Here is a 56,760-nt window from a genome sequence, read left to right as displayed (position 1 = left end):
GCCGTCCGACTGCTCGGCGCGCAGCCGCGCCAGCCGGGCGAGCGCCGTCCAGTGCTGCCCCTGGATCTGCGACACCACCGCCTGGCTCTGCGTCGAATCGAGCCGCAGCAGCACCTGCCCGGCGCTCACCATGTCACCATCCTTGACCAGCAGCTCGCGCAGGATGCCGCCCTCCAGGTGGGAGACGGTCTTGCGGTGGCTCTCCACCATCACGGTGCCGGCGGCGAGCGCGGCGCTGTCGAGGCTGGCGGTGAATCCCCAGGTCAGGAAGCCGCCGAAGCCGATCACCACGGCCAGCGCGCCGGCCAGCGCCGTGCCGCGCAGCGAGGGTTCGACCGGAACCGCGTCGAGGGTTGGGGCCCAGACCGCCGAAGCCGGAGCGGTCATGGGGGTTGGAACGCGGCTCATCGTTGCTCTCCCGTGCGGAGCTGGTCGCCGGTGCGCAGGCGGGTGACGCCGGCGGGAACGCCGGGCTGCACGCGCTTGAGCACGTCGGCGCGGGCGCCGAAATGCTCGACCATGCCGTCCTTCATCACCACCAGCGTGTCGGCGACCGACACGATGGAGGGGCGGTGCGCGATCATCACCACCGTGGTGCCTTCCGCCCGTATCTTGCCGATGGCGTGCAGCAGCGCCTGCTCGCCCTCATGGTCGAGGTTGGAGTTGGGTTCGTCCAGCACCAGCAGGCGCGGGCGGCCGAACAGCGCGCGGGCCAGCGCGATGCGCTGGCGCTGCCCGCCCGACAGGGAGAAGGCGTTGTCGCCCACGGCCGTGTCGTAGCCGAAGGGCAGCCGGCCGATCATCTCGTGGACGCCGGCCAGCCGGGCGGCGCGCACGATCTCCGCCGGGTCGGCGTCGGCCATGCGCGCGATGTTCTCGCCGATGGTGCCGTCGAGCAGCGCCACCGCCTGCGGCACGTAGCCGACATATTTGCCGAAGCTCTCGCGCTCCCACAGGAAGGTGCTGGTGCCGTCGAGGTAGATGCCGCCGGCCGTCGGCTGCCAGACGCCGACCAGCAGGCGGGCCAGCGTCGATTTGCCGGCGCCCGACGGGCCGATGACGCCGACCACCTCGCCCGCCTGGACGGTGAAGGAGACGTTGCGCAGAACCGGCCGGTTGAGCCCGGCCGGCACATGGGTGACGCGGTCGACCGTGAGGGTCCCTTGCGGCGGCGGCAGCGGCATGGTGGAGCGCTGCGAGGCCTCGTTGTTCAGCAGCTCGCGGATGCGCCGGTGCGCCTCCAGCGCCTTGATCCACTGGCGCCAGCCGTCGACGAGCTGCTCGAAGGGCTGGAGCAGCCGGGCGGTGATCAGGCTGGCGGCCATCATGCTGCCGGGGGTGACGAGGTTGTCGATCACCAGCGTGGCGCCGGCGGCGACGATCCCGACCTGGAGCATCAGCCGCAGCGAGCGCGAGGCCGAGGCCATGGCGCGCGAGGTGGTGGCGCCGCGGTCGACCAGCGAGGCGGAGCCGGTCTGTGCCGTCTGCCAGCGCCGCGCCAGGGCGGGCAGCATGCCCATCGCCTCGATCGCCTCGGCGTGGCGGACGGTGCCGGCGACGTCGGCGAAGGCGCGGGCCGACGCCTCGTTGGCCTGGGCCAGCGGCCGGCGGGTCAGCGCGTCGGCCAGCACCCCCATGCCGAGCAGCAGCAGCGCCGAGCCGATGGCGATCCAGCCATAGACCGGGTGCAGCAGGAACAGGATCGCCAGGAAGATCGGCGCCCAGGCCAGCTCCAGCGGGGCGGTCACCGCGCTGCTGGTCATGAAGCCGCGCAGGTCGTTGAGGTCGCGCATCGTCTGGCCGGCGTTGCGCGCGCCGCCGCCCAGCGCGTCGACGATCGAGGCCTCCAGCGCCGGCACGTTGAAGCGGTGGGCGATCACCGCCCCCGTCACCAGGAAGGCGCGGGCGCGGATGAAGTCGAGCACGCCGTAGAGCGCAAGCGCCCCCACCGCGATGACCGCCAGCATCGCCAGCGTCTCCAGGCTGCGGCTGCTCATGACGCGGTCGTAGACCTGCATCGTGTAGAGCGGCACCACCAGCATCAGGATGTTCACGAACAGGCTGAGGATTCCGGCGAGGAGGAGCCCCTGCCCGATCTTCCGGTACGCCTGGGTCAGCAGCGGCCGATCCGCAGAACTCATGGGTGGTCTTCCTTCCCGGTGGCCCGGTCCGCGATGGGATCGGGCGGTCGCGTGGGATCGGGGGGGACGGTCCGGGGATCGGTGGAACCGGCGGTGCTGCCCGGACGCGGCGATGGAATCCGGGCGTGGGGGGAGCGCTTCCGGAATCCGTATGCCTACGCTTACGTCGAAGGCTTTTTAGAGGCGTGTGACAAGTTTCGGCCCCTCCCCGTCCAGCCGCTATCGAAAGGGGTAGGGACGCTTCTGTAATGCATTGATTTGAAACGAGAAAACCACACTTCACCGAAGGTCGTAACGCTTTCGCACAGGCTTTTCCTGACCTCTGGCAAGAGCGCGCGGCAATCGGCATGCTGCGACGCGAAGGATGTCCGGGCTTCCCCCCGCCCGTTTTCCCCTTCCTCCCCCTCCCGCCTGTGGGCCCAGGACCAACGTCCACCAACGTTCGAGGACATCCTCCGATGACCGACCCAAAGACCATTCTCGTGACCGGCGGCGCCGGTTACGTCGGCAGTCATTGCGTGGCGGAACTGCTGGAGCACGGCCACCGCGTCGTCGTCTTCGACAATCTGCGCCAGGGCCACGCCGCCGCCGTCCCGCCCGAGGCCATCTTCGTCCAGGCCGACCTCGCCGACGAATCGGCGCTGGCGCGCGTGTTCGGACAATGGCGCTTCGACGCCGTGTTCCATTTCGCCGCGCTGTCGGTGGTCGGCGAATCGATGCGCGACCCGCACGCCTACCTGCACGGCAACACCGTCACCTCGCTGAACCTGATCCGCGCCGCGGTGGTGGCGGGCGTGCGCAAGCTGGTCTTCTCCTCCACCGCCAACCTGTTCGGCTCGCCGGCCCGCATGCCGATCGACGAGGACGAGGCGATCGACCCCGGCAGCCCCTACGGCGAATCGAAGCACATGATCGAGCGGGCGCTGCACTGGGCCGACCGCTGCCACGGGCTGCGCTCGGCCTGCCTGCGCTACTTCAACGCCGCCGGCGCCCACCCCAACGGCCGGCTTGGCGAGGACCACAGCCCGGAGACGCACCTGATCCCGCTGGTGCTCGACGCGGCGGTCGGCCGGCGCGCCCACATCGAGATCTTCGGCGACGACTACGCGACGCCGGACGGCACCTGCGTGCGCGACTACATCCATGTCTGCGACCTCGCCGACGCCCATCTGCGGGTGCTCGACGCGCTGGAGGAGCGCAGCGTCCGCTACAACCTCGGCAACGGCACCGGCTACAGCGTCCGCGAGGTGATCGCCTCGGTCGAGCGCATCACCGGCCGCCGCGTCCCCGTGGTGGTCGGACCGCGCCGCCCCGGCGACCTGCCGGTGCTGATCGCCTCGTCGGAGCGCATCCGCCGCGACCTCGGCTGGCAGCCGCGCTTCCCGGAGCTGGACGCCATCATCGGCAGCGCCTGGGCGTGGCGCAGCGCCCATCCCAACGGATACCGCGGCTTGGCCGAGGCGGCGGAGTAAGCATGGCGGGACCGGTGACGAACAGCCAGCGCTGGGACGAGTCCTCCGCCGAGGAGTCGGGAGAGGGGCTCGACCTCGCCGACTATCACGGGCTCGCCCGGCTGATCGAGCGGATGCACCGCCGTTACCTCGACGTCGTGCGCGTCAGCCTGCTGAAGCAGGGCATCGAGGATGTCGGGCCGGTGCAGGCGCTGATGATCATGCTGATCGGCGAGGACGAGCTGTCGGTGCGCGACCTGATGGAGCGCGGCTATTACCTGGGCTCCAACGCTTCCTACAGCCTGAAGATCCTGGTGGACGCCGGCTACATCAACCGCGCCGCCAACCAGCGCGACCGGCGGACGGCAAGGCTCCAGCTCACCGACAAGGGCCGCGCCCTGCGGGTCGAGCTGACCAAGCTGGAGCAGCTCCAGGCCGAGGCGCTGGTGCGCAACGAGGCGGAGGTCCGCGACCTGAAGGCGGCCTACCGCACGCTGCGCCGGCTCGACCGCGTGTGGGGCGACATGGTGCGCTATTCCAGCCTGGATTTCGACTGATGGCCGAGACGGGTGATCCGATGGACGCGACCGCGAAGCAAATCCCTCCGAAGCCGGCCTCCCTCTCCTCCCGCGACGTCGAGCGCCTGCTGGCCTCGCCGTCCGCCGAGGCGCGGATCGAGACGATGCGCAAGCTGTTCGACGATCTGGAGGCCGGCGCGCTCAGCCCGGCCGAGCGCTCGCTGGCCATCGAGGTGATGCACTGCTTCGCCGGCGACGCCCAGACGGCGGTGCGCGAGGCGGTGGCCTGGCAGCTCCGCAACAGCCCGCTGCTGACCGGGGATCTCGCCGAGCGGCTGGTCCGCGACGTCGGGCGGGTCGCCTTCCCGATCCTGCGCGACACCGCCGGGCTGACCGACGAGCTGCTGCTCGACGTGCTGTCCGACCCCGATTCCGGCAAGCATCTGGCGGTGGCCGGCCGCGCGAGCGTGTCGGCGCGGGTGTCGGGCGCCATCGCCGAGCATGGCAACGTCATCGCGGTGACCGCGTTGCTGCGCAACGACGGGGCCGACGTGCCGGAGCCGGCGCTGCACCGGGCGCTCGACCGATTCGGCCGCGTCCGCATGGTCAGCGAGGCGGCGGCGACCCGTCCCGGCCTGTCGCTGGCGGTGGTCGAGCGGATGGTCGCCTTCGTGTCGGAGTCGATGCGGGAGACGCTGACGCGGGCGCATGGCCTGTCGCGCGAGCTGGTGGAGCGGCTGGTCGAGCATGGGCGGGAGGCGGCGACCATGCGTCTGCTGCGCCCGGTGCTGCGCGGGGCCGAGGACGTCGATTCGGTGATCCAGTGGCTGCACGCCAACCGGCGCCTGACCCCGGCCCTGCTGTTCCGCGCGCTGTGCGCCGGCGACCTCGCGCTGTTCGCCGCCGGCATGGCCGCCCGCGCCGGCATCCCGCCGGAGAACGCGCGGGCACTCGCCTGGGACGACGGCGAACTGGGAATGGCGGCGCTGCTGAAGCGGGCGCGGGTGGCAAGCGGGCTGTTGCAGCCCTTCCAGGTGGCGGTCGGCGTCGCCAAGCGGACGCGCTACGACGGCGCCGAGGCCGGTCGCGAGGACTTCCAGGCAGAGGTGATCGGCGAGCTGTTCACCGCCTGCACCCCGACGAACGACTGGATGGTGGACGAGCTGCTGGTGCAGCTGTTCGACCAGAAGTCGGACGCGGTGATCGACCGCGCGCTCGACCAGGCGGGGTTGCCCTTCGCACCGGTGCGCATGGCGCATTAGATCGAGTGCGCATGGCGCAGCGAACCGGAGCGAAGGGCGGTTCCGCCCTCAGTTGGCGGCGAAGCAGTAGAGCAGCCCGGCGCCGCCGGTGCTCTTCAGCGCATCCTGGCTGCACCCGCCGCGCGAGGCGTGCGAGCTGTTCCAGGACTTGGCCGGCGGCTGCTCGTCCAGGCCCATGCGGTCGTGGTGGCCGACCATGACGGCGCCCTCGCCGCCGCTGCGGGTCCAGTTGCCGCAGGTCATGTCCCCGGCGCCGGCGAAGGCGGTGCCGTCCGTCTGCGAGCCGGTCAGGATGTCGTGGGTGTTGGGCTGATCGCCCCGCCCGTTGACCACCGCGCCCTTCTCGGTCAGCGCCGTCTGCTTGTTCAGGTTGTTCGTGCCGTGCAGTTCCGCGACGTTGCGGGCGATGATCTCGCCCTTGGCGTTCTGCCAGGGACCGGAACCGATGCGGTCGCGCGCGTTGACCGCCGGCTGGCCGCCCGCCGCCTGGGTGCTGAGATAGGCGCGCCACGTCCGGCTGCCGGCGCCGGCAGCCTGGGCCAGCTGTTGGCAATGGCGGTCCGCCCCCTCCAGCCCGCCGAGGTCGGCGCCCTTGCCGGAGCCGGCGCTGGTGACGAAGAAGGACATGGCGGCGGCCCCGCCCTGCGACGTCTGGGTTTGGGCCTGGACCGACGCGCCGGCCCCCAGCATCAGCAGCGCCGCCGCGATCGGGGTCAGGATTTGCGTGCTCGTCATCTGTTCCTCCCTTGATTCCGCTTGGTTCGGTGGCTTTCGCCGGGGGTGGGACGCCCGGCGTCTCGGCTTTATTCCCCGCACCCCATGCGTCGCACCGCGTCCCCGGTTGGGTGGCCCCGCGCCGGTCCTTCATCGCCGCCATCAGGGCGTTGCGGGCGGTGACCGCGTTGACGACGACCGGCCCGATGTCGGTCGCCAGCGGCACGGCGCAGAGGGAGAGGGGGATCCGTCGTTGTCGCGTCATGCCAGCATCGCGGGCGTCGTGGGAACACGCATAGGGGAGCGGCCGGGCCGCGAATGCAAAGTGAAGGTTTGATGGCGTCCTGGCCAAGCATCCGAAGCGGCCGAACCGGGGCCGGTGGCTTCATCCCCGGCGGCCAGATCGGTGCTGGCCTCCAGGCTGGCCGGGAGTATCATGGGTCGAACCCCGCTCGCTGGAGCGGGAGCGGGCCTTGTCGCGCGATCCGATCGTTCCGACGTGGCGCGAGAAGTGTCCGCCTCTCGATCACAGTCACGAGGAGATCGCAGCATGTCCAACGCCGATCACGCTTCGCCGGACAAAGCCGCCGAGGCTTTCGCGCCGCCGGCTGCCGGGGGGCTGTTGACACCCAAGGAGCTGCGGACGATCACCGAGGAGCATGAGCGGGAGGTCGCCCGCAAGGCGGCCGAGGAGGAGAAGAGGAGGCAGGAGGAGCACGACGCCCTGCGCGACGCCTTCCTGCACCAGCACATCCGCGCGGACGCGCGGGACCGCTTCACCCGTGCCGTCCGCATCGCCGCCGAGAACGGCCTTCGCGAACTGCAACTCCTGCATTTTCCCAGCAGCTACTGCTCGGACGGCGGGCGGGCGATCAACAACTTCGAACCGGACTGGCCGCGCTCACTGACCGGCTACGCCCGCGAGATCCATGAGGCCTACGAGGCCAATCTGAGGCCGCTCGGCTACCGTCTGGAGGCGGCAATCCTCAACTACCCCGGCGGCATGCCGGGCGATGTCGGCCTGTTCCTGCGCTGGTGATGGAAGGCCCGTCGCAGGTCCGGCGTTTCCGGCCGGACTTGCGACGTCGCATAGCGGATTTTCCTCACCCGGCTCCGGCTGGCGCTCCGGCCTTCACGGCATCCCCGCGCCGCGCATCAGCCAGGCCACCCCGCCGAGGAGCAGGGCCGGCGTCCCCAGGCCGACCCAGGCCCGACCCGCGCTGGAGGCCGTGAAGACCCACAGGGTCGCCCCGGTGTGGACGGCGATCCCCAGCAGGGTGGCCGCCAGCACGGCGTCCCCGCGGCCGGGCAGGTCGCCCCGCGCCAGGGCCTGCGGCAGGAGGGCGGTCGCCGCGGCGGTCAGGACATGGCCCCCGGCCACCGCGGCGATGATGCGCGAGAGCACCGCCAGTCGCTGGCGCAGCGGCGCGGGCAGACGGGCCGTCACCCTGGCGGTCTTCCTGATCCTTGTCGGCATGGGGCGGTTCCGTATGGGCGTGGATTGTCCTTGCGGGTCGGGCCGGTTCACGGCTCGGCCGCGGTGCCGGCGACCGATCCCGCAAGGCGCCCGTTCCGTCGCGGCGGCGCTCACGGTGCGCCGGAAGTCCGCTCGTGCCCGCAATCAGGCCCGAGCGGCTTCGGATGCCTTTCCGGGATATCGTAAATGCGAATGATTATCAATATAATTTGTGCGGTTGCCCACCGCTCTGCGGGAGGGACGCGGCGTGAGCGTCCCGCCGCCGCCGGCCGGTTCCGCGTTCCACGGTTTCCGCGCCGTGTTTTTCGCCCCGATCGGGGCAAGAACCATCGCCTGCATGGCTTCCTTCCGGGAATTTTATGATAGGGTCTTGGTGCCGGGGGCCATTCTGGGACTTCAGGCGCGGTGCAGGGCCCAGGTCACGGGACGCCCCGCCGCCGCCCCGGCCTTCGGGACGTGAAAGGGACCTGTCTTGAGCGAAGAGTTGAAAAACGTCACGGCGACGGTGAAGTGGTTCAAGCCGGAAAAGGGTTTTGGGTTCGTCCGCCTTGCCGACGGTTCCGGCGAGGCGTTCCTGCACGCCTCTGTTCTGGCCGCCGCCTCCCTCCCCAACCCGATGGAAGGCACCACCCTGGTCTGCGACATGGCGCAGGGCGCCAAGGGACCGCAGGTCGTCGCCATCCATTCCGTCACCCCGCCGGAAGCTCCCCCGGCCCCGCGCGCCCGCGCGCCGCGCCCGCCCCGTGGCGGCGCCCCGACGGCGGCCGAGACCGGCGAAGCGCCTGCCCCCCGCGCGCCCAAGCCGCCGCGCGAACGCCGCGAGCGTCCTCCCGCCGAACCGGCCGGTCCGGCGGTGATGGCCTATGGCACGGTGCGCTGGTACAACCTCGACAGCCAGTCCGGCCTGATCGAGCCGTGGGAGGACGGGGCCGACGTGTTCTTCGACCGCGCCACCCTGCGCCTGTCCGGCCTGGACATCGTGGCCGACGGCGAGGACGTCCGCTATCTGGCGGTCGGATCGGAGGACGCCCCGGTCGCCCAGCGGGTCGAGCTGATCTGAGGGCTGCGGCACGGGAGGTGCCGGCACAGGGGGGACCGGCGCCGTGGCTCTCCGGTGCCGGTCCCTGCCCTTGTCGAGCGGCATCGCCATCCACTGCGGCGCCGTCGGTCCATCGGTCGATGCACCTCTCTCCCTCTCATTAACTGATAGTGATTATCATTTGCAATAGGCGCCGTCCTGGGATAGGATGCGTCCATGGTTCGGAGATCATGGATCCGCCTCCTCGGATCCCTCTCCATCCTGCGGCGGCGCGGACGCCGGTTCCATGGTTCGGCGCGGGGTCCCTCTCTCCCCCGCGCCGGGCCCGGAGGGGGCCGGCGTCCGCGTGGGCGCCATGCTGCGCAACCGCCCTGGCGGTGGAACCAACCCGGCATCGGGGCCGTTGATCGGAAACACTTCCGATATCGCGAGAAACCCGAGGCGTCCGGCCGATGCGCACACTGTCCGTGTCTTTCCTGACCCTGGCCGCCGCTCTGGCCGCCACGACCCTGGCCGGCTGCGGCGAGCAGGCGACCCTGCCGGTGTCCGCCGGCACCGGCCCGAACCCGACGCTGCCGGAGCCGAAGGAGACGATGTTCCCCACAGTGAACATCGCGACTGTGGCCCGCTGGCCGGATGGCACCGCCCCGACCGCCGCCGCCGGGATGGCGGTGACGCCTTTCGCCACCGGGCTGGACCATCCGCGCTGGCTGCTGCCGTTGCCCAACGGCGACGTTCTGGTGGCCGAAACCAACGCCCCGCCCAAGCCGGAGGACGGCAAGGGCATCAAGGGCTGGGTCATGGGGCTGGTGATGGGCAAGGCCGGGGCGAAGACTCCCAGCGCCAACCGCATCACCCTGCTGCGCGACGCCGACGGCGACGGGGTGGCGGAGGCGCGCTTCCCCTTCCTGGAGGGGCTGAACTCGCCCTTCGGCATGGCGCTGGTCGGCGACACCCTGTACGTCGCCAACAGCGACGCGGTCGTCCGTTTCCCCTACCGCGCGGGCGACACCCGGATCACCGTCCCCGCCACCAAGGTCGTCGACCTGCCGGCCGGGCCGATCAATCACCACTGGACCAAGAACATCATCGCCAGCCGCGACGGCGCCAGGCTCTACGCGACGGTCGGCTCCAACAGCAACGTTGCCGAGAACGGCATCGAGGCCGAGCAGGACCGTGCCGCCATCCTGGAGATCGATCTGAAGACGGGCGCGCGCCGCGTCTTCGCGTCGGGCCTGCGCAACCCCAACGGCATGGACTGGGAGCCGCGCACCGGCGCGCTGTGGACGGCGGTGAACGAGCGCGACGAGATCGGCAGCGACCTCGTGCCCGACTACATGACCTCGGTGAAGGACGGCGGCTTCTACGGCTGGCCCTACAGCTACTACGGCCAGCATGTCGACCAGCGGGTCACGCCGCAGCGCCCCGATCTCGTCGCCAAGGCGATCCCGCCCGACTACGCGCTGGGGCCGCACACCGCCTCGCTCGGGCTGGTCTTCGCCAAACCGGACGCCGGGCGGCCGGGCAGCCTGCCGCCGGCCTTCGCCGAGGGCGTCTTCATCGGCCAGCACGGCTCTTGGAACCGCAAGCCGCACAGCGGCTACAAGGTGGTCTTCGTGCCCTTCGCCCAGGGCCGCCCGTCCGGCGAGCCGGTGGACGTGCTGACCGGCTTCCTCGGCCCGGACGAGACGGCGCGCGGCCGCCCGGTCGGTGTCGCCCTTGCCCGTGACGGCGCCCTGCTGGTTGCCGACGACGTCGGCAACGCGGTCTGGCGGGTCAGCGGCGGCGGCGGGGCCGCTCCGCAATCGGCCGAGCGGCCATAAGCCTTTTTCCCCCATTGCCGGCTCCGTGGCCCGCCGCGCTTCTCCCCCGGGGTAGCGCGGTTTGGCCCCGGCTGGAGTCTTTGGTCAAATTGCACGGACGATTTCTCCTTCCAAGCTTAGTAGGACGCTGTCCGCTTCGGAGAAATGATCCGTCATGCAAACAAACAGGTGTATGGCGAAAATAGTTTCGCTTGAAGCCGCCCGCTTTGTCGCGGCCCTTCTGGTGGTTCTGCACCACGCGACGCTGATTCCGGTGGAGCCCCGCTTTCTCGGCTACCAGCCGCTGAACGGCTACTTCTTCCCCGGCCATATGGGGGTGGAGTTCTTCTTCGTCCTCAGCGGCTTCATCATCATGCATGTGCACCAGGGAGACCTCGGACGACCGAAGCGGCTGGGGAGCTATCTCTGGCGTCGCGCGTCCCGCATCTACCTCCCCTACTGGGCGGTCCTTGCGGTCCTGATCCCGGCCTATCTGTTCACCGGCATGGGCACGGCGGACAAGCGCGACCCGCTCTATCTGCTCTCGTCGATCCTGCTGATCCCGCAGAGTTCGCAGCCGGTGCTGGGGGTTGCCTGGACGCTGACGCACGAGGTGCTGTTCTACGCGCTGTTCGGCCTTTTCATCCTGAATCGCCGCTTCATGGTGCCGGCGATCGCCGGCTGGGTCGCGCTGATCCTGGCGAACCAATATGTCTGGCCGTTGCCCTTCCCCGGCTCCTTCTTCCTCAGCCTGTACAACCTGCTGTTCCTGGCGGGTGTCGGCGGTGCCCTGCTGATCGCCCGCCGCGCCGTGCCGAAGCCCGCGCTGGTGCTGCTGCTGGGGGTGGCCGTGGTGGCGGTGGCCTGGGTGCTGGAACTGGGCGGTCATCTGGGCTGGGATGTCCAGCGCTTCGTCTACGGCGCCGCGTCGCTTCTGGTCGTTCTGGGGCTGGTGGAGCTGGAACGGTCCGGGCGCCTGCGCGTTCCGTCCTGGCTCGGCGCGCTCGGGGCAGCCTCCTACGCCATCTATCTGGTGCACGCGGTGGTGCAGTCGATGGTGCTGAACCTTGCCTTCCACGGCCGGCCCGACGGGTGGCTTTCCGAAGGCACGCTCTTCGCCGCGCTGCTGCTTCTGCCGGTGGTGGCCGGTCTGATCTTCCATCACGGTGTCGAACGGCCGCTGACCCGTCTGGTCCGCGGCATCCCGTCGAGGCGCGCGTCGGGCGGCCCGGTCACCGCGGGGACCTGAGGGCGGCGCCTCCGGACACCGGCTTGGCGTCGAAAGCCGGTGTCCGGGGAAGCGCCGGAGCCCCCCTACGGCCTCATGGGCCGGGGCCTCATGGCCTGCCGGGACCTCACGACTTGGCGGCGATGCCCAGCTTGGCCTGGACGGCGGCGAGGCCGTCCTTGCCGTCCAGCGTGGTGACGCCGGACAGCCAGGCCTTCAGCACGTCGGGGTTCTTCTTCAGCCAGGCCTTGGCGGCGGCGTCCGGCTTCTTGCTGGCGTTCATGATGTCGTCCATCACCGCGTTCTCCATGTCCAGCGTGAAGGACAGGTTGGCCAGCAGCCGGCCGACGTTGGGGCAGTCGGCGGCGTAGCCCTTGCGGGTGTTGGTGCTGACGGTGGCGCCTCCGAAATCCGGGCCGAACCACTCGTCGCCGCCGGCCAGATAGGTCAGCTCGAACGACTTGTTCATCGGGTGCGGGGTCCAGCCCAGGAAGGCGATGAACTTCTTGGCGCGCACCGCCCGCTTGACCTCGGCCAGCATGCCGGCCTCGCTGGACTCGACCAGCTTGAAGCCCTTCAGTCCGAAGGCCTCGGCCTTCAGCATCTTGTCGATGATCAGGTTGCCGTCGTTGCCGGCCTCGATGCCGTAAATCTTGCCGTCCAGCTTGTCCTTGAACTTGGCGAGGTCGGCGAAGCTGGTCAGCCCGGCGTCGGCGGCGTATTTCGGCACCGCCAGCGTGTATTTGGCGCCTTCCAGGTTGACCCGCGTCACCTCGACCGAGCCCTCCTCGACCGCCGGCTTCAGGAAGGTCTCCATCGTCGGCATCCAGTTGCCGAGGAAGACGTCGAGGGATCGGGTCTTCAGCCCGGTGTAGACCAGCGGGACCGAGGTCATGGTGGTGGTCGGCGTGTAGCCCAGCCCCTCCAGCGTCACCGAGGCGAGCGCGGTCGTCGCCGCGATGTCGGTCCAGCCGACGTCGCCGAAGCGCACCGCCTTGCAGGCGGCGGGGTCGGCCGCCTGCGCCGTTCCGGCGAAGGCCAGCGCGGTCGCCGCCAGTGCCGCCGCCATCGCGGTCTTCGCCGCCAGGGCCTTCCAGGACGTCATGCTCGTCAACTCCTCGATCTGTGGGTAAGCGTGGTTGGGTCGTGCGGTTCAAGGGGGGCGATGCAAGGGGCGCGTTTCAAGGGAGCGGCCCCGCTTTTTTCGCCATCGACGGGGCGGCGAAAAGGGCGCATGTGTTGGGCGGGAGGCCAAGGCTCCGGTTGCGGACCGCCTTGGCCGGACAGCGTTTTCGGAACCGTCGGACAGGCCGCATGCCCAAAGTTGGAATGGAACCGATCCGCCGCCGGCAGTTGATCGACGCCACCATCGCGTCGATGGGCAAGCACGGGCTGGCGGACACCACCGTGCAGACGATCAGCCGGGGCGCCGGCGTGTCGCCCGGCATCATCCACCATTATTTCGGCGGCAAGGACGAGCTGCTGGCCGCGACCATGCGCAGCATGCTGGTGCAGCTCCGCACCGACGTGACCGAACGGCTTGCCGCCGCCGGCCTGTCGCCGCGCGCCCGGCTGGAGGCCATCATCGACTGCAACTTCGCCGCCGAACAGTTCCAGCCGCAGGTGGTCGCCGCCTGGCTGGGCTTCTGGGCGCAGGCGCCGCACAACCCGGCGCTGTCGCGCCTGCAACGGATCAACGCGCGCCGTCTGCACTCCAACTTCCTGCACAGCCTGCGCGCCCTGCTGCCGCCCGAGCGGGCCGAGCGGGTCGCGGTCGGGCTGACGGCGATGATCGACGGGCTGTGGCTGCGCTTCGCGCTCAGCGGCGGCCTCAGCGGGGAGATGGACGGTCGCGAGGCGCGCGCCGTGGCGATCGGCTATCTCGATGCCGAACTGGGCAAGTAGTCGCGGACGTGCCCCCACCCCAACCTTTCCCCGCTGGGCGGGGGTGAGCGTAGGGCGCATTCCTCCCCAGCCCAGCGGGGAAAGGTTGGGGGCGGGGTGTAACGTCACCGCGCCTTCCCTCCCCTGCCGGTGCCGAAGCTCTGGGTGATGCGGTCGATCACGACCGCCAGCAGCACGACCGCCAGCCCGCTCTCCACCCCCAGCCCGATGTCGAGCCGCTGGATGCCCTGAAGCACGACGTTGCCCAGGCCGCCCGCCCCGATCATCGAGGCGACGACGATCATCGACAGCGCCATCATCATGGTCTGGTTGACCCCGGCCATGATCGAGGGCAGCGCGTTGGGCAACTGCACCTTGAACAGGAGCTGGTGGTCGCGGCAGCCGAAGGCGCGGCCGGCCTCGACCAGTTCCGCCGGCACCTGCCGGATGCCGAGCGCGGTCAGCCGCACGGCCGGCGGCATGGCGAAGATGACGGTGGCGATGATGCCCGGCACCCGCCCCAGCCCGAAGAACATCACCGCCGGGATCAGGTAGACGAAGGCCGGCATCGTCTGCATCAGGTCGAGCAGCGTCTTCCCCAGCCCGTCGGCGACCCGGCTGCGCGCCATCCAGATGCCGAGCGGCACCCCCGCCGCCAGACTGAGCGCGGTCGAGGCCAGCACCAGCCCGAGCGTCGAGACGGTCGGCTCCCACAGATCCATGGCGAAGATGGCGGCGAAGGCCAGGGCCGTGAACAAAGCGAAGCCCTTGCCGACGCGCCACAGCGCCGCCGCCGTGATCGCCCCGCCGAGCGCCCAGGGCGGCGCCCCCAGCAGCGCCCCGTCGATGGCCCCGCCGAAGCCGTCCACCACCGCGGCCACGACGTCCAGCGCCGGCTGGCCGTGGTCGAGGATCGCGTTGACCAGCCGTTCCGACCACACCCCGATGCCGCCGCCGATGGCTGCGGCGAGTTCCTCACCCATCGCCGAGGCTCCCGCGGTCGAGCGTCTCCAGCAGGGCGGCGCGCGAGACGACCCCGAGGAAAACCCCCTGCCCGTCCACCACCGGCAGCGGGCAGGGCGCCGTCGCCACCCGGCGCAGCAGCGCGTGCACCGGCGCGTCGCCGGCCGCCGGCTCCACCCCGTCGAGCAGGTCGGCGCCGTCGCGCGACAGGACCCCCCGGAAGCGGCCGGCGCGGTCGCGGACATAGCCGTAGCCGGCGCCGAGCTCGCTCAGCCGCCGCAGGGCCGGGCGGCGGTCGTCGGCCTCGTCGAGCAGCACGGTGGCGGCGTCGCAGCGGGCGAGGTCGCGCGCGCGCAGCACGCGGGAGGAATCCACCCCGCGGAAGAAGGCGCGGACATAGTCGTCGGCTGGCTCGCGCAGGATCTCCGCCGGAGTGCCGATCTGGACGATGCGGCCGTCCTCCATCACCGCGATGCGGTCGGCGATGCGCATCGCCTCCTCCGCGTCGTGGGAGATGAAGACGATGGTGCGCGCCTGCTCGCGCTGGAGGCGCAGCAGCTCGTTCTGCATCTCGGCGCGGATCAGCGGGTCGAGGGCGGAAAAGGCCTCGTCCATCAGCATGATGGTCGGGTTCTTGGCGAGCGCGCGGGCCAGCCCGACACGCTGCTGCATGCCGCCCGACAGCTCGCGCGGGTAGCGTCCGGCGTAGGCGCCCAGGCCGACCTGCTCCAGCGCCTGGAGGGCGGCGGCGCGGCGGGCCGCCTTGCCGACCCCGGCCACCTCCAGCCCGAAGGCGGCGTTCTCCAGCGCGGTGCGGTTGGGCAGCAGGGCGAAGGATTGGAAGACCATGCTCATGTCGCGGCGCAGCACCTCGACCAGCGCCCGCCTGGGCAGCCGGGTCAGGTCGCGGCCGTACAGCCGGATCTCGCCGCGGCTCGGCTCGATCAGCCGGTTGAGCAGCCGGACCATCGTCGACTTGCCCGATCCGGACAGCCCCATGATGACGAAGATCTCGCCGGCCCGGATGTCGAAGCTGGCGTCCACCACCCCGACATTGACGTTCAGCCGGCGCAGCACCTCGGCCTTGCTGGCGCCGGCCTCCAGGAGCGACAGGGCCGGGCGCGGGTCGTCGGCGAAGATCTTGCAGAGACGACGGACCTCCAGGCGCACTTCCGCCGGTCCCGTCGAAGACGAGGCGGTTTCGGAAGGCAGGATCAGCGTCATGAGGGCGGCCTCGGTCGCGATGATGTCCCGGAAACCGGGAAAGGCCGTAGATTGCCCCGAGCACCCCGTCGCGGTCGAGAGCGCGTTTCATCTGAATTGCATTTTGGTGATCGGGCCGTGGCGGCAGCGACAACAGGCCGCGCTTTGTTTTTTATTGAACGCTCAATCAAGAAAGAGTCGTTGCGGGACGGGCCGCCGCTTCGCATGAAATCGACGGCCTGCAAATATTCCGGGCAACCGCCTCCCCTTGTTTCACCAAGACGGCAAGTGAAAAATGGAAAATTCGTCCCGCCTCAGGGTTTTGCCTGACTGCCCAAAAACGTCCGTTGGCCAATAATCCGGGGAAGACGTTGCGTTTGTGCTTCCGTTGCCTGCGCACAACTTTTCTCGGAGAAATTTGATGAAGGTTTCAACGAAGATACTGATGCCTGTCGTCATACTCTCCGGGGTGGCGGCGACGGTGGGCGGAATTTCCATGTGGGGTTTCCAGCGCACCGGCGACGCAACGCTGGCGCTGCTGCACACCAACCGGATGGTGCTGACCGCGTCGGAGCTGCGGTCGGTCAGCCGCGCCTTGCAGCGCGACGCGCTGAACCTGATCGCGGAGGATGCGAAGGGGCAGGCGGAGCTGAAGGGCCGCTTCGCCGGGCGTCTGGAGGAGATGGACCACGGCATCAAGGCGCTGGCCGGTTTCCTCGCCGACGGCGGGCGTGAACAGGACCGCGCCATCGCCGGTTTGCAGGCCAAGGTCGCCGGCACCCTGGCGCGCGTCCGAGACCTCGCGCTCGCCGGCAAGCCGGCGGAGGCCGAGGCGCTGTTCCAGTCCGACCTGCGCGGCGAGGAGCGCGCCGCCTCCCGGCTGACCGACCCGCTGATCGAGGAGGGCGCGCGGGAGATCGAGCGGCTGACCGCCGATCTGGAGCGGGTCGAGGGCTTCGTCCGGACGCTGGTGTGGACGGTCGGGCTGTTGGGGATCCTGGCCGGCGTGCTGCTGTCGCTGCTGATCGCGCGCCGTGGCATCGTCCGGCCGCTCGGCCGGCTGACCGACGCGATGAGCAAGCTGTCGCGCAAGGAGTATGGCATCGACCTGTCCGACACGGCGCGCACCGACGAGGTCGGCACCATGGCCGGCGCCGTGGCGGTGTTCCGCGACGCCATGCGGACCGCCGACCGGCTGGAGGCCGAGCAGGCCCAGGCCCGCCTGGCGCGGGAACGGCGCGCCGCCGAGGTCGAGCGGCTGATCGCGGGCTTCGAGGCCGGAATCGGCGACATCCTGCACACCGTGACCGCCGCTGCGATCGAGCTGGACGCCACCGCCCGCAGCATGACCGGCATCGCCGAGCGGACCAACGCCCGCGCATCCGCCACCGCCCGCGCCGCCGAGGAGGCGTCGGTCAACGTCCAGACCGTCGCGTCCGCCTCCGAGGAGTTGAGCATCTCGATCACCGAGATCAGCGGGCAGGTCGCCCGCTCGACCGACATCGCCAACCGGGCCGGCGAGGAGGCCGGCCACACCAACGCCCAGGTCCAGGGGCTGGTCGAGCAGGCCCAGCGCATCGGCGAGATCGTCCGGCTGATCACCGACATAGCCTCGCAGACCAACCTGTTGGCCTTGAACGCAACGATCGAGGCGGCGCGCGCCGGCGAGGCCGGCAAGGGCTTCGCCGTGGTCGCCAGCGAGGTCAAGAGCCTTGCCAACCAGACCGCCAGGGCCACCGAGGACATCTCCGGCCAGATCGCCTCGATGCAGGGCGCCACCGACGGGGCGGCGCGGGCCATCCACGGAATCGGCCGCACCATCGGCACGATCCGCGAGGTCGCCGCCTCCATCGCCGCGGCCGTCGAGGAGCAGGGGGCGGCGACCGGCGAGATCGCCCGCAACGTCCAGGAGGCGGCGTCCGGCACCCAGGCCGTCACCAGCAACATCGTCAGCGTCAGCGAGGCCGCCAACCAGACCGGCGCCGCCGCCTCCCAGGTGCTCGGCGCGTCCGGCGAGCTGGCGCGCCAGTCGGATCGGCTGAAGGGCGAGGTCGAGCGCTTCCTGGTCGGCATCCGCGCCGCCTGATCCCCGCTTTTCCACCCGCTTAGCCTGGGCGTCCCGCGTCTTCGCGGTCGTGGGGGAACAAAAGGTTACGAAAGAACAAAATTGGCATCAATTATCAGAAAAATTACACTGTATCCTGTGCGGTTTCCATGGTTGAATGTCTGAGTATCATACTCCGTTATGCAGCGTTCGTTCAACCGGACGTCTTGCGGATGGCGGCTTGCCCGAAAGGGCAGCGCCTGCTGAATTCGGCGCAACATCGGCATCGGGGCTTTTGGAAAGGGTGATCAAGAGATGAGCGCGGCTGTGTCCAATGGTCAGATCCGGAGATTCTCGACCTTCTCCATCACCCCCGACGACCTCGCCCTGTTGCGTGGCAACCGCGATTTCGCGGAGCGGCAACTCCCCGGCCTGCTGGCGGAATGGCACGGGCTGTTCGCGGAATGGCCGGAGATCCAGGCGGCGCTGAAGCTGCCGGAGGTCCATGCCGCCCGCGTCGAGCATTGGACCCGCGCCGCCTCCGGCCGCATCGACGACGGCTTCGAGGACTCGGCGCGGCGGCTGGCGACCGCCTTCTACCGGAACGGCGTTCCCGGCTATGCCGTGGCGCTCTGCCATTACACGGTCAGCGCCGGCATCATCCGCGCGCTGGATCTGGACGGCAGCCAGGAATCGGGGCCGATCGCCGGGCTGCTCGGCGGCGCCGCGCGCCGGACCCGCGCGGCGATGCGGGACGCGCTGACCAAGGTCACCTGGATGGACCTGGAACTGCTGATGGAGACCTACGCGTCCGCCGAGGCCGAGAGCCAGCGCGCCACCCTGGCGGAGCTGGCCGGCAATTTCGAGGGCAGCGTCCAGAGCATCGTCGCCGGCACCGTCGCCGCATCGGACCAGATGCAGGCCCACGCCCGGCGGATGAGCGAGATCGCGTCGGCCGCCAGCCGGCAATCGACCGAGGTTGCCTCGGAGACCGAGCAGGCCTCGGCCAGCATGCAGACGGTGGCGAGCGCGTCGGAGCAGCTCGCGACCTCCATCGCCGACATCAGCCGCCACGTCAGCGAGACCTCGCGCATCTCCAACGCGGCGGTCGCCGAGGCGGAGCGCACCAAGGCCACGGTCAGCGGGCTGGTCGAGGCCGCCCAGCGGATCGGCGAGGTGGTCAGCCTGATCAACAGCATCGCCAGCCAGACCAACCTGCTGGCGCTGAACGCCACCATCGAGGCGGCCCGCGCCGGGGAGGCGGGAAAGGGCTTCGCCGTCGTCGCCAGCGAGGTGAAGAACCTCGCCAACCAGACGGCGAAGGCGACGGAGGACATCTCCAGCCAGATCACCGGCATGCAGAACGCCGCCGGCAGCGCCGCCGGGGCGATCCAGGACGTCGGCAAGACGATCACCCAGATCAACGAGATCGTCACCGCCGTCGCCGCCACGGTGGAGGAGCAGACCGCCGCCACCCAGGAGATCACCCGCAACGTGCAGGAGGTCGCGGTCGGCGCCCGTCGCGTCACCGCCTCGATCGGCAACGTCACCCGCTCCTCGACCGAGACCGGCGACATCGCGCGCGAGGTGCTGGAGGCCGCCGGCACCCTGCACGGGCAGGCGGACGGGCTGAGCCGGGGCGTCGGCGACTTCCTGACCCGCATCCGCTCGGTGCGCTAGCCCGCCGTCCGGGGAGCGGTTCCGGCCGGGACCGCTCCCGGCCCGCGCATGGCAGCCGCCACATCCGGCGCCCCCCGCGCGGCTGGACGGGACCGCCCCCGGCCGGCACCATGACCGCCTTCGATCGGCTGGGGCGTCTGGGGTTTGGAATGGTGTGGAAGAGAGCCGCCGGGCAATGGGCGGGGCTGCTCGCGCTGTCGGCCGGGCTGACGCTGGGGCTGGACGCCGTCGCCCTGCCCGCCGCCTGGCTGATCGGGCCGATGGTCGCGGCCATTGCGCTGGGGGTCGGCGGCGCGGTGATCCGGGTGCCGGGCAGCGGCTTCATCGGGGCGCAGGCGGTCATCGGCTGCCTCGTCGCCCACGCCGTCACGTCGGACATCCTGCTGTCCATCGTCCAGAACTGGCCGCTGATGCTGGCGACGGTCGGCGTCACCGTGCTGGTCAGCGGCATCGTCGGCTGGCTGTTCGTGCGCTATGGCAGCCTGCCCGGCACCACCGCCGCCTGGGGCACCTCGCCGGGCGCCGCCGCGGCGATGGTCGCCATGGCCGGGGAGTACGGCGCCGACGCGCGGCTGGTCGCGGTGATGCAGTATCTGCGCGTCGTGCTGGTGGTGCTCAGCGCGTCGATCGTCTCGCACATCCTGATGGACGGGGGGGCTCCGGCGGCGAACGCGCCGGTCGCGCCGGTGGAGGCGCTCGACCCGCTGGGCTTCATGGCGACGCTGGCGGTGGCCGGGGTCGGCGGCTGGGCCGGCACGCGCTTCCGCGTGCCCTCGGGGGCGCTGCTGGTGCCGATGGTCGCCGGGGCGCTGCTCCAGGCCGGCGGCGGCGTCACGCTGCAACTGCCGCACCCGCTGCTGACCGTCACCTACGCGGTGCTGGGCTGGAGCATCGGCCTCCGTTTTACCCGCGAGGTGCTGGGGCACGCCTTCCGCGCCATCCCGCAGATGCTGCTGTCGACCGGGCTGATGATCGCCCTGTGCGGGGTGTCGGCCTGGATCCTGGTGACGCTGCTGCCGACCGATCCGCTGACCGCCTATCTGGCGACCAGCCCCGGCGGGCTGGATTCGGTGGTGGTCATCGCGCTCGGCGCCAACGTCAACCTGCCGCTGGTGCTGGCGTTGCAGACCCTGCGGCTGTTCGTCGTCGTCCTGTCCGGCCCGCCGCTGGCCCGGCTGATCGCCCGCTACGCCTGACCCCGCGCGTCGGAAAGGCGGGCCTCACCCGCGCCCGGCCGTCAGCTCAGCCTCGATGGCGGCGGCCAGATCCTCGATGCGGTACGGCTTGGGCAGGACGTGGAACGCCTCCATCCCCATCAGATCCTCGTTGTAGCCGGTGGTCAGCAGCACCGGCAGGCCGGGGCGCAGGCGGCGGATCTCGCGCGCCAGATCGACGCCGCTGACCGTTCCCGGCATGACCACGTCGGAGAACAGCAGGTCGGCCGGCTCGCCGCCGCGCAGGCGGACCAGCGCCTCGTGGCCGTTGACCGCATGGGCGACCGTGTAGCCCATCTCCTCCAGCGCCGCCCTCACCACCGGGGCGACCAGCGGGTCGTCCTCCACCATCAGGATGCGCAGGCCGCGTCCGGGCGGGGCGGCGCCGTTCCCGGCCATCGGTTCGCCGGCCGCGTCGCTCACCTTGTCGCAGGTGGCGCGCGGCAGCAGCAGGGTCACGGTGGTGCCATGGCCGGGGGCGCTGTCGACCATCACCGTGCCGCCCGACTGGCGGGCGAAGCCGTAGACCTGGGACAGGCCGAGCCCGGTGCCCTTGCCGACCGGCTTGGTGGTGAAGAAGGGTTCGAAGGCGTGCGCCGTCACCTCCGGCGCCATGCCGGTTCCGGTGTCGGTGACGCGGATGCGCAGGAAATCGCCGGCCAGCCCGTCCGGTCCCGGCCCGCCGGTGGCGGCTCCGCCCAGCGTGACGTTGCAGGCGGCGATGACGAGGCGCCCGCCGCCGGGCATGGCGTCGCGCGCGTTGACGGCAAGATTCAGCACCGCCAGCTCGAACTGTGTCGGATCGGCCTCCACCGCCCACAGCCCGGTGGCGAGGTCCATCGAGACCTGGATGTCGGCGCGCAGCGCGCGCTCCAGCAGGCCGGTCATGCCGAGCAGCCGGTCGCGCAGGTCGAAGGGCTCGGGGTGCAGGCTCTGCTTGCGGGCGAAGGCCATCAGCTGCTGGACCAGCCGCGCCCCGCGGTCCACCGCCTGCCGCCCGGCGTCGATCAGCGGCGCCACCCCCGGCCGTTCCCCGGCGCGCCGGCCGATCAGTTGCAGGCAGCCGGACATGGCCTGGAGCAGGTTGTTGAAATCGTGGGCGATGCCGCCGGTGAGCTGGCCGATCGCCTCCATCTTCTGGCTCTGGCGGAGCTGCTCGCGGGCGCGTTCCAGCTCGGCGTCGCGCTCCTTCCCGGCGGTGATGTCGCGGGCGACGCCGTAGACGAGGCCGTTGTCGAGCACCGCCGCCCAGGACAGCCAGCGGTGGGTGCCGTCGCGGCAGCGGAAACGGTTCTCGTAGTTCAGCGTCGGAGTCCCGGCCGCCAGCCCGGCGACCTTCCGCCGGCTGCGCTCGTGATCGTCAGGGTGCTCCATCCAGGTGGCGGTCCGCCCGACGATCTCCGAATCCGACCAGCCCAGCGTCCGGCTCCAGGCCGGGTTGACGCTCAGAAGCACGCCGTCCAGGTCGGCGATGCACAGCAGATCCTGCGACACCGCCCAGATGCGGTCGCGCTCGCGCGTGCGCTCGGCGACGCGGGCCTCCAGCTCGGCGTTCAGCGCGCGCAGGGCGATCTCGGCCCGCTTGCGTTCGGTCACGTCGTGCAGCGTGCCGACCAGCCGCACCGGGTGTCCGTCGCCGTCGCGCAGGAAGTCGGCGTGGCGGGAGAGCCAGCGCTCCTCGCCGGTGTCGGCGCGGCGGATGCGGTATTCCACGGCCGTCGCCGCGCTGCCCGCCGCCCGGCTGCCGTCGTTGGAGGACAGCGCCCGGTCCTCCGGCACCAGCATGCCCTCGAACAGGGCGGCCGGGGCGCTTTCCATCGGCTCCAGCCCCCACAGGCGGAAGAACATGTCCGAGCCGGTCAGGGTGGAGCCGGCGATGTCGACCTCGAAGGTGCCGACCCGGCCGGCTTCCTGCGCCCGGCGCAGCCGGCTCTCGCTGCCGCGCAGCGCCTCCTCGATGGCCTTGCGTTCGGTGATGTCCACCGTCACGCCGGATATGCGCAGCGGCGCGCCCTCGGGGCCCGACAGGCGGCGTCCGTGGCTCGACACCCAACGCATCCCGCCGTCCGAAAGCAGGCGGTACTCGATGGTGAAGCGGCGGCCGTCCCGCATCGCCGCGTCCAGGCAGCGCCGGACGCCGTCACGGTCCTCCGGCAGGATGCCGTCGACGAAGTCGGACAGCGGCGCCCCGGCCGCCGCCGCCGCCGGATCGACCGAGAAGAGCCGCGCGTAGGCGGCGTCGGTGTGGACACGGCCGCCGACGACATCCCAGTCCCACACGCCGACCGCCGCCGCCGCGTCCAGCGCGTGGCGCAGCCGCTCCTCGCTGCGCTCGGTGGCGCGCATGGCGTGGATGCGCGCGGTGGTCTCGATCACGGTGCAGAGCACCCCGGCGACCCGCCCGCTTTCATCGGGAACCGGGCTGTAGAACAGGTCGCACCACACCTCCTCCGGCGCGCCGTTGCGCTCCAGCAGGAAGAGATGGTCGGTGTGGGCCTGCACCTCGCCGCGGAAGCCCTTCTCCAGGATGGCCCGGTTCCAGTCCCAGATTTCCGGCCAGACGCCGGGGACGGTGCCGCCCAGCGCCTGGGGGTGCTTGCCCCCGGCGATCCGCGCGTAGCCGTCGTTGTAGACCATGCGGTGGTCCGGCCCCCACATCAGCACCATCGGAACCGGCGAATGCACCACCAGATCGACGACCGTGCGCAGGCTCCGCGGCCAGTCCGCGATGGGGCCGAGGCTGGTCGCCGACCAGTCGAAGGCCGCGACCAGCGCGCCGGTCGGGCTGTCGCTCAGCGTCAGGAGATGCCGGTCCATGGCATCCTGGTGGTCTGGCGGGCGGTCCAGGGCGTGGTCTCCTCGGTCCAAGGTCCCACTGTCATAGCGAAACCGGCCGGGTCGCGGCAATCCAACAAGAGCGGATAGGCCGTCCGGGAAAAGCGACAAGCGCGGCGGCGCCCGCTATTCTTGGCTTTCCCTGCAAAGTTATTCCCCGATCTGGAGTTCCCCGGCGATGACCGACCACCCCCACCGTCCGGAGACCGTCGCCGCCGGCGCGCTCGGCTACGAGGACGCGGACAGCGGCGCCATCATCCCGCCGATCCACCCCTCCACCACCTACATCCGCGACCCCGACAACGCCTACGGCCGGGGCCGGGTCTACGCCCGCGCCGACAACCCGACCTTCGACACGCCGGCCCGCACGCTGAGCGCGCTGGAGAACGGCGCCGACACGCTGCTGTTCGCCTCGGGCATGGCGGCGGCGACGGCGGTCTTCCAGGCGCTCGACCCCGGCGACCATGTGCTGGTGCCGGACGTCATGTACTGGGCGCTGCGCAACTGGCTGCACGGATCCGCCACCCGCTGGGGCCTGCGGGTCGAGGGCGTCGACACCAGCGACAGCGACGCGGTGCGCGCCGCGCTCCGCCCCGGCGAGACCAGGCTGGTGTGGGTGGAGACGCCGGCCAACCCGCTGTGGACGGTCACAGACATCGCCGCCGTCGCCGGGCTGGCGCACGAGGCCGGCGCCCGGCTGGCGGTGGACAGCACGGTGGCGACGCCGGTCCACACCCGCCCGCTCGACCTCGGCGCCGACCTCGTCATGCATTCGGCGACCAAGTACCTGAACGGCCATTCCGACGTGATCGCCGGCACGCTCACCACCGCCCGCAAGGACGAGCATTGGGCGCGCATCAAGGCGGTGCAGGGCCAGCAGGGCGGCATCCTCGGCAGCTTCGAGGCGTGGCTGCTCCAGCGCGGCCTGCGCACCCTGTTCGCCCGCGTCCGCTGGCAGAGCGCGGCGGCGCAGGGGCTGGCCGAGAAGCTGCTGGCGCATCCGGCGGTGTCCGACGTGCTCTACCCCGGCCTGCCCGGCTTCCCCGGCCACGGCATCGCCGCGCGCCAGATGACCGGCGGCTACGGCGGCATGCTGTCGATCCGCGTCAAGGCCGGCACCCAGGCGGCGATATCCACAGCCGCCAACGTCGGCATCTGGCGCCGCGCCACTTCGCTGGGCGGGGTGGAGAGCCTGATCGAGCACCGATCGAGCATCGAGGGGCCGAACTCCCCGGTGCCGGGCGACCTGCTGCGCCTGTCGGTCGGCCTGGAGTCGCCCGACGACCTGTTCGCGGATCTCGACCAGGCGCTGCGTCGCGCCGGTTGACGTGCTTTTTGGCGTGGATGAACACGGATGCCGGCTGCGCCGGCTCACGGATGAACGGGATCAAGACGCAACAAAATCCGTGTTCGTCCGTGGATATTCGCGTTCATCCGTGTCTCGGGACGGCGCCCCTTGTGACCGTCACCGATCAACCGGCACGCGCCGGTTGCCTGCCTCGCGCCAGACACGGTTGACGGGCTTGCCGTGCTTTCGGAGGATGGCGGCGAACGCGGATCCCGAATCCGCCCGCCGCCACGCAAGGATGCGTGGGTGAACGGCTGATCCAACGGCGAGGACCCAATCCATGGCGCACCGTCTGTCCACCCTGACCCGGGCCGCGCTGGTCGCGCTGGCCGTCGCCGCCCCGGTGGCGCTGCCGGCGGCCTCCGCCCTCGCGGCGCCGCCGGCCCAGCAGAAGACCCAGGTTCCGGGCTATTACCGGATGGCGCTGGGCGCCTTCGAGGTGACGGCGCTCTACGACGGCTACATCGACCTCGCCCCCACCCTGTTGACCGGGGTCAGCGCCGGCGACCTGCAAAGCCTGCTCGCCCGCATGTTCCAGGAGGCGACGCCGGGCGTGCAGACGGCGGTGAACGCCTTCCTGGTCCACACCGGCTCCAATCTGGTGCTGGTCGACGTCGGGGCGGCCGGCGCCTTCGGCCCGACGCTGGGCGGCCTGCGCGCCGCCATCCGCGCCGCGGGCTACGAGCCGGCGCAGATCGACACGGTGCTGCTGACCCATCTGCACGCCGACCACGCCGCCGGGCTGCTGACCCCGGACGGCAAGCCGCTGTTTCCCAACGCCGAGGTGCGGGCGGCCAAGGAGGAGGCCGATTTCTGGCTCGACGAGGCGACCGCCGCCAAGGCGCCCGACGGGATGAAGCCCTTCTTCAAGATGGCGAGCGACTCCGTGGCGCCCTACCGCGCCGCCGGCCGCTTCAAGACGTTCCAGGGCGGCGCCGAACTGCTGCCGGGGATCACGCCGGTCGCGGCGTTCGGTCACACCCCCGGGCACACCGGCTACCTCATCGCGTCGGGTGGCAAGAGCCTGCTGGCCTGGGGGGACATCATCCACAACCACGCCGTCCAGTTCCCCCGGCCGGAGGTCGCCATCGAGTTCGACACCGACCAGCCCAAGGCGGTGGCGACCCGCAAGGCGATCCTGGCCGACGCGGCGCGCGACCGGCTGTGGGTGGCGGGCGCCCACCTGCCCTTCCCCGGCATCGGCCATGTCCGCGCCGAGGGGAACGGTTACGCCTGGGTTCCGGTGGAGCATGGCCCGCTGCGCGCCGACCGCTGAGGGAGCGGGCCGGCGGCACGCCCCGCCGGCCTGTCCCGCCGTCCCATTCCGATCGTGATAGCCATAAGGCGGTTAGGGCTTGACAGTGCGAACGATTCGCGACGTTAATCCGTGAAAATCATTCGCACTTGCACAGGTTCACTCTCGCCCGCCCACGGGCTCACCGCCGTTCGAGGAGACCTCCATGTCGAAGCGCGCTGCCGGCCTTGCCGCCGTGGCCGTTGTTGCTCTGCTGCCCTTCGCCGCCCATGCCCAGACGGCCAAGCCGGCCTACAAGGACGTCGCGAAGACCTACGCCGACATCGCCCACGCCGCCTATGAGGACTCCGCCAACGGCGCCAAGGCGCTGAAGACGGCCATCGACGCGCTGGTCGCCCAGCCGACCGAGGAGAACCTCGCCAAGGCCCGCACCGCCTGGCTGAACGCCCGCGTGCCCTACATGCAGACCGAGGCCTTCCGCTTCGGCAACCCGATCGTCGATGCCTGGGAGGGCAAGGTCAACGCCTGGCCGCTCGACGAGGGCCTGATCGACTATGTTGACGAGTCCTACGGCGGTGGCGAGAGCAACCCCTACGCCAAGGCCAACGTCATCGCCAACCCGAAGATCACGGCCGGCGGCAAGACGATCAACGCCTCCAAGATCACCAAGGAGCTGCTGGCCGACAAGCTGCACGAGGCCGGCAAGGTCGAGGCGAACGTCGCCACCGGCTACCACGCCATCGAGTTCCTGCTGTGGGGCCAGGACCTGCACGGCACCGGTCCGGGCGCCGGCGAGCGCAAGGCGACCGACTACGCCAAGGGCAAGGACTGCACCAACGGCAACTGCGACCGCCGCGCGCAGTTCCTGAAGGTCGCCAGCCAGATGCTGGTCGAGGATCTGGGCGAGATGGTCGAGGCCTGGGGCGCCAAGGGCAAGGCCCGCGCCTCGATCGCCAAGGCCAAGGAGGAGGAGGGCGTCGCCCGCATCCTGACCGGCCTCGGATCCTTGAGCTACGGCGAGCTGGCCGGCGAGCGCATGAAGCTCGGCCTGATGCTGCACGACCCGGAGGAGGAGCATGACTGCTTCTCCGACAACACGCACAACTCCCACTACTACGACCAGGTCGGCATGGTGAACGTCTATGGCGGCACCTACAAGCGGACCGACGGCAAAATCGTGTCGGGCGCGTCGCTGTCGCAGCTCGTGGCCGCCAAGTCGGCCGAGGCCGACGCCCAGGTGAAGCAGGCGATGGCCGCGACCACCAAGTCGATGCAGGCGATCAAGGACACGGCCGACAGCCACAAGATGGCCTACGACCAGATGATCGGCGCCGACAACCCCGAGGGCAACAAGCTGGTCTCCGACGCGGTGGACAGCCTCGTCGCCCAGAAGAAGGCGCTGGAGGGCGCCGTCGCGGCGCTGGGTGTGTCGATCAACGTCCAGGGCTCCGACAGCCTTGACGACCCGTCGAAGATCGGCAAGTAAGGGTCCGGCAATCCTCCGACCCAGCGGTTTCGGCCCCGTTCCCCGCGTCGGGACGCTGCCCTTTCCCTTCCGGGCCAACGCGCGCGGGGGGACGGGGCCGGGAACCGCCTCGTCGTTTTTGTTCTCCGTGTGCCTGTACGGACGCCTGCCATGACGCATCCCTTTGAGTCCCGTTTGTCCCGCCGTGCCCTGTTGCGGGCGGGCGGGGTGGCTCTGGCGGCGTCGGCGGTGGGCGGCGGATCGACCGGCGCCGCTCCCCTCCCCGCCCCGCGCGGCGCCGCTCCAGGCGATCCGGCGGCCGGCAGCCTTGTCGAGGTGGAACTGGTCGCCAAGCAGCGGTTCCAGCGCATCCTGGCGGAACCGGCGGGCCCCTCGCCGCTGATCACCTACGCCGAACGCTTTCCCGGCCCGGTGATCCGCATGCGCAAGGGCCAGCGGCTGCGCGCCACGCTGGTCAACGAGCTGGAGGAGCACACCTCGATCCACTGGCACGGCATCCGCCTGCCCAACGCCGAGGACGGCGTTCCCTTCCTGACCCAGCCGGCGACCAAACCAGGCGAGCGGCACGTCTACGAATTCACCCCGCCCGATTCCGGTTCCTTCTTCTTCCACCCCCATTGCAACACGGTGGAGCTGCTGGGGCGCGGTCTGGCCGGCGCCCTGATCGTCGAGGAGGAGGGCGGCCCCAAATTCGACGCCGACCTCGTCTGCATGATCAAGGATTGGATCCTCGACAAAACCGGGGCGTTCGGCGCCTTCACCAGCGACCGCGGCGCCTCGCGCGCCGGGACCTTCGGCGGCGTTTCCACCGTCAACGGGCTGATCGAGCCGGTGATCGACGTGCCGGCCAACGGCGACGTCCGCGCCCGCTTCTACAACGTCGACAGCAGCCGGGTCATCGACCTGAAGGTCGAGGGGGCGGACGCCTGGATCATCGCGGTGGACGGCAACCCGCTGCCGCCCCGCCCGCTCGACGGCTGGCCGATGGGCCCGGCGATGCGGGTCGACGTGGTCTTCCGCGCGCCGAGGGAGGCCGGTAGGACGATCCGTCTGCTCAACGTCTATTCCGCCGAGCCCAAGCCGCTGGCCGTCTTCCGCGCCGCCGGCCCGACCCTGCCCAACAAGCGCTTCGCCCCGCGCGCCCTGCCGGCCGCCGACATCCCGAAGCCGGACCTGAGAAACGCCCAGGTCATCCCGATGGCCTTCTCGGCGACCGCCGTGGCGCAGGTCTTCGACGAGGCGCTGCTGACGACCCTGCCCTACGCCGATTCGCTGTGCCTGTCGCAGAAGACCTTCTGGGCGATCAACCAGCAGAGCTGGCCGGAGGGCGGGCACGAGCGGCTGCCGCCGCCGATCACCACGCTGGAGCTGGGGCGCAGCTACGTCTTCGAGCTGGCCAACCTGACGCCGCACCTGCACCCGATCCACATCCACGGCTACACCTTCTCGGTGCTGTCGTCGGACCAGCGCAAGGTCGTGCCGCACCACGCCGACACCGTGCTGCTGGAGCCGAAGGAGCGGCTGCGCGTCGCCATCAAGGCCGACAACCCCGGCGACTGGATGTTCCACTGCCACATCATCGAGCATCAGGACACCGGCATGATGGGATACATCCGCGTTGCCTGACGTTTCCTCCCCGCGCCCGCGCCGCCGATTCCTGAGCCGTCTGCCGCTCGGCCTGGCCGCCGCGCTGCTGCTTGCCCTGCCCTCCGGCGCGGCTCCGGCCGCCGACGGGCTCGACGCCCGGATCGGCGAGGGGCTGTTCCGCCGCATGTGGGTCGCCGCCCCCACCGCCACCCAGGCGGCCGACGGGCTGGGGCCGCTCTACAACGCGCGCTCCTGCGCCACCTGCCACCCGCGCGGCGGTGGCGGGCGTCCGCCCGACCCGGCGGCCGAGGGCAACGATCAGGGCGACCAGGGCGTCGGCTTCGCCATCAAGCTGAACGACGACCCGGTCTATGGCCGGCAGATCCAGTCGAACGCCCTTCTCGGCCAGATCATCGAGGGCCGGCCGGGCGTCGCCTACCGCGAGGAGCCTGTCCGCTTCGACGACGGCGAGATCGTCCGGCTGCGCCGCCCGGCCTACGCTGTGAAGGATCTCGGCTACGGCCCGCTCGCCGAGGCGACGGCGCTGTCGGCGCGCGTGGCGCCGCGCGTCCATGGCATGGGGCTGCTCGACCGCATCCCGGAGGCCGCGATCCAGGCCGAGGCCGACCGGCAGGCGCGCGAGGGCGTCGTCGCCGGCCGCCCCAACCGCATCACGATGACCTCCCTGGGGGAGACCGCGCCCCGCATCGGCCGTTTCGGCTGGAAGGCCACCCACCCGACCCTGAACCACCAGGATTCCGAAGCCTTCAGCCTCGACATCGGCATGTCGACCCCGGCCTTCCCCGACCCGTGGGGCGACTGCACGCCGGCGCAGACCGCCTGCCGCGAGGCCAGGCACGGCGATTCCAAGCAGTTCGAGGGGCTGGAGATTCCCTCCACCGTCATCGGGCTGATCGACGTCTATCTGCGCTCCCTGCCGCCCGATGGCGGGCTGAAGGCGTCCAGGGACAAGGCCGGCGGCGCCCTGTTCGCCGCGACGGGCTGCGCCGCCTGCCACCGCCCCTCCTACCCGGTGACGGATGGCGAGCCGGGCAAGGACGCCGGCCCGACCGTGGGGACGATCTTCCCGCACAGCGATCTGCTGCTGCACGACATGGGCGACGGGCTGGCCGACGACGTGCCGATGGGCGAGGCGCGCGGGCGGGACTGGCGCACCACGCCGCTGTGGGGGCTGAACCGGCTGGCCAAGGACGACGGCCGCCTGTCGCTGTTGCACGACGGCCGCGCCCGCAGCGTGACCGAGGCGATCCTCTGGCACGGTGGCGAGGCGGAGAAAGCCCTTAGCAATTTCATGGATTTGCCCGCCGGGTCGCGGAAAGCGCTGGTGCGCTACGTGCTGGGTTTGTAAAGGAGACGGGTGGCCGGGACCGGCCCCGCCGAACGGCAACGAGGAAGAGAACATGCGACGCCGCGTCCTGCTTGGTCTGATGTCCGCCGCCGCCGCCCTGGCGGCCCTGCTGCCGGGACGCGCCGCCCTGGCCGCGCGGGAGGCGTCGAAGGACACCGGCTTCCTGGTCGGCCTGCTCCGCACCCACGCCCTGCCCCGCTTCGAGACCTTCGCCACGGCGACGACCGCCTACGCCGACCGGCTCGACCGCTTCGCGGCGGCCCCCGACGCCGCCGGGCTGGAGGAGGCGCGCGCCGCCCACCGGGCCGTCACCGACGCCTGGGCCGGCGTCCAGCATCTCCGCCCCGGCCCGCTGACCACCGACCTGCGCTCCGACCGCATCGCCTTCTGGCCGGAGCGCCCCGGCGTGGTCCAGCGCCAGATTGCCCAGATCCTGCGCGACCGCAACGCGAAGCTGCTGGAGCCCGGCGCCCTGGCCCGCCAGAGCGCCGCCGTGCAGGGGCTGACCGTGCTGGAGCGGCTGTTGTTCGACGAGGGCGTCACCGCCGACAGCTTCGCCGGCGACGACGCCAAGCGCTTCCGGGGCGCCCTGGCCGTGGCCGCCGCCCGCAACCTCGCCGCCATGGCCGCCGAGGCGCGCGACGGCTGGAAGGCGCTGGAGGCGCCGCTGGCCGCCGGGCAGGCGACCATTCTCGGCCCGACGCCGACCGAGGCGGTCAACACGCTGTTCTCGTCGGCCGTCACCGCCATGCAGGTGGTCGTCGACCAGAAGCTGATGGCCCCGCTCGGCACCAGCGCCGCCGAGGCCAAGCCGGCGGTGGTCGAGGCGCTGCGCAGCGGCCGCTCGACCCGCAACATCGTCATCAACCTGGAAGCCATGCGGGCGCTGATGCTGGGCGAGAAGGGCGGCCCCGGCTTCGCCGCGCTGCTGCCCGCCAACGACGACGGCGCCACGGCCAAGCAGGCGCTCGACGAAAGCTTCGCCGCCGCCATCGGGGCCGCCGCCGCCATCCCCGCCCCGCTCAACCTCGCGGTCGCCGATCCGGCGATGCGCAAGACGGTGGACGGCGCGCTCCGCCTGATCAAGGCGGCGCGGGTCGAGATGCTGGGCACGCTGGCGCCGCTGCTCGACATCACGCTGGGCTTCAACGAGCTGGACGGGGACTGACGCCATGGCCCTGAATCGTCAGAGGATGAACCGCCGGAACATCATGGGCCTGCTGGGCGGCGGCGCGCTGGGCAGCGGCCTGCTCGACGCCGTTGCCGGGCTGGCCCGCGCCTTCGGCGCCACGGGCGCGCCGGTCTACCTCAACGCCTACGCCACCGCCGGGGCGACGCCCGATTTCGGCGTCGCCGGGCTCGACAAGGCCGGGCGGGTTCTGTTCACCACCGCCACGCCGGGCCGCGCCCACGCCATCGAGCCGCATCCGACCCGGCCGGAGGCGGTCGCCTTCGCCCGCCGGCCCGGCCGCTGGTTCATGCCGCTGTCGCTGACCGACGGGGCCGCCGGCCCGGTGGTGCGGGCGCCCGACGACCGCCGCTTCACCGGCCACGGCGCCTTCTCCGCCGACGGCGCGTTGCTCTATGTGGCCGAGGACGACGTCCCCAACGAGACCGGCGCCATCGGCGTCTACGACGCCAACGACGGCTACCGCCGGATCGGCGTGCTGCCGACCCACGGGCTCGGCCCGCACGAACTGCTGATGCTGGACGGCGGCACGGTGCTGGCCGTCGCCAACGGCGGCGTCATCACCCACCCCGACACCGGGCGGGCGAAGCTGAACCTCGACGAGATGGACGCCTCGCTGACCTACGTCGAGGCGGCGACCGGCCGGCTGCTCGACAAGGTGCGGCTGCCGGAGCAGCACGCCAACCTCGGCATCCGCCACATCGCCCCGCTGGCCGACGGCGGCGTCGCCTTCGGCGTGCAGGACGAGCGGCCGATCGGTGAGCTCCAGCCCTTGACCGGCGCCCATCGTCCGGGCAGCGGCGCCATTCGCCTGTTCGAGACGCCCGACGACATCCTGGCCCGGCTGGACGGCTACATCGGCAGCGTCGCCTCGGACGGCCGGACGGTCGCCGCTAGTTCGCCCAAGGGCGGGCTGATCGGCCTGTGGGACGCGATGTCCGGCGCGTGGCTCGGCTCCACCGCCCTGCCCGACGGTTGCGGCCTGGCTCCCGGCGAGGGCGGCTTCAAGGCGACGAGCGGCCTCGGCGTGATCGAGACGGTCGCCGCCCCGACGGCGAGCGCCGCCGACCAGCGCCGCGACCCGGCCTTCCGCTGGGACAACCACCTGACGCGTCTGGCGGGGTGAGGCGCGGCGTCAAGCTCCCATGAGACGGCTCTCTTCGGAGAGCCGCCCCTGTTCGTGAGCCAGCAGCCAGCGCTTGCGCTCGATCCCGCCGCCATAGCCGGTGAGCGATCCGTCGGTTCCGACGACCCGGTGGCAGGGCACCACGATGCCCACCGGGTTCGCCCCGTTGGCGTGCCCGGCCGCCCGCACCGCCGCTGGCCGTCCGGCCCGCCGCGCCAGTTCCGTGTAAGTGATGGTGGTTCCGCAGGGAACGCCGCGCAGCGCCTCCCACACCGTCCGCTGGAAGCCGGTGCCGCCGGTGCGAAGCGGCAGACGGTCGATGATCGCGAGGTCGCCCGCGAAATAGGCGGCCATCGCGTCGGTCAGCCCGGCCGGGTCATGCGCCGGGGTGAGGGTGAATCCGGTGCCGTAATGAAGCCGCAGCAGCCGGTGCATGCGCGGCTCATGCTCGGTCCAATCGACGGCGCGCAGATGGCCCTCCGCATCGGCGACGACGATCAGCTCGCCGATGGGCGTGTCGGTCCGGTCGATCAGCAGGCGAAGCGGTTCGGCCATCGGCGGGCGGTCCGGTGCAGCGAAGAAGCCGGGGGCAGGATTCCATGCGGGCCTTTCCGGGCATAGCCCCTTTGCGCGATCGGCCGGTGCGGCGGGCCGTCCTCCGGCTGCCGAAAAGCGAGGCATCTCCCCGGTCCCACAAGCCGTTGAACGGGTTGCGTTTCCCGCCGGCCGCCGGCCGCATCCTCCCTCCACTTCCCGCGAACGCCGCAAATGCAGGCGCCGAAAGGCTGAGTTGCGTGCAACGCGCATGGCTGCCATGATTGTCCAAAGCGTCAATCTCTGACCGAACAGTCAGCTTTTCCGCCCCTGCGTCGCCCTTGGTCCGGCTTGGCATGCGGGTTGCTGAGGCTCGGGACGCCACGCCCACATGGCGCACGCCAATCCAGCGAGACCCAAGCCAATCGATCACACGCCCAGCGACACACACGTCTAGCGACACAAGGGAAGCCATCCGCCATGACCCTGACCGCTGACACGCCTCCAACCGCCGACCGCCCGGCCTCGCCCTACGCCGACCTCACGCCGCCGCTGACCGCGGTGCAGGCGCTCGCCGAGGCCAACCGTTGCCTGTTCTGCTACGACGCCGCCTGCGTCCGTGCCTGTCCGACCGGGATCGACATCCCCGCCTTCATCCGCTCCATCGCCACCGGCAACCTGAAGGGGGCCGCGCGGACGATCCTGTCGGAAAACATCATGGGCGGCACCTGTGGCCGGGTCTGCCCGACCGAGACGCTGTGCGAGCAGGCCTGCGTGCGCAACACGGCGGAGGAACGGCCGGTCGCCATCGGCCGCTTGCAGCGCCATGCCACCGACCGGCTTCTGGCCACCGCCGCCGCCCATCCCTTCGCCCGTGCGGATTCCACCGGCAAGCGCGTCGCCGTGGTCGGCGCCGGCCCGGCCGGCCTGTCCTGCGCGCACCGGCTCGCCACGCTGGGCCACGCGGTCACGGTGTTCGAGGCGAAGCCGAAGGCCGGCGGGCTGAACGAGTACGGCCTCGCCCCCTACAAGATGGCCGACGACTTCGCCCAGCGCGAGGTCGCCTTCATCCTCGGCATCGGTGGCATCACCGTCGAGCGTGGCCGCCGCCTCGGCGCCGACCTGTCGCTGGAGGAACTGCGCGCCGGCTTCGACGCGGTGTTCCTCGGCGTCGGGCTCGGCGGCAACAACCGCCTGAACATTCCCGGCGAGGAACGCGCCGGCGTGGAGGACGCGACCGCCTTCATCGAGCGGGTCCGTCAGGCCCCCCCGCAGGCTCCGCCGGCCGTCGGCCGGCGCGTGGTGGTGATCGGCGGCGGCAACACCGCGGTGGACGCCGCCATCCAGGCGAAGCGGCTGGGAGCGGAGGAGGTGACGCTGGTCTACCGGCGCGGGCGCGGCCAGATGGGCGCCACCGCCTGGGAGCAGGAGCTGGCCCAGACCAACGGCGTTGCGCTGCGCACCTTCGCCGCCCCGGCCGCCATTGGCGAGGACGGCGTGACCTTCGAGCGCACCCGGCTGGAGGAAGGCCGGCTCGCCGGCATCGGTGAGACCTTCACCATCGCCGCCGACATGGTTCTGAAGGCGGTCGGCCAGACGCTGGCGCGGGAATCGCTGGCGGGGCTCGAGATCGCCGGTGGCAAGATCGCCGTGGATCCGGAGTACCGGACGACGCTGGCCGGCGTCTTCGCGGGCGGCGACTGCGTCGCGACGGGCGAGGACCTGACGGTCCAGTCGGTGCAGGACGGCAAGCTCGCCGCCCTGGCCATCCACCGCCATCTGAGCGCCGCCACCGCTCAAAATATCTGAGACGGGAGCCGAACCATGGCCGACCTGCGCAGCACCCTTGCCGGAATCCGCTCGCCGAACCCCTTCTGGCTGGCCTCCGCCCCGCCCACCGACAAGCTGACCAACGTCGTCCGCGCCTTCAAGGCCGGCTGGGGCGGCGTGGTGTGGAAGACGCTGGGCGAGGATCCGCCCGTCGTCAACGTCTCCAGCCGCTACGGCGCCCATCTCGACACCGAGCGCCGGCTGATCGGGCTGAACAACATCGAGCTGATCTCCGACCGGCCGCTGGAGGTCAACCTCCAGGAGGTCGTGCAGGTCAAGCGCGACTGGCCCGACCGCGCGCTGGTCGTCTCGCTGATGGCCCGCATCGAGGAGGAAGCCTGGGCCGGGCTGATCCGCAAGGTCGAGGCGACCGGAGCCGACGGGATCGAACTGAACCTCGGCTGCCCGCACGGCATGTGCGAGCGCGGCATGGGATCGGCGACCGGACAGGTGCCCGAACTGGTGGAGCAGGTCACGCGCTGGGCCAAGGCCGCCACCCGCATGCCGGTGATCGTCAAGCTGACCCCCAACATCACCAACATCCTGTGGTCGGCCGAGGCGGCCAAGCGCGGCGGCGCCGACGCGGTGTCGCTGATCAACACGGTGAACTCGATCGTCGCCGTCGACCTCGATGCCATGGCGCCGACCCCGGTGGTCGACGGCAAGGGCAGCCACGGCGGCTATTGCGGCCCGGCGGTGAAGCCCATCGCGCTCAACATGGTGGCGGAGATCGCCCGCAACCCGGAGACGGCCCGGCTGCCCGTTTCCGGCATCGGCGGCGTCACGACGTGGCGCGACGCGGCGGAGTTCCTGGCGCTGGGCGCCACCAACGTGCAGGTCTGCACCGCCGCCATGACCTTCGGCTTCAAGATCGTCGAGGACATGATCGACGGCCTGTCCAACTGGATGGACGAGAAGGGCTACGCGGATCTCGACCGGCTCTCCGGCCGCGCGGTGCGCAACGTGGTGAACTGGAACGACCTGAACATGAACTTCTCGACCAAGGCGGCGATCGACCCCGCCTTGTGCATCGACTGCGGGCGCTGCCACATCGTCTGCGAGGACACCTCGCACCAGGCGATCCGCATCGATCCGGGCGCGGGGCGGGAGGGGCGCCGCCTGTTCACGGTCATCGACGCGGAGTGCGTCGGGTGCAACCTGTGCTCCCACGTCTGCCCGGTGCCGGACTGCATCACCATGCGGCCCGAGGAGAACGGGCTTCCCTACGTCACCTGGCCGGAGGACGCCCGCAACCCGATGCGCACCTCCCCGTCCCCTGTTCCCGCCGCCGCCGAATAAGCCTGGGAGGCTACTCCGATGTCCTATCCTCAGAACGTCGCCGTGAACGGCTCCCGCCTGTGGCAGAGCCTGATGGACATGGCGCGGATCGGCGCGACGCCCAAGGGCGGCGTCTGCCGGCTGGCCCTGACCGACCTCGACCGCGAGAGCCGCGACCTGTTCGTGCGCTGGTGCGAGGAGGCCGGCTGCACCGTCAGCGTCGACAAGATGGGCAACATCTTCGCCCGCCGTCCCGGCCGCGACGACAGCTTGGCCCCCATCATCATGGGCAGCCACCTCGACAGCCAGCCGACCGGCGGCAAGTATGACGGGGTCTATGGCGTGCTCGCCGGGCTGGAGGTGGTGCGCAGCCTCAACGACCTCGGCTACGTCACCGAAGCGCCCATCGAGGTCGCGGTGTGGACCAACGAGGAGGGCTCGCGCTTTGCCCCGGCCATGGTGTCGTCCGGCGTCTTCGCCGGGGTGTTCGACCTGGAGTACGGCCTGTCGCGCGCCGACCTCGACGGCAAGACCATGGGCGGGGAACTGGAACGCATCGGCTACGCCGGCGACGAACCGGTCGGCGGACGCAAGGTCGGCGCCTATTTCGAGGCCCACATCGAGCAGGGTCCGATCCTGGAGGCCGAAGGCAAGACCATCGGCGTCGTCACCGACTGCCAGGGCCAGCGCTGGTACGAGATCACCTTCACCGGCCAGGAGGCGCACGCCGGCCCGACGCCGATGGGCCGCCGCAGGGACGCCCTGCTCGGCGCCGCGCGGGTGGTCGAGGCGGTGAACCGCATCGGGTTGAAGCACGCGCCCTTCGCCTGCGCCACCGTCGGGCTGATGCAGATCCACCCCAACTCGCGCAACGTCATTCCGGGGCGGGTCTTCTTCACCGTCGATTTCCGCCATCCGAACGACGCGACGCTGGCCGCGATGGACGCCGAGTTGCGCGCCGCCGTGGCGGACATCGCCCGGACCATCGGGCTGGCGAGCGACTTCCAGCAGATCTGGTACTACGCGCCGATCAAGTTCGACGAGGCGTGCGTCGCGGCGGTGCGCCAGGGGGTGGAGCGGACCGGTCATTCCTTCCGCGACATCGTCTCGGGCGCCGGGCACGACGCCTGCTATCTGTCGAAGGTGGCGCCGACCGCCATGGTCTTCATCCCCTGCATCGACGGCATCAGCCACAACGAGATCGAGGAAACCACCCCGGAATGGGCGACGGCCGGCTGCGAGGTGCTGCTGCACGCCGTGCTGGAGAGGGCGAATGCCATTGCGGAATGACACGCTCCCTCTCCCGCCACGGGAGGGGGACACCGAACCGAATGGCGAAGGCCATGACACTGGCCGGCGACCCGCCCCCTCCGCCCCCGCGCGGGGGCGCATCCGCCGCGAGAACGTCGAGCGCATCCTCAAGGCGGCCGAACTCGTCTTCGCCGAGGCCGGCTGCGCCGGGGCGACGATGGCGGACATCGCCGACAAGGCCGGGCTGCCCAAGGCCAACCTGCATTATTACTTCGGCACCAAGGAGGATCTCTACCGGGCGGTGCTCGACAACATCCTGCGGCTGTGGCTGACGCCGATCCAGGCGCTGACCCCCGACGCCGATCCGGCCACGGCGCTGACCGCCTACGTCACCGCCAAGCTGGAGCTGTCGCGCACCCGCCCCCACGCCTCCAAGGTCTTCGCCAACGAGATCCTGCACGGCGCCACCCAGATCGAGGGCTTCCTGGCCGGCGACCTGCGCCGGCTGGTCGACGCCAAGGCCGCCGTCATCGACGGCTGGGTGGCGGCGGGACGCATCGCCCCGCTCGACGCCCGCCAGTTCCTCTTCATGATCTGGGCGGTGACCCAGCATTACGCCGACTTCGACGTCCAGATCCGCAAGCTGCTGGGCCGCCGCGCGCTGACGCGGCAGGACTTCGCCCACATCACGGCCGGCGTGCTGCAACTGGTTCTGCGCGCCGCCGGGCTGCCTGAATCCCCCTCCTCCTCGCACAACGCATAAGGGAGCGCCTCCATGGGTATCGTCATTCGTGGTGGAACCGTCGTCACAGCCGAACAGACCTTCCGCGCCGACGTCTATTGCGAGGACGGAACGATCAAGGCGGTGGGGCCGGCGCTTGACGTGCCGGCCGGGACGGAGCTGGTGGAGGCCAGCGGCTGCACCGTCATGCCTGGCGGGATCGACCCGCACACCCACATGGAACTGCCCTTCATGGGCACCGTGACGACCGAGGATTTCTTCAGCGGCACGGCGGCCGGTTTCGCGGGCGGAACGACGACGATCATCGACTTCGTCATTCCCAACCCGAAACAGAGCCTGATGGAGGCCTACCACACCTGGCGCGGCTGGGCGGAGAAGGCGGCCGGCGACTATTCCTTCCACGTCGCCGTGACCTGGTGGGACGAGAGCGTGCGGGCCGACATGGGGACGCTGGTCGCCGACCATGGGGTGAACAGCTTCAAGCACTTCATGGCCTACAAGAACGCCATCATGGCCGACGACGAGACGCTGGTGAACAGCTTCCAGCGCTGCCTGGAGCTGGGCGCCATCCCGACCGTCCACGCCGAGAACGGCGAGCTGGTCTTCCAGCTCCAGAAGACGTTGCTGGCGCGCGGCCTGACCGGGCCGGAGGCGCACCCGCTGTCCCGTCCGCCGGAGGTCGAGGGCGAGGCCGCCAACCGTGCCATCCAGGTCGCCAAGGTGTTCGGCGTGCCGGTCTACATCGTCCATGTCTCGGCCAAGGAGGCGCTTGCCGCCATCGAGCGCGGCCAGAACGACGGGCAGCGGGTGTTCGGCGAGGTGCTGGCCGGCCATCTGCTGGTCGACGACGGCGTCTACCGCAGCCCCGACTGGGACTTCGCCGCCGGCCATGTGATGAGCCCGCCCTTCCGCCCGAAGGAGCATCAGGAGGCGCTGTGGCGCGGCCTCCAGTCCGGGCGGCTGCACACGACGGCGACCGACCATTGCTGTTTCTGCGCCGAGCAGAAGGCGATGGGCAGGAACGACTTCACCCGAATCCCCAACGGCACCGCCGGCATCGAGGATCGCATGACCGCCCTGTGGACCCACGGCGTGAACAGCGGCCGGCTGACGATGAACGAGTTCGTCGCGGTGACCTCGGCCAACGCGGCGAAGATCTTCAACCTCTACCCGCGCAAGGGCTCGGTCAGCGTCGGGGCGGACGCCGATCTGGTGGTGTGGGACCCGGCGGCGACGAAGACGATCTCGGCGAAGACCCAGATGCAGAAGGTCGGCCTGAACATCTTCGAGGGCATGACGGTCACCGGCGCACCGGCCTACACGCTGAGCCAGGGTCGGATCGTCCACGCGCTCGGCGAAAGCCGCGCGGTGCGCGGCGCCGGCCGCTACGTGAACCGCCCGGCCTTCCCGCCGGTCTACGAGGCGGTGGCGAAACGCAACGCGCTGAACGTCCCCGTCGCCGTGGAGCGGTAGGAGCCAGGGGGCGGGCGGCTCAGCCGCCGCGCCCCTCCAGCAGGTCGCGGTCGCCGGTGAGCGCGGCGGCCATGAAATCCAGGAAGGCGCGCACCCGGCCCATCATCCGCAGGTCGCGGTGGGTCAGCAGCCAGACGCGGACGCCGAAATCCTCCACCGGCGGGCCGATGCGCCGCAGATCCGGCATGCGGTCGGCCAGGGCGCAGGGCAGCAGGCCGAAACCCACCCCGGCCCGCACCGACTCGACCAACGTCGCCACCGAGTTCACCCGGTAGACGATGCGCTCCGCCGGCACCGCCGCCTTCAGCCAGCGGGCCATGGCGGTGTGGTCGAAGCTCTCGTCCAGCCCGGCCCAGCCAGCCTGATCCGGGGCGACACCGCCCGAGCGCTCCGCCAGCGACACCGCGCCATAGGGGGCGAAGGCGAGGCCGGACAGGGCGCGCCCGACCAGATTGTCGGGCGGGTGGGCGATCAGGCGGATGGCGACGTCGGCCTCGCGCCGGGTCAGGCTGAGGCTGGCCTCCGACACGCTGACGTCCAGCCGGATGCCTGGATGCAGGGCGCGGAAGGCGACCAGATGGCGCGGCAGCACATGCATCGCCATGATGTCCACCGTCGTCACCCGCAGGCTGCCTTCGAGCTGCGTGTCGCGTCCCGACAGCCGGCGGCTGGCCGCCGCCAGCGTCTCCTCCATCGCCAGCGCGCTGTCGCGCAGATCCTCGCCCGCCGCCGTCAGCACATAGCCGCGGGGCAGCTTGTCGAACAGCCGCACCCCCATCGCCGCCTCCAGCCCGGCGACGCGGCGCAGCACGGTCGAGTGGTTGACCCCGAGCAGCCGCGACGCCGACGACAGCGAGCCCTGCCGCGCCACCGCCAGGAAATAGCGGACGTCGTCCCAGTCGTTCTGTGCGTTCATGCAGACTCCTTATGCGGCGAAACCGAATTCTCGCTCATTTACGCACACGCTAGCTTGAGCGGGAAGAGAGACGGCGCACCGACGCCGGTTTCCCACCAACACGGACCCGCGCCCCGCCATGACCGACCTGCTGCACGATCCCTTCGTCCAATCCAGCCTGCTGCCGCTGCTGCTCGGCGTGGCCGCGGTGGGGCTGCTGCGGCTGGCCGGGGGCCAATCCGGGCGGTCGTTGGCGCCGGCCGGGATCGCGCTGGCCTTCCTGCTGATCTTCGCGCTGGTCGTCGGAATCCCCGCCTTCCCGCCGCCGTCGAGCATGGGCAAGCTGTTCTGGTCGGCCGCCGCCGGCCTGGTTCTCGGCGCCGGCCTCGATTTCGCCGGGGTCAAGGGCCGCGCGGCCTCGCTGGCGGTCGCCGCTTGGCTGGCGCTGGCGCTCGGCTGGATCGCCGGGCCGGCGCTCGACTCGGTCGCCGCCGCATTGCCGCTGGCCGTGCTTCTGGCGGTCGGCGCGTGGGTCGCCTTCGCCGACTCGGCCGCGTCCGAGGACCGGCCCGCCGCCTCGGCCGCCGTGCTGCTGGCGCTGTCCCTGTCGGTCGGCGTCACCGCGCTGATCGGCTCCTCGGCCTCGCTGGCCCAGCTCGGGCTGGCGCTGACGGCGGCGACCGGCGGCTTCCTGCTGTGGAACTGGCCGACCGAGCGTCATCTGTGGGGGGCGTCGGGCCGGATCGCGCTCGGCCTGCCGGTGCTGCTCGCCGCCATCCTCGCCCTCTACACCCAGGTGCAGGCCGCCACGCTTCTGCTCGCCCTGCCCGCCCTGGCCGCCGGCCCGCTGCGCCGCCGTCTGCCGATCCCCGACACCGGCTTCGGCCCGGCGCTCGGCACGGTGGCGGTGACGGTGCTGGCCGTCCTGCCCGCCCTCGTCGCCATCGGCGCCTCCTGGCTGCTGACCGGCGGCGAAGCCTCCCCCTACTGACGTCCTTCCTCCATCCTCATCTCCTGGGAACCCGAAGCATCATGAAGAAGATTCTGTCCGCCGCCGTTCTGTTCGCCTCGCTGACCACGGCTCCGGCCTTTGCCGCCCCGGTCGCCTACAAGATCGACCCGAGCCACCTCAGCGTCGCCTTCATCGTCAACCATCTCGGCTTCGCCAACCTGATCGGCCGCTTCAACACCGCCGCCGGCGAGCTCAGCTTCGACAAAGCCGCCGTCGAGACGAGCAGCCTGTCGGTCACCATCGACGCCGCCAGCGTCGACACCAACCACGCCAAGCGCGACGAGCACCTGCGCTCGCCGGACTTCTTCAACGCGAAGGAGTTCCCCAAGCTGACCTTCAAGAGCACCAAGATCGAGAAGACCGGCGAGGCGACCGGCACGCTGACCGGCGACTTCACCATGCTGGGCGTGACCAAGCCGGTGGTGCTGACCGTCACCTTCAACAAGGACGGCGTCAGCGCCGCCTCGAAGCTGGAAACCGCCGGCTTCTCGGCGCGCGGCACGATCAAGCGCAGCGACTTCGGCATGAAGTACGGCGTTCCCAACATCGGCGACGAGATCCAGATCCTGATCGAGGCCGAAGCGGTCAAGTCCTGATCCCCGGTCCCTGATCGCGCGTTGTGCATGAGGGGCGCGGCGGAATCCTCCGCCGCGCCCTTCTTCTTTTCCGAAAATGGTTTTTCAGGATCGTGGGAGGGCGGGATGCCTCAACTGGTGAACGGCGTGTGGGTCAAGGGCGACATCGCCGCCGGGGAGATCAAGGACGGCGCCTTCCACCGCGAGCCGACGCGCTTCCGCGGCTGGATCACGCCGGACGGCGCCCCCGGCCCGCAGGGCGAGCCGGCGCTGCCGGCCGAGGCCGGGCGCTATCACCTCTACGTCTCCTACCTCTGCCCCTGGGCGTCGCGCACCCTGATTTTCCGCGCGCTGAAGGGGCTGGAGGGGATCGTCGGCGTCTCGGTCGCCGGGCCGGTGATCGGCGAGGACGGCTGGGTCTACCCGACCGACGAGGACGCCGGCCCCGCCCTGCCCCGTTTCCGTTACCACTACCAGCTCTACACGACGAGCGACCCGACCTACACCGGCAAGGTCTCGGTCCCGGTGCTGTGGGACCGGCGGGAGGGGCGGATCGTCAACAACGAATCCGCCGACATCATCCGCATCCTGAACGGGGCCTTCGACCGTCTGACCGGGAACCGGCTGGACCTCTATCCGGAAGCCCTGCGCCCGGAGATCGACCACTGGAACGAGCTGATCTACCCGACGGTCAACAACGGCGTGTACCGCTGCGGCTTCGCCAAGAGCCAGGCCAGCTACGACGCGGCCTTCGACGCGCTGTTTGAAACGCTCGACCGGCTGGAGCAGCATCTGGCCTCCAGCCGCTATCTGGCCGGCGAATGGCTGACCGAGGCCGATTGGCGGCTGTTCGTGACGCTGGTGCGCTTCGACGCCGCCTATCACGGCGCCTTCAAATGCAACCTGCGCCGCATCGCCGACTATCCGAACCTGTCGGGCTGCCTGCGCGAGCTGTACCAGTGGCCCGGCATCGCCGCGACGGTGCGGATCGACGACATCAAGACCGGCTACTACACCAACCCGGCGATCAACCCGACGCTGATCGTGCCGAAGGGGCCGGCGCTCGACCTCGACTCGCCGCATGGCCGCGAGCGGCTGCCGGGGCGCGGCATTCCGACGCGGAACTTCGCAGCATAGGAGCGGCATGCGCGTCCGGAAAGGTGGCAGCGCGGGCTTGACGATGCGGCCCCGTCGGTGGCCAAATCGCGGCCTTCTTCCCGTCGCCGACCTGAACCGGAACGCCCCGTCATGACCGCCACCAAGATGCCCTCCTCCAAGCCGCCGTCGCAGTGGGAGAAGCTGTTCTCCCTCGGTCACGTCACCTGCGTGGAGGATCTGCGGCGGCTCGCCAAGCGGCGCGTCCCGCGCATGTTCTACGACTACGCCGATTCCGGCTCCTACACGGAATCGACCTACCGGGCGAACGAGAGCGACTTCCAGAAGATCAAGCTGCGCCAGCGCGTCGCGGTCGACATGACCAACCGCACGCTCGCCAGCACGATGGTCGGTCAGCCGGTCGGCATGCCCGTCGCCATCGCCCCCACCGGCCTGACCGGCATGCAGCACGCCGACGGCGAGATCCACGCGGCGCGCGCGGCGGCCAGGGCCGGCATCCCCTTCACGCTGTCGACCATGAGCATCTGCTCGATCGAGGACGTCGCCGAGAACACGGACCGGCCCTTCTGGTTCCAGCTCTACGTCATGCGCGACCGCGACTTCATCGACCGGCTGATCGCGCGGGCCAAGGCGGCGCAATGCTCGGCGCTGGTGCTGACGCTCGACCTCCAGATCCTCGGGCAGCGCCACAAGGACATCAAGAACGGCCTGTCGACCCCGCCGCGCCTGACCATCCCCAACATGCTGGACATGGCGACCAAGCCCTACTGGTGCCTGAACATGCTCCAGACCCGGCGGCGGACCTTCCGCAACATCGTCGGCCACGCCACCGGGGTGGGCGACCTGCGCTCGCTGTCCTCCTGGACGGCCGAGCAGTTCGATCCCAGGCTGAACTGGGACGACGTCAAGCGCATCCGCGACCAGTGGGACGGCAAGCTGATCCTGAAGGGCATCCTCGATCCGGAGGACGCCGCCGCCGCCGCCCAGTCCGGCGCCGACGCGCTGATCGTGTCGAACCATGGCGGGCGCCAGCTCGACGGCGCCGTCTCCTCGATCGCGGCGCTGCCGTCGATCGTCGAGGCGGTCGGCGACAGCATCGAGGTCCACATGGACGGCGGCATCCGCACCGGCCAGGACGTCATCAAGGCGCTGGCGCTGGGCGCTAAGGGCGTCTACATCGGCCGCGCCTTCCTCTACGGGCTGGGTGCGGGCGGCGAGGCCGGCGTGTCGCAATGCCTGGAGGTCATCCGCAAGGAGCTGGACGTCACCATGGCGATGTGCGGCCTGCGCGACGTCCGCGACGTGACCGCCGACATCCTGGCCGGCGATCCGCCCTACGGGCTGTAAGCCCGAGCGGCCGCAGGGCTGGCGCGGGGCCGGGACGGGCCTCGCGTCAGCTTTTGGCGATCTCGCCGAGGACATCCTTCGCCAGACTCTGGATGTGCCGTTCCATGGCGGCGCGGGCCTCGGCCGGGTCGCCGGTCTCCAGCGCGGCGATGACGTCGAGATGCTCGTCGCAGTCGGGGCGGATGCGCGACGGCAGGCCGGACAGCTCGAACAGCCGCGTCGTCACCCGCAGGTCGCGGATGATCTGCGCCAGCACCGCGTTGCCCGACGCCTCGGCGATCAAGGTGTGCAGTTCCTCGTCGGCCGCCCAATGGTCCTCGAAGCGGATCTTGGCTTCGTCGCGCAGCCGCAGCATCTCGGTCTTCATCGCCTGGAGCCGGACCGGGTCGATCCGTGGCGCGGCGGCGGCGATGGCCTCCCCCTCCAGGATCTCGCGCAGGCGCATGCTCTGGAAATACTCGCGGTTGGAGACCTCGCGGACACGGTAGGGGCGGTTGAACTCCTTGCGGATCAGCCCCTCGCTCGCCAGCCGCACCAGCGCCTCGCGGATCGGCGTGCGCGAGATGCTGAGCGCGGTGGCGAGCCGGTCCTCGACGATCACCTCGCCGCTGGGAATGCGGCGGTCGAGGATCATCTCCAGGATGGTCCGGTAGGCCATGCTCGCCAGATTCACACCGGCGGCGGCCGGAGCGGCGGTTTTTGGGCTGTCCATGTCCATGCTCATACCAAGTCCTGCCACCTGACGCTGATCCCTCCCTAACAAAGCAGACGGATCGTTGTCCTGCAAAGGTTCTGAACGATCCGCGAGATGGGCGGATGCAACGCGATTCTTTGGCGGGCGCCCTTCCCTCTCGTCATGCCCGGCCCTGTGCCGGGCATCCATGGCTGCCAATCATCATGTGAAGATTGCACGTGGATGACCGGGACAAGCCCGGTCAGGACGATGCCTGGAGGACAAGACACTTCGCCAGACAACTGGGCGCACTCAATGTTGCAGGATCTTGGCGAGGAACTGGGTGGCGCGTTCCGACCTCTGCGTCTCGAAGAACTCGGTCTTGGTGCAGTCCTCGATGATGCTGCCATGGTCCATGAAGATCACCCGGTGGGCGACCTTGCGGGCGAAGCCCATCTCGTGGGTGACGCAGATCATCGTCATGCCCTCGTTGGCCAGCTCGACCATGACGTCGAGCACCTCGTTGATCATCTCCGGGTCGAGCGCCGAGGTCGGCTCGTCGAACAGGATGGCGATCGGGTCCATCGCCAGGGCGCGGGCGATGGCGACGCGCTGCTGCTGGCCGCCGGAAAGCTGGCCGGGGAACTTGTGCGCCTGGCTGGCAAGCCCGACCCGCGCCAGCAGCGCCTCGCCCTTGGCCTCGGCCTCGGCGGTCGCGCGGCCCAGCACCTTGCGCTGCGACAGGGTCAGGTTCTGCATGATGGTCAGATGGGGGAACAGCTCGAAATTCTGGAACACCATGCCGACGCGGGCGCGCAGCGCCGACAGGTTGGTCCCCCGCGCGCCGACGTCGATGCCGTCGATCCGGATGTGGCCGGACTGGAAGGGCTCCAGCCCGTTGACGCACTTGATCAGCGTCGACTTGCCCGAGCCGGAGGGGCCGCAGACCACCACGACCTCCCCCTTCCGCACGGTGGTCGTGCAGTCCTTCAGGACCTGGAAGGTGCCGTAATGCTTGCTGACGTTCTCGATGGCGATCATGCGGCTTCTCTTGCGGATGGGCGGCGCCGCTGCGGCGCCGGGCGTTGGACAAGGATGGCGGGTCAGCGGAACCGGTCGATCAGGAAGGGCGTCGGGTCGATGTCGGTGCGGCCGTCGAGCAGCAGGTCGGCGGTCATGCGGGCGACGACCGGGGCCAGGGTGAAGCCGTTCGAGGTCACCGTGTTGAAGAATCCGGGCAGGCCCGGCACCGGGCCGAGAATCGGCGCGCCGTCGATGTTGATGTTCATCGCCGCCCAGGCGCGCACCACATGCAGCCCGGCGACCTGCGGCAGCACATGGCGGGCGACCCACAGATTGCCCTCGATGCTGGGGCGCGACACCGTGTTGAAGCGCCGCGCCGGATCGAACACGGCGGTCCAGGCGCCGCCGATGATCAACCCGCCGGTGACGGCCTGCTTCAGGCTGAGATGGCGGTCGGCGTGGGCGACGAGCTGGCTGACCAGCTTGGGCGCCGGCTCGGTGACGATCATCTGGAGCGGCGCGCTGTGGACCGGCACGTCGATGCCGACCAGCCGCCCGGTCTCGCGCGCCCAGGGGCCGCTGGCGTTGATGATCTGTTTCGCGCGGATGCGGCAGCGCGGGGTCTCGACCCGCCAGCCGCCGCCCTCGACCGCCGGAGCGGCGGCGATGCCGGTGACGTTGACCCCGCGCAGGAAGCGGGCGCCCTGGCGGCGCGCCTGCTCCAGCACCGCGTAGGTCGCGCGCAGCGGGTTGATCTTGCCCTCCTGCGGGGCGTATTCGGCGCCGACCAGCTCGTCGGACAGGGCGGGGGCGAGGCGGCGCAGCTCGGCGGCGTCGATGATGGCGTTCTCGACGCCGTACTGCCGCTCCAGCGCCGCCTTGGCGCGGAGGAACTCCATGCCGGCCGGGCTGTCGGCCACCATCAGCCCGCCGGTGACGGCCAGCTCGAAATCGGCGCCGCAGGCCTTCTCCAACTCCCGCCACAGCGCGACGGAGCGCGGGCCGAGCGTCAGCGTCGCCGCCGCCGGGCCGCCGCCCGCCTCGGCCCGCGCGCCGAAGTCGAAGGACAGGAGCTGGACGTGCAGGCTGCCGGCGTTGGCGCCCGAGGCCTGGAGGTTGGTGTCGCCGCGCTCGACCACCAGCACGTCGCGGCCGGCCTGGGTCAGGTAGTAGGCGAGGCAGGCGCCGACCACGCCGCCGCCGACGATCAGGATCTCGGCCTCCTGGTCGGGCAGCGGGCCGTCCTCCAGCGGGCGGGCGAGGTTGGGGGTGATGGCGCGCTGGTGGCCGCCCCATTCTGGCTTCTCGAAAGCGAAGGCGCCGGCCGGCGTCGGCTTGGCCGGCAGGCGCGGCGCCAGATACTGGTCGGGGGCGCGCGGCCGGCCGGTCGCCTGCTCCAGCAGCAGGGCGGCGGTCGCCGCGCAGTAGCGGCCCTGGCAACGGCCCATGCCGAGCCGGGTGTTGCGCTTCAGCGCCGCGAGGCTGTCGTGGCCGGCGGCGATCTCGGCGCGGACGCGGCCGAAGGTGACCTCCTCGCAGCGGCACAGCGTGGCGTCGTCGGGCACGGCATCGAGCCGCACCGGCGGCGCCCGGTAGATCGACCACAACGCCGCCTGGAAGCCGTCTGCCCGCTTCAGGTCGGCCAGCGCCCGCCGGCTGTCCTCCGGGTGCGTGTCGGCCAGCCCGAGCTGGGTCGCGGCGGCGATCCCGGCCAGCGTGCCGCGCGCCAGCGCCACCCGCGAGCCGCCGAGATCGACGCCGTCGCCGACCGCGAAGACCCCCGGCAGGCTGGTGGCGCCGTCCACCGCCGTCTCGGTGGCGAGGTAGCCGAGATGGCGGTCGACCAGCCGGTGCGCGCAGCCGAGCGCACGGGCGATCTCGGTCGAGGGGATGAAACCGTAGCCCAGGCACAGCGCGTCGGCGGGAACGGTGACGGCCTCGGCCAGCCGGGGCGCGCCGTCGGCGCCGAGCGGGGCGTAGCGGACATGGTCCAAGCGCTCCCGGCCCGTCGCCGCGACGATCCCGTGCGACCACAACACCGGCACCCCGGCGCGGCGCAGCGTCAGCATGTAGCGGGCGCCATCGCCGATCAGGCCGGGGGCCGAGCGCACGGCCTTCAGCAGGTCGCGCCACTGGGCGGGCGACGGGCGCGGCGCGCTTTCCAGCACGGCGACCACCTCGACGCCGCCCTGCACAAGCTCGCAGGCCAGTTGCAGGTTGAGCGGGCCGTTGCCGGCGACCACCACCCGGCGGCCGGGCGCCACGCGGTAGGCGCGCGCCAGGGTCTGCCCCGCCCCGGTCGTCATCACGCCGGGCAGCGTCCAGCCCGCGAAGGGCGCCGGCCGCTCGTAGGCGCCGCTGGCGATCACCAGCCGGCGCGGCCGGTAGACGGTCTCGCGCCCGGCGACGACGGCGACCACCTCGTCGGGGGCGTGGGCGCCCCACACCGTCGCCTCCTGGACGATGGCGGCGCCGGCCTTCTTCGCCGCCTCGACCAGGGCGAGGCCGGCGCGGAACTGGCGGTCGGTCGGCCGGTCAGCGCGGTGCGAGGGGGCGAGCGGCTTGAAATACTGGCCGCCGCTCTGCGGCCGCTCGTCGAGCACCACCACGTCGGCGCCGCGCCGCGCCGCCGCTTCCGCCGCCGCCAGACCGGCCGGGCCGGCGCCGATCACCAACAGGTCGAGGGTCCGCTCCTCCGGCGCCTTGCCCTGCGGCGGCGGCACCAGCGGGGCCAGCGGATCCTCGGGCGTGCCGGCCGGCGGCTGCGAGCGGATGGTTTGGCCATCCGCCACCTTGGTCAGGCAGGCGCGCTGGCTGGCCTTGCCGTCCACCGTCACCAGGCATTCGAAGCAGGCGCCCATGCCGCAATAGAGGCCGCGCCGCCCGCCGTCGCGGGTGTGGCGGTAGGCGGCGACACCATGCGCCGCCAGCGCCGCCGCCACCGTCTCCCCGGCCAGCGCGGGGACGCGCTCGCCGTCATAGGTGATCTCGATGAAGGCGCCGTCGCGGCGGACGCTGGGATGTTCGAGGCGCATGGGCGGGGCGGCTTTTCCGGATTGCGGTGGGGAGATTTCGGAGGGAAGCGGTTTTCGAGGGCTGCGTCAATTTGCGCTGGATTCCTGTATACAGATAGTATACGAGTAGTATTTAGGCAAGGTCAAAAATTAGGCAGGAGCTTGGGGGAACCCATGACGGCATTGCGCGGCACCTACACGGTCCTGATCACCCCCTTCACCGCCGACGGTGGTGCTGTGGACGTCCCCGCCCTGAAGCGACTGGTGAACTGGCAGATCGAGCAGGGCATCCACGGCCTGATCCCGCTCGGCAGCACCGGCGAGTTCCTGTCGATGACCCCGGAGGAGCGGGCCCAGGTCATCGAGATCTGCGTGCAGGAATCGGCCGGCCGCGTGCCCGTGCTGATCGGCACCGGCGCCGAATGGACCCGCGACGCGGTGGCCCACGCCAAGGAAGCGGAGCGGATGGGCGCCGACGGCATCATGGTGATCCCGCCCTTCTACAGCTCCCCGACACCGGACGAGCTGTTCGAGCATTACCGCCGCATCGGCGAGGCGATCTCGCTGCCGGTGATGATCTACAACAACCCGGCGACCGCCAACGTCGACCTCACGCCGCCGATCGTCGCCCGGCTGAGCGAGATCGACAACGTGCTCTACATCAAGGAATCGACGCTGGAGGTGACGCGGGTCCGCGACATCATCGAGCTGTGCGGCGACCGCATGACGGTGTTCGCCGGCATCCTCGGCTACGAATCCTTCTGGCTCGGCGCCCAGGGCTGGGTCGCTGTCTGCTCCAACCTGATCCCGCGCGATTCGGCCCGGCTGTTCGAGCTGGTGGCCGACCATGGCGACAAGGAGCAGGCGCTGGCGCTCTACAAGAAGATGCTGCCGATCGTCCGCTGGGTCGGCGGCCACCGCTACGTCGCCGCGTCGAAGACCGGGCTGGGCATGATGGGCCTGCCGGTCGGGAACCCTCGCGCGCCGCGCCTGCCGCTGCCGGCGGCCGACGCCGAGGCCCTGCGCGCCGATCTGGCGGCGTACGGCCTGATCGATTCCCTGAACGTCCCCCCGGCCGCCGGGACCGGACGCTGAACGGGTGTGAGTGCTGGCCACCTGGGTATGAGACCCAAACACGAGAGAAGGGGACCATGATGACCATTCGCAAGCTGTTGATCGCCGCCGGCCTGACCCTGTTCGCCCTGCCGGCCGCCGCCCAAACCACCTGCAAACCGGCGGTCGCCGATTCCGAGCTGGTCAAGCCGGGCACGCTGGTGATGTCGATGAACCCGACCCTGCCGCCGATGCAGTTCGTCGATTCCAACGGCCAGTTGAAGGGCATGCGCGTCACGCTGGGCGACGAGATCGCCAAGCGGCTCTGCCTGAAGCCCGAATATGTCCGCATCGAGTTCTCGGCGATGATCCCCGGCCTCCAGGCCGGCCGCTGGGACCTGATCAACACCGGCATCTTCTGGACCGAGGAGCGGGCCAAGATGATGCCGATGATCAACTATGAATCGCAGGCGATCAGCATCTCGGTCGCCAAGGGCAACCCGCTGAAGATCACCAAGCCGGAGGATCTGTCGGGCCGTCCGGTCGGCGTCGAGCTGGGCGGCTTCGAGGAGCGCAAGCTGCGCGAGCTCGACAAGATGCTGACCGCCAAGGGGCTGAAGGGCATCGAGATCAAGACCTTCGACAATTTCGCCACGGCCTACCAGGCGCTGCGCGCCGGCCAGACCGAGGCGTCGGTGGCGATCGACCCGACGGCGGCGGAATACAGCAAGCGCGGCGACTTCGACCGCGCCCTGCACGGCCTGTTCCCGACCCCGGTCGCCCTGGCGATGAAGAGCAAGCCGCTGAGCGAGGCCGTGGTGGCCGTCCTCAACGACATGCAGAAGGACGGGTCGTACAGGAAGCTGATGGACGAATACGGCCTGCTGCCCAACGACGGCGCCTTCAAGGTCAACGCCCCCGGCATGTGAGACGCGGGTGCCAAGCGGCGGCGGGGCGTGTCCCCGCCGCCGCTTGGCACGCCGGATAAGAAGAGCGAAAGGGTGATGGAATGACCAGCGGCTGGAACTGGGACGGCTTCTTCGAGTACCTGTTCAACGGGTATCTGCTCAGCGGGGCGATCACCACTTTGTGGCTGACGCTCGCGGGCATCGCCGGCGGCCTCGTGGTCGGCTGCCTGCTGGCGCTGCTGCGGCTGTCGCCCTACCGCTGGGTGTCGGCGGCGGCCAAGGCCTACATCTGGGTGTTCCGCGGCACGCCGCTGCTGGTCCAACTCATCATCATCTACACCGGCCTGCCGCAGATCGGCATCAAGCTGTCGGTGACGGAATCCGCGCTGATCGGCCTGATCCTCAACGAGGCCGCCTATCTGGCCGAGATCATCCGCGGCGGCATCCTCGGCGTCGCCGCCGGGCAGAGCAACGCCGGCCGCGCGCTCGGCCTCAACTCGGCCCAGGTGATGGTCTACATCGTGCTGCCGCAGGCCATCCGCATCATCATCCCGGCGCTGGGCAACAGCGTGAACGGGCTGCTGAAGACCACCTCGGTCACCTCGGTCATCTCGATGGAGGAGCTTCTGCGCAGCACCCAGCTGCTCATCCAGGAGCGCTTCATGGTGCTGGAGCTGTTCACGGTGGCCGCCCTCTACTACCTGCTGATGACCTCGCTGTGGGACATCGTCCAGCGCCGCATCGAACGCCATTTCGGCCGCGCCTACCGCAACATCGCGATCGTCGACGGCCAGTAAGGCGCCCGCCGATGAGTCCTCCCCTCCCCCCGGCCGACCCGCTGTTCCCCCGGCCCGCCAACCTCGGCGACCAGGCCCACGGGCATCTGCGCGAGCTGATCCTCAGCCGCCAGATCCCCGGCGGCGCCGAGGTACCGGAGGGCCGGCTCGCCGAGCGGCTCAACGTGTCGCGCACGCCGATGCGCGAGGCGCTGGTCCGGCTGGTCGGCGAGGGGCTGCTGGAGCGCACCAGCGAGCGCAGCTACCGGGTCCGCGTCGTCTCGGCCCGCGAGTTCTTCGAGTGCATGCAGATGCGCGAGCTGCTGGAGTGCCACGCCATCGAGCAGGCGGTGCCGCTGGTCGGCGACGACGATCTGGCGGAGCTGCGGCGCGGGCTCGACGCGCTGGAAAGCGACGGCGAGGACGACATGCAGCACTGGCTCTACGACAACCACTTCCACAGCTTCTTCGCCCGTGTCAGCGGCAACGCGACGCTGGCCGACACCATCACGCGGATGCGGGTGGTCGCCCGTCTGTTCCGCATCTCCAGCACCTTCCATCGCAAGCGCGAGATCGACACCGAGCACCGGGCGGTGCTGGAGGCCGCCGAGCGGCGCGACATCGGCGCGGCCAAGGCCGCCATGCTGGCGCATCTGCGCAACCTCCAGGACGACGCCCGCCGCGCCATCGCCGCCGAGGCCAATCCGGGCGGCTATTTCCTGTGATTTGGAAAGCCCGCTCCATCGCCGTCTTTCGTCATGACCGGGCCTGTCCCGGTCATCCACGCGGAAACGTCAGGCTTGCCCATGGATGCCCGTGTCGAGCACGGGCATGACGCGTCGGAAAGCCGGAAGCATTCGTTCACGCGTTCCAAGGACCGCCCCTTAAGGACCAAGGAGAGTTCCATGCCGCAGTTCGACACCGTCATCCGCCACGGCACGCTGGCCACCGCGTCCGACGTGTTCGCCGCCGACCTCGGCGTGATCGGCGGCCGCATCGCCGCCATCGGCACCGGGCTGGGGCCGGGGGCACGCGAGATCGACGCGACCGGCAAGCTGGTGCTGCCCGGCGGCGTCGACGGCCATTGCCACCTCGACCAGCCGACCAGCGACGGCTCGCAGTCGGCCGACGATTTCGAGACCGGCACGCGCTCGGCGGCCTGCGGCGGAACGACGACGGTCATCCCCTTCGCCTGCCAGTTCAAGGGCCAGTCGCTGCGCGACGCGGTGACCGACTACCACCGGCGGGCCGACGGCAAGGCGGTGATCGACTACGCCTTCCACCTCATCGTCAGCGACCCGACCGACCAGCTGCTCGGCCAGGACCTGCCGGCGCTGATCCATGACGGCTACACGTCGTTCAAGATCTACATGACCTACGACGACATGAAGCTGAACGACCGGCAGGTGCTGGAACTGCTGAGCGTCGCCCGGCGCGACGGCGCCATGGCGATGATCCACGCCGAGAACGCCGATTTCATCGGCTGGCTGACCGACAAGCTGCTCGCCGCCGGCCACACCGCGCCGCGCTACCACGCCGATTCCCGGCCGATGCTGGTCGAGCGCGAGGCGACCCACCGCGCCATCGCCATGGCCGAGCTCGCCGACGTGCCGATCCTGATCGTCCACGTCTCGGGCCGCGAGGCGATCGAGCAGATCCATTGGGCGCAGGGTCGCGGCATGCGCATCTACGCCGAAACCTGCCCGCAATACATGGTGTTGACCGAGCACGACCTGCACGGACACGGCATGGAGGGGGCGAAGTGCATCTGTAGCCCGCCGCCGCGCGACAAGGCCAACCAGGCGGTGATCTGGGACGCGCTGGCCGGCGGCACCTTCCACATCGTGTCGTCCGACCATGCGCCCTTCCGCTACCAGGACCCGAAGGGCAAGATGCTGCACGGCGCCAACACGCCCTTCAACTGGATCCCCAACGGCGTGCCGGGCATCGAGACGCGCCTGCCGATCCTGTTCTCGGAAGGGGTGAAGAAGGGCCGCATCAGCCTGCAACGCTTCGTCGAGCTGTCCTCGACCAACCCGGCCAAGATGTACGGCCTGCACCCGCGCAAGGGCAGCCTCGCCATCGGCGCCGACGCCGACATCGTGATCTACGACCCGGACCGCAAGGTCACCATCACCAACAGCCTGCTGCACCACAACGTCGATTACACGCCGTATGAGGGGTTGGAGGTGACCGGCTGGCCGGAGACCGTGCTGTCGCGCGGCGAAGTCGTGGTGGAGGGCGGCACCTGCGTGGCTCAGCCCGGCCGCGGCGCCTTCCTGCGCTGCGACACGCCGGATTTGGCAAAGCCGAAGGTGGCGGCGGTTTGATCATTGTTCGATCGACAGGCGGGAGACGAATGTCCGTCACCCATGGCCTTTCCTCAACAATCAGCCTCTTCCCATTCGTCATGACCGGGCTTGACCCTGTCATCCACGCAGAACCCTGATGTTTGCAGCCGTGGATGCCCGGACCAAGTCCGGGCATGACGAGTCGGAAAAGGCTAACCCTTCCGATTTCAACCATTATCCAGGATGATCGCCACCATGGACGCCCTGACCATCACCGCCGGCCCCTTCACCTTCGGTGCCCGCTTCGAGTCGGCCGCAGCGCCCAAGACCTGCGCCAAGTTCCGCAGCCTGCTGCCCTACGAGGGCCAGATCGTCCATGTCCGCTGGAGCGGCGAAGGCGTCTGGATCCCGCTCGGCGACACCGATTACGGCCTCGGCTACGAGAACCACACCAGCCACCCGGCGCCGGGCCAGATCATCCTCTATCCGGGCGGCATCAGCGAGACCGAGATCCTGCTGGCCTACGGCGGCGTGCAGTTCTCCAGCAAGATGGGCCAGCTCGCCGGCAACCACTTCATAACCATCACCGAGGGGCTGGAGAATCTGGTGGAACTCGGCAAGCGCACCCTGTGGCAGGGCGCGCAGCCGATCCGCTTCGAACTCGCCCGCTGACACCGAAAAAAGGCGTCACACCGCGATGCGCTCGCCCGGCACGGCGAGCGCGATCCGGCCGTTCCCCGCGCAGGCCGCCGCCCGCACCGCCCGCACGGCCCGAGCATCCCGGCCGCCACGGTCCGCCAGCGCAGCGGGAAGGACAGCGAGCGCTCCGGGTCGATGCCGCCGGCCGCGAACAGCAGGCCGGGCTGGTGGCGCACGTCGGCACTTGCCCTTGGCCGCCAACTCGTCCGGCTTCACGTCGGTGAACAGCTTGGCCCAGGTCTTTTCGTCCAGCTTGGCCTGGACATGCTGGGCGTCGATGCCGGGGTACCAGTTGAAGCGCTTGACGATCCCCTCGGCCTGCGCCTCGGGGCCGGTCGCCATCTCGATGAACTTGCGGGCCAGATCCGGGTTGGCGGCCTTGGCCGGCACGACGTAGTACATCGGCTGGTCCGGCATGCCGGGGGCAAGGAGTTGCAGCTTCAGGTTCGGGTTCAGCCGGCCTGGGCATCGCCTTCGGCATCCTGGTCTCCGGCCTCCCGGCCCGTCGCTTTGCCGTGACTTGGGAGGCGGAACCCTAGCGCGTGCCACCGATGACCGCCAGAGTCCCGGATGCGGCGTGAAGAATCGTCGATTTTTGTTTGGACAGGCCGTGCGATTTTTTCTACAAAGCGGCCCTCGATGCGCTGCACCGGTCGACACGGCCAACCGCGCAGCGCCGGATGCCCAGGTAGCTCAGTTGGTAGAGCAGGGGACTGAAAATCCCCGTGTCGGCGGTTCAATTCCGTCCCTGGGCACCATTTTCCTCTTATGGATCAAATGGTTAATGGCGCAATAGGTAAAACTAACTTACCTAGCGCAGACCTAGCACAACCGCAGAGGACAACTTTCCTCCCCCGCTAAGCCGTTGTTTTCTTCCATTTTTGAATGCCGATTTTCGCTGTGCTCGCACAGTCTCGACAGCAGTGTAGTTCCCCGGCATCATCCGGCACTGCATGGGTCCTTCCGCATTTTCGGTGCAGGGGGCAGCGTGAACGGCACTATTCAGGCAGCTTCGAGGACTCGCTGACGCAGCAGGTCGAAGCCACCGCGACCGTTCATCGTGCGCTTGATCGTCTTCAGCCTGCTGATCTGGCCCTCCACCGGGCCGGTGCTCCACGGCAACGACAAGGCCGCGCGCACCGCCGCCAGATCACGCTTCAGGCCGCCGGCGAATCCCGCCATGGCCGTACCGTCGGTTGCCGGCAGCCACTCATCCAGTTCTCCGGTCCGCTGTTCGCGAACCATCGTCCGGAAGGCCCGAGCCAACGCGACGGTCTGCGCCAGTTTCGGAGAACGGGAGAGCAGGGCGGTGACGAAGGCCTGTTCGGTCGCGTCGATCTCGGTCGCGTCGGCGACCACCTGCCGCCGATGCCGGAGCCGGACGTCAGGACGTTCCGGCTTTGTCGTCGGCCTCCTTCACCGTGAAGGCGATTTCCTGCCCGAAGGACAGTTCAA

48 protein-coding genes, 1 tRNA gene and 1 pseudogene (2 of these 50 cut by a window edge) are annotated in these 56,760 nt (G+C 70.5%); 34 read left to right on the top strand and 16 right to left on the bottom strand.

Translation table 11 applies throughout. The features are described 5' to 3' along the window. Together JN22_RS00830 and JN22_RS00825 are read right to left on the bottom strand one after the other, a co-directional pair. Positions 1-408 carry the 5' end (the start) of an HlyD family type I secretion periplasmic adaptor subunit gene (locus tag JN22_RS00830; RefSeq protein WP_223677502.1) on the bottom strand. The gene continues 954 nt to the left of window position 1, outside the view, so 408 of the gene's 1,362 nt are visible here — the first part of the coding sequence; its start codon is at positions 406-408; its stop codon lies off the left edge, out of view. After that, a complete protein-coding gene (locus tag JN22_RS00825; RefSeq protein ID WP_085552103.1) occupies positions 405-2,141 on the bottom strand; it encodes a type I secretion system permease/ATPase in 1,737 nt (578 codons plus the stop codon). The genes JN22_RS00830 and JN22_RS00825 overlap by 4 nt, the downstream gene beginning before the upstream one ends. Before the next feature lie 458 nt (positions 2,142-2,599). Here JN22_RS00825 and galE point away from each other — a divergent pair, with 458 nt between their 5' ends. The 3 genes from galE to JN22_RS00810 are packed head-to-tail and all read left to right on the top strand — an operon-like array spanning position 2,600 to position 5,372. After that, the gene (galE, locus tag JN22_RS00820; RefSeq protein ID WP_085552102.1) at positions 2,600-3,613 is read left to right on the top strand and encodes a UDP-glucose 4-epimerase GalE; all 1,014 of its coding nucleotides are present in this window, start codon (positions 2,600-2,602) and stop codon (positions 3,611-3,613) included. Positions 3,614-3,615: 2 nt separating this feature from the next. After that, on the top strand, positions 3,616-4,149 hold the full coding sequence (locus tag JN22_RS00815) for a MarR family winged helix-turn-helix transcriptional regulator (RefSeq protein ID WP_085552101.1): 534 nt from the start codon (positions 3,616-3,618) through the stop codon (positions 4,147-4,149). Then, positions 4,149-5,372: a DUF2336 domain-containing protein gene (locus JN22_RS00810; protein ID WP_085552100.1), complete on the top strand. Its 1,224-nt coding sequence runs from the start codon at positions 4,149-4,151 to the stop codon at positions 5,370-5,372. The genes JN22_RS00815 and JN22_RS00810 overlap by 1 nt, the downstream gene beginning before the upstream one ends. Positions 5,373-5,420: 48 nt before the next feature. Here JN22_RS00810 and JN22_RS00805 read toward each other — a convergent pair whose 3' ends face one another. Further along, a complete protein-coding gene (locus tag JN22_RS00805) occupies positions 5,421-6,107 on the bottom strand; it encodes a hypothetical protein (RefSeq protein ID WP_085552099.1) in 687 nt (228 codons plus the stop codon). A gap of 529 nt (positions 6,108-6,636) precedes the next feature. On the opposite strand from JN22_RS00805, the gene JN22_RS00800 reads away from it, so the two are divergent. Continuing rightward, positions 6,637-7,125 (top strand): PIN domain-containing protein, encoded by a 489-nt coding sequence (locus JN22_RS00800; protein ID WP_085552098.1) that lies wholly within the window; start codon positions 6,637-6,639, stop codon positions 7,123-7,125. Positions 7,126-7,218: 93 nt separating this feature from the next. On the opposite strand, the gene JN22_RS00795 is transcribed toward JN22_RS00800, so the two are convergent. Then, complete coding sequence (locus tag JN22_RS00795; protein WP_085552097.1) at positions 7,219-7,563, bottom strand: DUF3649 domain-containing protein; 345 nt, start codon at positions 7,561-7,563, stop codon at positions 7,219-7,221. Positions 7,564-8,035: 472 nt separating this feature from the next. Here JN22_RS00795 and JN22_RS00790 point away from each other — a divergent pair, with 472 nt between their 5' ends. The 3 genes from JN22_RS00790 to JN22_RS00780 all read left to right on the top strand — a co-directional run bounded on the left by JN22_RS00790 (position 8,036) and on the right by JN22_RS00780 (position 11,653). Beyond that, complete coding sequence (locus JN22_RS00790) at positions 8,036-8,623, top strand: cold-shock protein (protein WP_085552095.1); 588 nt, start codon at positions 8,036-8,038, stop codon at positions 8,621-8,623. 431 nt (positions 8,624-9,054) lie between these two features. Continuing rightward, the gene (locus JN22_RS00785; RefSeq protein ID WP_085552094.1) at positions 9,055-10,425 is read left to right on the top strand and encodes a PQQ-dependent sugar dehydrogenase; all 1,371 of its coding nucleotides are present in this window, start codon (positions 9,055-9,057) and stop codon (positions 10,423-10,425) included. Between the two features lie 172 nt (positions 10,426-10,597). After that, complete coding sequence (locus JN22_RS00780; RefSeq protein WP_179166004.1) at positions 10,598-11,653, top strand: acyltransferase family protein; 1,056 nt, start codon at positions 10,598-10,600, stop codon at positions 11,651-11,653. Between the two features lie 106 nt (positions 11,654-11,759). On the opposite strand, the gene JN22_RS00775 is transcribed toward JN22_RS00780, so the two are convergent. Next, the gene (locus tag JN22_RS00775) at positions 11,760-12,737 is read right to left on the bottom strand and encodes a choline ABC transporter substrate-binding protein (protein WP_085552092.1); all 978 of its coding nucleotides are present in this window, start codon (positions 12,735-12,737) and stop codon (positions 11,760-11,762) included. Positions 12,738-12,946: 209 nt separating this feature from the next. Here JN22_RS00775 and betI point away from each other — a divergent pair, with 209 nt between their 5' ends. Then, positions 12,947-13,537, top strand: a complete 591-nt coding sequence (betI, locus tag JN22_RS00770) for a transcriptional regulator BetI (RefSeq protein WP_085552091.1) — start codon at positions 12,947-12,949, stop codon at positions 13,535-13,537. Between the two features lie 104 nt (positions 13,538-13,641). Here the strand turns inward: betI and JN22_RS00765 are convergent, their stop codons facing one another. Beyond that, positions 13,642-14,499, bottom strand: coding sequence for an ABC transporter permease (locus tag JN22_RS00765; RefSeq protein WP_085552090.1), 858 nt, complete (start codon positions 14,497-14,499; stop codon positions 13,642-13,644). Then, positions 14,492-15,703 carry a quaternary amine ABC transporter ATP-binding protein gene (locus tag JN22_RS00760; protein ID WP_085552089.1) on the bottom strand — a complete coding sequence of 404 codons (1,212 nt, stop codon included), beginning with the start codon at positions 15,701-15,703 and terminating at the stop codon, positions 14,492-14,494. Before JN22_RS00760 ends, JN22_RS00765 begins: the two co-directional genes overlap by 8 nt. 424 nt (positions 15,704-16,127) lie before the next feature. On the opposite strand from JN22_RS00760, the gene JN22_RS00755 reads away from it, so the two are divergent. From JN22_RS00755 to JN22_RS00745, 3 genes are all read left to right on the top strand, one after another. Further along, on the top strand, positions 16,128-17,768 hold the full coding sequence (locus JN22_RS00755; RefSeq protein ID WP_143268077.1) for a methyl-accepting chemotaxis protein: 1,641 nt from the start codon (positions 16,128-16,130) through the stop codon (positions 17,766-17,768). A 273-nt stretch (positions 17,769-18,041) separates the two neighbouring features. Beyond that, on the top strand, positions 18,042-19,406 hold the full coding sequence (locus tag JN22_RS00750) for a globin-coupled sensor protein (protein WP_085552087.1): 1,365 nt from the start codon (positions 18,042-18,044) through the stop codon (positions 19,404-19,406). A 110-nt stretch (positions 19,407-19,516) separates the two neighbouring features. Next, entirely contained in the window at positions 19,517-20,602 is a 1,086-nt protein-coding gene (locus tag JN22_RS00745) for an AbrB family transcriptional regulator (protein ID WP_211099536.1), read from the top strand. Positions 20,603-20,626: 24 nt separating this feature from the next. On the opposite strand, the gene JN22_RS00740 is transcribed toward JN22_RS00745, so the two are convergent. Next, on the bottom strand, positions 20,627-23,437 hold the full coding sequence (locus JN22_RS00740; RefSeq protein ID WP_085552086.1) for a hybrid sensor histidine kinase/response regulator: 2,811 nt from the start codon (positions 23,435-23,437) through the stop codon (positions 20,627-20,629). A gap of 196 nt (positions 23,438-23,633) precedes the next feature. On the opposite strand from JN22_RS00740, the gene JN22_RS00735 reads away from it, so the two are divergent. The 7 genes from JN22_RS00735 to JN22_RS00705 all read left to right on the top strand — a co-directional run bounded on the left by JN22_RS00735 (position 23,634) and on the right by JN22_RS00705 (position 32,815). Then, positions 23,634-24,782: a trans-sulfuration enzyme family protein gene (locus JN22_RS00735; protein ID WP_085552085.1), complete on the top strand. Its 1,149-nt coding sequence runs from the start codon at positions 23,634-23,636 to the stop codon at positions 24,780-24,782. 301 nt (positions 24,783-25,083) lie between these two features. Beyond that, positions 25,084-26,079 carry an MBL fold metallo-hydrolase gene (locus tag JN22_RS00730; RefSeq protein ID WP_085552084.1) on the top strand — a complete coding sequence of 332 codons (996 nt, stop codon included), beginning with the start codon at positions 25,084-25,086 and terminating at the stop codon, positions 26,077-26,079. A gap of 184 nt (positions 26,080-26,263) precedes the next feature. Then, on the top strand, positions 26,264-27,544 hold the full coding sequence (locus JN22_RS00725; RefSeq protein ID WP_085552083.1) for an imelysin family protein: 1,281 nt from the start codon (positions 26,264-26,266) through the stop codon (positions 27,542-27,544). Positions 27,545-27,694: 150 nt separating this feature from the next. Continuing rightward, the gene (locus JN22_RS00720) at positions 27,695-29,170 is read left to right on the top strand and encodes a multicopper oxidase family protein (protein WP_085552082.1); all 1,476 of its coding nucleotides are present in this window, start codon (positions 27,695-27,697) and stop codon (positions 29,168-29,170) included. After that, complete coding sequence (locus tag JN22_RS00715; protein ID WP_085552081.1) at positions 29,163-30,500, top strand: di-heme oxidoredictase family protein; 1,338 nt, start codon at positions 29,163-29,165, stop codon at positions 30,498-30,500. Before JN22_RS00720 ends, JN22_RS00715 begins: the two co-directional genes overlap by 8 nt. Positions 30,501-30,552: 52 nt before the next feature. After that, positions 30,553-31,668 carry an imelysin family protein gene (locus tag JN22_RS00710; RefSeq protein WP_223677501.1) on the top strand — a complete coding sequence of 372 codons (1,116 nt, stop codon included), beginning with the start codon at positions 30,553-30,555 and terminating at the stop codon, positions 31,666-31,668. Between the two features lie 4 nt (positions 31,669-31,672). Beyond that, a complete protein-coding gene (locus tag JN22_RS00705; RefSeq protein ID WP_223677500.1) occupies positions 31,673-32,815 on the top strand; it encodes a DUF1513 domain-containing protein in 1,143 nt (380 codons plus the stop codon). A gap of 9 nt (positions 32,816-32,824) precedes the next feature. Here the strand turns inward: JN22_RS00705 and ogt are convergent, their stop codons facing one another. Continuing rightward, entirely contained in the window at positions 32,825-33,370 is a 546-nt protein-coding gene (gene ogt / locus JN22_RS00700) for a methylated-DNA--[protein]-cysteine S-methyltransferase (RefSeq protein WP_085552079.1), read from the bottom strand. A gap of 459 nt (positions 33,371-33,829) precedes the next feature. On the opposite strand from ogt, the gene JN22_RS00695 reads away from it, so the two are divergent. From JN22_RS00695 to hydA (JN22_RS00675), 5 genes are read left to right on the top strand one after another with little or no spacing between them, the layout of a single operon-like run. Beyond that, on the top strand, positions 33,830-35,158 hold the full coding sequence (locus JN22_RS00695; RefSeq protein WP_085552078.1) for an NAD(P)-dependent oxidoreductase: 1,329 nt from the start codon (positions 33,830-33,832) through the stop codon (positions 35,156-35,158). Between the two features lie 15 nt (positions 35,159-35,173). Then, complete coding sequence (gene preA / locus JN22_RS00690) at positions 35,174-36,478, top strand: NAD-dependent dihydropyrimidine dehydrogenase subunit PreA (protein WP_085552077.1); 1,305 nt, start codon at positions 35,174-35,176, stop codon at positions 36,476-36,478. A gap of 18 nt (positions 36,479-36,496) precedes the next feature. Further along, positions 36,497-37,747 (top strand): Zn-dependent hydrolase, encoded by a 1,251-nt coding sequence (locus JN22_RS00685; RefSeq protein WP_085552076.1) that lies wholly within the window; start codon positions 36,497-36,499, stop codon positions 37,745-37,747. After that, a complete protein-coding gene (locus JN22_RS00680; RefSeq protein WP_085552075.1) occupies positions 37,731-38,471 on the top strand; it encodes a TetR/AcrR family transcriptional regulator in 741 nt (246 codons plus the stop codon). Before JN22_RS00685 ends, JN22_RS00680 begins: the two co-directional genes overlap by 17 nt. A gap of 12 nt (positions 38,472-38,483) precedes the next feature. Next, positions 38,484-39,923 carry a dihydropyrimidinase gene (gene hydA / locus JN22_RS00675; protein WP_085552074.1) on the top strand — a complete coding sequence of 480 codons (1,440 nt, stop codon included), beginning with the start codon at positions 38,484-38,486 and terminating at the stop codon, positions 39,921-39,923. Positions 39,924-39,942: 19 nt separating this feature from the next. Here hydA (JN22_RS00675) and JN22_RS00670 read toward each other — a convergent pair whose 3' ends face one another. Next, positions 39,943-40,839, bottom strand: a complete 897-nt coding sequence (locus JN22_RS00670; protein WP_085552073.1) for a LysR family transcriptional regulator — start codon at positions 40,837-40,839, stop codon at positions 39,943-39,945. 118 nt (positions 40,840-40,957) lie between these two features. On the opposite strand from JN22_RS00670, the gene JN22_RS00665 reads away from it, so the two are divergent. The 4 genes from JN22_RS00665 (at position 40,958) to JN22_RS00650 (ending at position 44,868) form a co-directional block, all read left to right on the top strand. Continuing rightward, positions 40,958-41,809: a hypothetical protein gene (locus JN22_RS00665; RefSeq protein ID WP_143268076.1), complete on the top strand. Its 852-nt coding sequence runs from the start codon at positions 40,958-40,960 to the stop codon at positions 41,807-41,809. 41 nt (positions 41,810-41,850) lie between these two features. Further along, complete coding sequence (locus tag JN22_RS00660; protein ID WP_085552071.1) at positions 41,851-42,426, top strand: YceI family protein; 576 nt, start codon at positions 41,851-41,853, stop codon at positions 42,424-42,426. A gap of 105 nt (positions 42,427-42,531) precedes the next feature. After that, the gene (locus JN22_RS00655) at positions 42,532-43,542 is read left to right on the top strand and encodes a glutathione S-transferase family protein (RefSeq protein ID WP_085552070.1); all 1,011 of its coding nucleotides are present in this window, start codon (positions 42,532-42,534) and stop codon (positions 43,540-43,542) included. Positions 43,543-43,653: 111 nt separating this feature from the next. After that, on the top strand, positions 43,654-44,868 hold the full coding sequence (locus JN22_RS00650) for an alpha-hydroxy acid oxidase (RefSeq protein WP_085552069.1): 1,215 nt from the start codon (positions 43,654-43,656) through the stop codon (positions 44,866-44,868). Positions 44,869-44,914: 46 nt separating this feature from the next. Here JN22_RS00650 and JN22_RS00645 read toward each other — a convergent pair whose 3' ends face one another. The 3 genes from JN22_RS00645 to JN22_RS00635 all read right to left on the bottom strand — a co-directional run bounded on the left by JN22_RS00645 (position 44,915) and on the right by JN22_RS00635 (position 49,599). Continuing rightward, positions 44,915-45,580, bottom strand: coding sequence for a GntR family transcriptional regulator (locus tag JN22_RS00645; RefSeq protein ID WP_223677499.1), 666 nt, complete (start codon positions 45,578-45,580; stop codon positions 44,915-44,917). Between the two features lie 273 nt (positions 45,581-45,853). Beyond that, positions 45,854-46,582 (bottom strand): amino acid ABC transporter ATP-binding protein, encoded by a 729-nt coding sequence (locus tag JN22_RS00640; protein ID WP_085552067.1) that lies wholly within the window; start codon positions 46,580-46,582, stop codon positions 45,854-45,856. A 62-nt stretch (positions 46,583-46,644) separates the two neighbouring features. Further along, positions 46,645-49,599, bottom strand: a complete 2,955-nt coding sequence (locus JN22_RS00635; RefSeq protein WP_085552066.1) for an FAD-dependent oxidoreductase — start codon at positions 49,597-49,599, stop codon at positions 46,645-46,647. Positions 49,600-49,752: 153 nt separating this feature from the next. Here JN22_RS00635 and dapA point away from each other — a divergent pair, with 153 nt between their 5' ends. From dapA to JN22_RS00605, 6 genes are all read left to right on the top strand, one after another. Next, positions 49,753-50,673, top strand: a complete 921-nt coding sequence (dapA, locus tag JN22_RS00630) for a 4-hydroxy-tetrahydrodipicolinate synthase (protein ID WP_085552065.1) — start codon at positions 49,753-49,755, stop codon at positions 50,671-50,673. Between the two features lie 56 nt (positions 50,674-50,729). Then, entirely contained in the window at positions 50,730-51,560 is an 831-nt protein-coding gene (locus JN22_RS00625) for an ABC transporter substrate-binding protein (RefSeq protein WP_085552064.1), read from the top strand. An 80-nt stretch (positions 51,561-51,640) separates the two neighbouring features. Beyond that, entirely contained in the window at positions 51,641-52,336 is a 696-nt protein-coding gene (locus JN22_RS00620; protein WP_085552063.1) for an amino acid ABC transporter permease, read from the top strand. An 11-nt stretch (positions 52,337-52,347) separates the two neighbouring features. After that, a complete protein-coding gene (locus tag JN22_RS00615) occupies positions 52,348-53,040 on the top strand; it encodes a GntR family transcriptional regulator (RefSeq protein WP_085552062.1) in 693 nt (230 codons plus the stop codon). Between the two features lie 180 nt (positions 53,041-53,220). Then, the gene (gene hydA, locus JN22_RS00610; RefSeq protein ID WP_085552061.1) at positions 53,221-54,645 is read left to right on the top strand and encodes a dihydropyrimidinase; all 1,425 of its coding nucleotides are present in this window, start codon (positions 53,221-53,223) and stop codon (positions 54,643-54,645) included. 216 nt (positions 54,646-54,861) lie between these two features. Next, the gene (locus tag JN22_RS00605) at positions 54,862-55,278 is read left to right on the top strand and encodes a DUF3830 family protein (RefSeq protein WP_085552455.1); all 417 of its coding nucleotides are present in this window, start codon (positions 54,862-54,864) and stop codon (positions 55,276-55,278) included. A 15-nt stretch (positions 55,279-55,293) separates the two neighbouring features. Here JN22_RS00605 and JN22_RS00600 read toward each other — a convergent pair whose 3' ends face one another. After that, positions 55,294-55,707, bottom strand: a complete 414-nt coding sequence (locus tag JN22_RS00600; protein ID WP_211099535.1) for a hypothetical protein — start codon at positions 55,705-55,707, stop codon at positions 55,294-55,296. Between the two features lie 280 nt (positions 55,708-55,987). Here JN22_RS00600 and JN22_RS00595 point away from each other — a divergent pair. Further along, positions 55,988-56,063, top strand: a tRNA-Phe gene (locus JN22_RS00595). 244 nt (positions 56,064-56,307) lie between these two features. On the opposite strand, the pseudogene JN22_RS00590 reads toward JN22_RS00595, so the two are convergent. Then, positions 56,308-56,667 (bottom strand): annotated as a pseudogene (locus tag JN22_RS00590) (transposase); the annotation flags it as partial. Positions 56,668-56,689: 22 nt separating this feature from the next. Continuing rightward, on the bottom strand, positions 56,690-56,760 hold the 3' end of the coding sequence (locus tag JN22_RS00585; RefSeq protein ID WP_085552454.1) for a VOC family protein. The gene runs 382 nt beyond the window's last position; the window shows 71 of its 453 coding nt (coding positions 383-453); its start codon lies off the right edge, out of view; it ends in the stop codon at positions 56,690-56,692.

Origin of the sequence: Azospirillum agricola (assembly GCF_020005195.1) — a bacterium.
GTDB classification, from domain to species: Bacteria; Pseudomonadota; Alphaproteobacteria; order Azospirillales; family Azospirillaceae; genus Azospirillum; species Azospirillum agricola.
The sequence above is the reverse complement of the archived record's forward strand: the minus strand, read 5'-3'. Positions and strand labels throughout refer to the sequence as shown.

Coding starts and splice junctions, on each gene's coding strand:
- JN22_RS00625 (WP_085552064.1), top strand. CDS start 50,730: ATGATGACCATTCGCAAGCTGTTGATCGCCGCCGGCCTGACCCTGTTC.
- JN22_RS00620 (WP_085552063.1), top strand. CDS start 51,641: ATGACCAGCGGCTGGAACTGGGACGGCTTCTTCGAGTACCTGTTCAAC.
- JN22_RS00680 (WP_085552075.1), top strand. CDS start 37,731: ATGCCATTGCGGAATGACACGCTCCCTCTCCCGCCACGGGAGGGGGAC.
- JN22_RS00750 (WP_085552087.1), top strand. CDS start 18,042: ATGAGCGCGGCTGTGTCCAATGGTCAGATCCGGAGATTCTCGACCTTC.
- JN22_RS00655 (WP_085552070.1), top strand. CDS start 42,532: ATGCCTCAACTGGTGAACGGCGTGTGGGTCAAGGGCGACATCGCCGCC.
- dapA (WP_085552065.1), top strand. CDS start 49,753: ATGACGGCATTGCGCGGCACCTACACGGTCCTGATCACCCCCTTCACC.
- JN22_RS00730 (WP_085552084.1), top strand. CDS start 25,084: ATGGCGCACCGTCTGTCCACCCTGACCCGGGCCGCGCTGGTCGCGCTG.
- JN22_RS00760 (WP_085552089.1), bottom strand. CDS start 15,703: ATGACGCTGATCCTGCCTTCCGAAACCGCCTCGTCTTCGACGGGACCG.
- JN22_RS00775 (WP_085552092.1), bottom strand. CDS start 12,737: ATGACGTCCTGGAAGGCCCTGGCGGCGAAGACCGCGATGGCGGCGGCA.
- JN22_RS00780 (WP_179166004.1), top strand. CDS start 10,598: ATGGCGAAAATAGTTTCGCTTGAAGCCGCCCGCTTTGTCGCGGCCCTT.
- JN22_RS00710 (WP_223677501.1), top strand. CDS start 30,553: ATGCGACGCCGCGTCCTGCTTGGTCTGATGTCCGCCGCCGCCGCCCTG.
- JN22_RS00745 (WP_211099536.1), top strand. CDS start 19,517: ATGACCGCCTTCGATCGGCTGGGGCGTCTGGGGTTTGGAATGGTGTGG.
- JN22_RS00815 (WP_085552101.1), top strand. CDS start 3,616: ATGGCGGGACCGGTGACGAACAGCCAGCGCTGGGACGAGTCCTCCGCC.
- galE (WP_085552102.1), top strand. CDS start 2,600: ATGACCGACCCAAAGACCATTCTCGTGACCGGCGGCGCCGGTTACGTC.
- JN22_RS00685 (WP_085552076.1), top strand. CDS start 36,497: ATGTCCTATCCTCAGAACGTCGCCGTGAACGGCTCCCGCCTGTGGCAG.
- JN22_RS00740 (WP_085552086.1), bottom strand. CDS start 23,437: ATGGACCGGCATCTCCTGACGCTGAGCGACAGCCCGACCGGCGCGCTG.
- JN22_RS00805 (WP_085552099.1), bottom strand. CDS start 6,107: ATGACGAGCACGCAAATCCTGACCCCGATCGCGGCGGCGCTGCTGATG.
- JN22_RS00765 (WP_085552090.1), bottom strand. CDS start 14,499: ATGGGTGAGGAACTCGCCGCAGCCATCGGCGGCGGCATCGGGGTGTGG.
- ogt (WP_085552079.1), bottom strand. CDS start 33,370: ATGGCCGAACCGCTTCGCCTGCTGATCGACCGGACCGACACGCCCATC.
- JN22_RS00635 (WP_085552066.1), bottom strand. CDS start 49,599: ATGCGCCTCGAACATCCCAGCGTCCGCCGCGACGGCGCCTTCATCGAG.
- JN22_RS00785 (WP_085552094.1), top strand. CDS start 9,055: ATGCGCACACTGTCCGTGTCTTTCCTGACCCTGGCCGCCGCTCTGGCC.
- betI (WP_085552091.1), top strand. CDS start 12,947: ATGCCCAAAGTTGGAATGGAACCGATCCGCCGCCGGCAGTTGATCGAC.
- JN22_RS00600 (WP_211099535.1), bottom strand. CDS start 55,707: ATGTACTACGTCGTGCCGGCCAAGGCCGCCAACCCGGATCTGGCCCGC.
- JN22_RS00795 (WP_085552097.1), bottom strand. CDS start 7,563: ATGCCGACAAGGATCAGGAAGACCGCCAGGGTGACGGCCCGTCTGCCC.
- hydA (WP_085552074.1), top strand. CDS start 38,484: ATGGGTATCGTCATTCGTGGTGGAACCGTCGTCACAGCCGAACAGACC.
- JN22_RS00615 (WP_085552062.1), top strand. CDS start 52,348: ATGAGTCCTCCCCTCCCCCCGGCCGACCCGCTGTTCCCCCGGCCCGCC.
- JN22_RS00665 (WP_143268076.1), top strand. CDS start 40,958: ATGACCGACCTGCTGCACGATCCCTTCGTCCAATCCAGCCTGCTGCCG.
- JN22_RS00670 (WP_085552073.1), bottom strand. CDS start 40,839: ATGAACGCACAGAACGACTGGGACGACGTCCGCTATTTCCTGGCGGTG.
- JN22_RS00800 (WP_085552098.1), top strand. CDS start 6,637: ATGTCCAACGCCGATCACGCTTCGCCGGACAAAGCCGCCGAGGCTTTC.
- JN22_RS00725 (WP_085552083.1), top strand. CDS start 26,264: ATGTCGAAGCGCGCTGCCGGCCTTGCCGCCGTGGCCGTTGTTGCTCTG.
- JN22_RS00705 (WP_223677500.1), top strand. CDS start 31,673: ATGGCCCTGAATCGTCAGAGGATGAACCGCCGGAACATCATGGGCCTG.
- JN22_RS00735 (WP_085552085.1), top strand. CDS start 23,634: ATGACCGACCACCCCCACCGTCCGGAGACCGTCGCCGCCGGCGCGCTC.
- hydA (WP_085552061.1), top strand. CDS start 53,221: ATGCCGCAGTTCGACACCGTCATCCGCCACGGCACGCTGGCCACCGCG.
- JN22_RS00660 (WP_085552071.1), top strand. CDS start 41,851: ATGAAGAAGATTCTGTCCGCCGCCGTTCTGTTCGCCTCGCTGACCACG.
- JN22_RS00650 (WP_085552069.1), top strand. CDS start 43,654: ATGACCGCCACCAAGATGCCCTCCTCCAAGCCGCCGTCGCAGTGGGAG.
- JN22_RS00810 (WP_085552100.1), top strand. CDS start 4,149: ATGGCCGAGACGGGTGATCCGATGGACGCGACCGCGAAGCAAATCCCT.
- preA (WP_085552077.1), top strand. CDS start 35,174: ATGGCCGACCTGCGCAGCACCCTTGCCGGAATCCGCTCGCCGAACCCC.
- JN22_RS00720 (WP_085552082.1), top strand. CDS start 27,695: ATGACGCATCCCTTTGAGTCCCGTTTGTCCCGCCGTGCCCTGTTGCGG.
- JN22_RS00605 (WP_085552455.1), top strand. CDS start 54,862: ATGGACGCCCTGACCATCACCGCCGGCCCCTTCACCTTCGGTGCCCGC.
- JN22_RS00645 (WP_223677499.1), bottom strand. CDS start 45,580: ATGGACAGCCCAAAAACCGCCGCTCCGGCCGCCGCCGGTGTGAATCTG.
- JN22_RS00695 (WP_085552078.1), top strand. CDS start 33,830: ATGACCCTGACCGCTGACACGCCTCCAACCGCCGACCGCCCGGCCTCG.
- JN22_RS00640 (WP_085552067.1), bottom strand. CDS start 46,582: ATGATCGCCATCGAGAACGTCAGCAAGCATTACGGCACCTTCCAGGTC.
- JN22_RS00755 (WP_143268077.1), top strand. CDS start 16,128: ATGCCTGTCGTCATACTCTCCGGGGTGGCGGCGACGGTGGGCGGAATT.
- JN22_RS00825 (WP_085552103.1), bottom strand. CDS start 2,141: ATGAGTTCTGCGGATCGGCCGCTGCTGACCCAGGCGTACCGGAAGATC.